This is a genomic window from Flavobacterium suzhouense, from assembly GCF_042684765.1.
GTDB lineage: Bacteria > Bacteroidota > Bacteroidia > Flavobacteriales > Flavobacteriaceae > Flavobacterium > Flavobacterium suzhouense.
Genome location: NZ_JBHUMD010000003.1, coordinates 230,687 through 288,357, shown reverse-complemented (window position 1 = coordinate 288,357; position 57,671 = coordinate 230,687). Strand labels below are relative to the sequence as shown.

The window sequence follows — 57,671 nt, the reverse complement described above, 5'->3', positions numbered from 1 at the left end:
TATAGGTTACCCACAAAATAAATCCATCAGTATAGCTATGGAAGTGATGCTGAAGCATTACAAAAGGGAATCTAAAGAACGGGTATTGGTACTATTGAAAGAGGTACTGGCAAATCCCGAAAAATATAATGGCGACGGTTTATTTGGCAAAATAGCCGAGGCTTTGCTGGGGGCTAAAAAAACAGAAGCCCGAAAGCTGAATGCTACCCGGGCTCCGTTTACCATTTTTGGTGAAAATGATATTGAAGCCGAAGCTAAAGGGCAATTGTTTACCGCCCTCAAACTACCTATCAGTAAGGCGGGAGCATTAATGCCCGATGGGCATGCGGGTTACGGACTTCCGATAGGTGGTGTGCTGGCAACCGAAAATGCCGTGATACCTTATGGTGTGGGTGTAGATATAGGTTGCAGGATGTGCCTGAGCCTGTATGACATTAACCCGTCATACCTGGAAGGGCATAAGGACAAGTATGTTGGCATACTGGAAACCCATACCAAATTCGGGTCGTATGAGGTGCACAAAAGCCCTAACGACAGCGAGGTGTTTGAAAATCCTGCTTTTAGGGATATTCCTCTACTAAAGAAGCTAAAAGATAAGGCTTATAAACAGCTGGGAAGCTCTGGAGGCGGTAATCACTTTGTGGAGTTTGGTATTGTTGAGGTGCATGGTCAGGATAATGAGTTTAAAGTCCCTCCGGGCAAATATGTAGGTGTATTGTCGCATAGTGGCTCACGCGGCCTCGGGGCTAATATTGCCAAAGAGTATACCCGCCTTGCCACAAAACAGACGCCGCTGCCTAGAGAGGCACAGCACCTGGCATGGCTTGACCTTGATACTCACGACGGGCAGGAGTACTGGATAGCCATGAATCTTGCCGGAGATTATGCTTCGGCATGCCATCATGATATTCATAAACGCATCGCAAAAGCCCTTGGCGCAAGGCCACTGGCGATGGTGGAAAACCATCACAACTTTGCGTGGAAAGAGATGATTAACGGACAGGAACTGATAGTACACCGAAAGGGCGCAACTCCGGCACAAAAAAATGTGTTAGGTATCATTCCGGGTTCTATGACGGCTCCGGGCTTTATTGTGAAAGGCTTGGGTAATGAGCTGTCGCTCAATTCAGCATCGCACGGCGCCGGAAGGTTATTGTCACGTTCTAAAGCAAAACAAAGCATTACCCAAAGTGAGCTGAAAAAAGTGCTTAAAGACCACGGGGTAACGCTGCTTGGCGCAGGTCTTGATGAGGCGCCTATGGCTTACAAGGATATTAACAAGGTTATGGCACAGCAAACCGAGCTTGTTGAAGTTATGGGTACTTTTTTACCGAAAATTGTAAGGATGGATAGGGGGTAACTGGCCTCACCTCTCCCGATAGCTATCGGGACTCTCCAAAGTAGAAAGGAGCTTCACTCCAGTGTTAAATTAAAATTATAACTGCCCAAAAAGGGCATAAAACAAAATAACGATGGGAATTAATACCTACGAAGTGATGTACATCCAGGCAAGGGACAATTACCCTTATAATGTAGATGAGTGCATCGAAAAATTACAATATGTAATTGCAGCCGACGATGAACACGCCGGCGCACATTGCCTTATGGGGCAGATATATGAGGAGCAGCTTGAAGATTATGAACAGGCAGAGTACTACTACAGGATGACATTATACCTTAATAAGAATTATGTCTCGGTATATCGTTTGTATGCTCATATGCTTATTAAACTCAACAGGTATGAAGAGGGCTTAAAACTTCTTGATCTTGCGCTTAAGGTTCCGGGTATGGATATTGCCAATATGTTTTATTTAAAGGGATTGCTTTATGAGAAGTATGAAATGTATGCCACAGCAACAGAGTATTATACTGAGGCTAAAAAGGCTTCATTGAATACTTATTATCTTGAGGCAATGGACGGACACATTAAAAGGGTTAAGGATAAAAAAGCCCTTGATAAGAAGTCTAAAAAGAAAGACAAGCAAAAGGAAGAGAAGAAAAAAGAAAAAGCGTCTTCTTAAGAACTTTATTTGTTGATGTTTAACATGTTGACCTATAAGAAAGCAGGCTTTACCTCAAAAATTATGTGGATGTAAAAAGCAGGTATACATTTGTCTCAGATTAATAGTTTTTAATTAATAATGTTAGTTGAGAATGTTGCTTGATTTAATGACAAAGGAAATGGGCGAGAAGCCAAAAGAGTAACAAAACCGGAATAGTTATGTTCCGGTTTTTTTTATTTTGTATAAGTAGCCACAACGACTAATTTCTGCCGTTTTCTTCGGGGTATAAGGTGTAAACAGGATCGCTTTGCCAGTATTCTTTGGTGTCGGCATCCATAATGGTAAGCGGGCCTTTAAAGGCAGCACCGGTATCTACATTCCAAATATTAGCCATATTTACAGGAACCGTCTGCCCGATTCGCGTTACGGGGGTATGCCCAATAAATATTTCTTTATATAGCGTAAAGCGTTTAGGATAGTTAGGATGGGTGCGTTCCATATTCTTATCCAGTGCAAGAGCAGTTTCCCATAACGTACGTTCCCAATAGAACATACGCGTAAAGTACTCGTGTTTTACACCGTTGAGGTTGGTAAACCCTGCATGTACAAACAGTCGGTTTTCATCATCCAGAAAATAGTCGTGTAAACTTTCTAGGAAGAGCGTATGGAGTTGTCTTTTTTCGGGAGATAGGGCATTGTAACATTCAGTAGTTATTTTGCCACCGTGATTAAACCACTCGTCGTTATAGGTTTTTGTTTGCAGCCATTGTAGTAGTAGGTCGTCATGATTGCCCCGCATAAAAATACAATGATGCGTTTCTTTAAGTTGTATAAGCAGATCGATAACCTCGGGCGACTGACCCCAGCCATCTACAAAATCGCCTAAAAAGATAAGCCTGTCAGTTGTTGTTACTTTTGCGCGTTCAAGAATTTGAAGTACAGCCTTATAACTGCCATGTATATCGCCTATTATTAATGTTCTGCTCATACTACAAGTTTACGAAATTTTTAAAAAGCAGTAGCTATAGCCTGTTTTTGTCAGGTGTAATTGTCTTTTAATCGATAATTCGGTATTAATTCCTGTAAGTGTTTACTTATTTTTTGAAAGAGAAGATTAATTTCTTAAATTTAATGCACTTAAACTTAAACATTTATAAACTATGAAAAAAACTTTACTTGCCGCAATGGCAATGGTATCGCTATGCGCTCATGCGCAACTGGCGGTTGAAGGGTTTGAAACCTGGCCTGTAACCGGGTGGACGACACACAGTAATGGCTCTCTTGAGGGAGTGATCTGGGAGCAGGTTCAGAATTCTCCAACACGGCCTAGTTATTCAGGTGAACACGCCGCATTTTTGGACAAAGAAAATGTTCCTAACGGGACTGTGGCACAGGATTGGCTCGTATCGCCTTTATTTCAGGTGCCTGCAAATACAGTCATTAGATTTGCTTCCCGGCTTACCATTGCCGGAGATCAGGGGAGTGTTTACAAACTGTTGTTATTACCATCAACAGGAAACCCTGATGTCCTTTCAGATTACGTAACGCTTCAGCAATGGACCGAGCTGGAGCTTAATCCACTTCAAACAGATTATATACTTAAAAATGTTGCTATTCCGGCTGCTTATACTGGTACAATGGCTCGTTTTGCCTTTTATATGGAAGGCGACGATGCAGACAGATGGCTTGTAGATGATGTACGTGTCCATAGTATTTGTAACGATCCCTCAGAACTGTCAGCTACATTTGACGGTATTTCAGCGGACCTTAGTTGGACAGAGAATGGCGATGCAACTACATGGGAGATTGAAGTTGTTTCTGTAACAAATGCTCCTACAGGTTCGGGAGTTGTGTATTCAGGATCTCTTCCTTATACCGTTACCGGATTGGTACCTCAAATAGCATATAAGTATTATGTAAGAGCACTGTGCCCTGATGGAGGACAAAGTAACTGGGTTGGCCCCTTTAGTTTTGGTGAGGACACGGCTAATGTAGTACATGGAAGATTGGATTATGATTCCAATAATGATGGTATTTGTGATGATAATAATGGGCCACTTTTTTCTAATATTCCGGTTTCGGTAACTATTGATGGTGTTTATGCTTATACTGTATACACCAATGCTGCCGGAAGTTATGTATTATATGGTATTGGAGACGGTGCTCATACGCTTTCACTACAGGTAATGCCTTCACCGGGTTTGGAAGAACAGCCGGTTTTGATTAAGGAGGTTGACTTTGATGAAAGTCCGTCGTGGAGTGTTACACATTGTATAATAATGCCCGAGGAACCATTCAACAATTTGGTGATTAATTTTTATACATATGAAAACCCGAGGCCCGGGTTTGACATATCTTATATGGTAAAGGTTAAGAACTGGGGCACAATTGACAGTGAAGATATAACAGTTGCACTCGAATTTGATGTAGCACGACTTGATTTTGTCGCTCAGGGATCTTCGTTTAACGGAGTAGTTTCCGGAAATGTAATCACACTTACTGTTGGCGATATAGAGGCTCTGGATCAGGTTTTAGGAAATGTGAAATTTCATGTAAAGGCTCCGCCGGTAAACGTTGGAGGAGAGGTAATAAATTTTGCGGCGGTGCTTTCTCCTATAGAAGATGATATTGACATGACCAATAATACTTCAGTATATGAAGATATTATTGTTAATTCTTATGATCCTAACGATATTACGGTTCATGAGGGTGCTAAAATAAAAGAAGATGAGGTAACTAACTACCTTACCTATACTATCCGCTTTCAGAATACAGGTACTGCCGAAGCCATTAACATTAAACTTGAAAATGAACTTGATGACCTGTTGGATTGGGAAACCTTTGAAACGGTAGATTCAAGTCATGGTTATGAAGTAGAAAGAAATGGTAATCTGCTTGAGTTTGAATACAAAGATATTTTCCTTCCGGATAGTACGTCTAACGAACCTGGCAGCCATGGGCATATTACTTACAGAATTAAGCCTAAAGCAGGTTTTGGAATAGGTGATATCGTTTCGAATACCGCCGAGATCTATTTTGATTTCAATGAGGCGATTGTTACCAATACTACTACCACAGAGGTTGTGGAGATATTAGGGCTAAACGATAATGCTTTAAGAATTGCCGAATTGTATCCTAATCCTGTAAAAGACCAGCTCCATGTTGATATTACTCAGGGAGAGTTGATGTCTGTAAATGTTTACGACATTAATGGCAGATTATGCTTTTCCGGAAATGATGCAATAATCGACACCTACACACTGAAGAGCGGAATCTATTTTGTAAAAGTAACTACCGATGCGGGTAGTGCCAGCTACAAACTGATTAAGCATTAAAATTTGTTTTTTAGAGGGAAGCCCGGACTGATTTAAAGGTCCGGGTTTTTTATACATCATATTTCATTTTTCGCAAGATACGCATGGCTTCCTTAAATGAAATATAGGCCTGCTCATCGGGCCAGGCTTTAAGTAAGGGCTTGGCGTCGGCGAGGCGTTGTTTTGCCTCTGTAAAGCCATTTAAATGACAAATCATGAGGGTTGATGGCAGGTTAAGCAAATCTTTCTGTTCACGATCGGATAGGGATAATCCTTTCTCAAGCTTTGTAAGTAGAGCAAGGTTAGAATTGTAAATATGAAACATCATCTTGCGGTTATACTGTGGAGGGTCAAAAAGCAGTGCCGAATCCATTTTATAGTACCCATTATCTTCAAATCGTATGATTACTTCTTCTAACGGATAATAGCTGGTCCTGTCGTTAAGGCCTAGGGCAACATATTCGGTTATCGAAAAGCTGTCTTCGTTATAGCTGATGCTTACCTCATCCAGGGCAGAATAGAACAGCTTGATCTGTTCGTTAATAAGCTCAATGTCTACACGGGAGTAGTAAGTATTTCCTCTTACTACTTTCTTATGTCCTGCCCAGCATACTACAAACAGCTCTTTAAAGACTTTGTATTTGGCAGTCATGTCTTTATGCCTGTTGGTTACAAAGTCCATAACGCCTTCTAGGGTATGGGCAATGCTGTTTCGGGAGCCGTTTTCAATTCCGGAAACGGTATCGGTATTGCCGTAAGCATGAGGGATATCCGTGCCGGGTTCAAGTGGTATGGAGTTGCTGCCTCTTCTTAAGAATATTGCTCCGGCAGGAATAGTATATACTGCTTTTTTAAAATAAGAAGTGCCATTTTTGGGTTTTATCGTTACCAGTCCTACTACCTTGTCTTTAGGCAGGTTTGGGAACGGCACATTCTCATATTGTATGGTAGGCGGATTTTCGAGAAAGGCATTTACCAGATTCTGAATGCGGCTGTCGTCATAAAAGTCGGTGCCCAAAATTTCATTGTCGTGATCTTCAACCCCCACAACGATATACGAATTGTTCTCGGGGTTAGAGTTAGATAGTGCGCAAATATGTTTTACAAACTTCGCCTTACCTTCTTTGGTATGTAAATTAAGTTGACGCTTCTTATCATAAAAGCTGCTCTCATCATTGTGAGCGAGTAGGTTTTTAATTAAGAGGCGTTTATTAATCATGTTGAGTTATCGGGTTATCGGGTTTTTGAGTTGCGGGTTGCCTATTAGGATGGATATGTTTTATGGAATTTACTGCCTTTGTATTCCTTTGAGTTTAGATATACAATGAATGAACCAATTTTCTTATTTTCAGTATCAGTTTTTGAGGTTATACTATCAAACTGTTTCTGAGTAATGTGCCTTCTGTCTAAAGCTCTGTATAATTGCGATTTCAATTCACCACAGGAACCTTTTGAAATGCTTAGAAATTGAATGAATTCACGTGTGCCATTCCTTTCAAATCCTTCGGCGATATTATCCATGACAGAACCTGAGCATCGGCTCATTTGATTTTTTAATTCATAATCTCTACCTAGTGAAGTAGTTTCAAAAAGGTTCCAGACATCAAGACAAATCTCTCTGGCTAATTGCCATACCTGCAAATCTTCAAATCGTTCTATTTTAGCCATAATTTTAAAGTATGAGTAAGCAACCCGTAACCCAATAACCCGATAACACTATAACTTCTTATTTACTATAGTTGCGCTGGCCTGCGCCGTTGGCAAAATCAAAAGATCGGCAATATTTACATGGTAAGGCCTTGAAATCACGAAATGAATAACATCAGCAATATCTTCGGCTTTAAGGGGTTCAAAACCTTTGTATACGTTTTCGGCTCTTTGCTTATCGCCTTTAAAGCGTACTTCACTAAACTCGGTATCTACCATACCCGGATTGATGGCTCCAACGCGTATTCCGTATTGGTTCAGATCCATGCGCATTCCCTGGTTTATAGCGTCAACAGCATGTTTAGTCGCACAGTATACATTACCATTGGTATAGGTTTCTTTTCCTGCAATCGACCCGATGTTGATAATGTGTCCGCTTCGGCGTTCTACCATTCCGGGAATTACTTCTTTGGACACATAAAGCAATCCTTTTACATTAATATCAATCATTGCATCCCAGTCGTGTACGTCGCCGTTTTCGATAGGGTCAAGGCCGTGGGCGTTACCGGCATTGTTGATAAGTACATCAATATTGGCAAACTCCTTAGGCAATGATTTTAGAGATTGTGCCACTTCTTTTTTATGGCGAACATCAAAGTTTAGTGTATGCACTTTGGTAAGATGCGAAAATTCGTCCTGCAATTCGGCAAGGCGGTCTTCACGGCGTCCACAAATGATGAGCCTGTAATGGTTCTTCGCTAATAGTCGGGCTGTGGCACGGCCTATACCGCTGGTTGCGCCTGTTATTAATGCTGTTTTCATACTTATTTAAATATTGAAAAGATTTAATAATTTAAAGATTTGGATGTAAGTCTTTAATTTTGAACACTGAACACTGAACACTGAACACTGCTTACGGTACCTTATTGCCTATGCTCTCTGTCCATACGGCAAACCAGTCTTCAAGATCCAGTTTGATTTGTGTCGCCTTCATTTGGTTTTTAAGCCTTTCAGCACTGGTAGAACCCGATACCGGGACTACTCCCGCCGGATGCTGCATTATCCATGCAAGCAGGACAACATCGGCACTTACTTCGTATTTGGCAACAAGTTCAGCCATTAATAATTTCAGGCGGTGGGTTTGATCATTATGCTCTTTAAATACGCTTCCTATAGGACTCCACGCCATTGGCCTGATGTTGTTTACCATCATGTAATCCAGGCTGCCATCGAGCATGGGCTCGATATGTGTTGCCGAAAATTCGATCTGGTTTCCAAAAACCTCTGTTCTCGAACGGATAAGATCGGTTTGGTTGTTGGTAAAGTTAGAAAGGCCAAAGGCTTTTATTTTTCCTTCTTTTTTCAGTTTCTCAACAGCTTCGGCAATTTCATCGGGCTGCATGAGCGGACTTGGCCTGTGTAGCAGTAACAGATCAAGGTATTCGGTCTGAAGGAATTTTAGAGAGTTCTCGGCACTCCACACTATGTATTCTTTAGAATAATCGTAGTGCTTTATTTTAGTAGGCCTGTTGCCAATGGTGTGCTGAATGCCGCATTTAGAGATAAGCTGGATCTTTTCGCGGGCTATGCCGCTTTGGGCAAATCCTTTTCCAAAATCGGCTTCGGTGGTATATCCGCCATAGATATCAGCATGGTCAAAAGTTGAGATACCGTGATCAAGGCAGGAATGAATCATGGTAGCCATTTGTTTTGTAGTAAAATTGGCCTGCCAAACGCCCCAGTTCATGGCGCCGGCAATTATGGGAGAAAGTGTAATGTCCATAGTAGGATTAAGGTTTTGTGCTATAAAAATAATGAAATCATTATTCAGTTGGCAAAGCCTTTGCCCTAAAATACTAACAAAGGCCTGTTGACTAATCAACAGGCCTTATTAGGTAGCTTAATTAACTATTTGCAGCAGGGTTTTATAATACGGGCATGAAGAACCCCGTAGTTGCGACCCCGTAATTAATCAAGGCTGCAAATATAAAGGATTTGCCCTGAGGCATAGGGGTTTTGTTTTGTAAGATTATTTTTTTTGGAGTTTGTTGAAATCGTGGAATGTTTTTTGATGCTTTTATACGTTTTGCTTTAACAACTCGTTAACAAAGATGCATTATATTAAAAATGTATTTGTTTCGTTACTTTAACATTGCTAAATTCACACTCCAAAAAATTTACGGATATGGAAGAAAACACATCAACGCTCGACATTAGGGCGATTAATGAAAAAATAGAAAGGGAAAGTGCTTTTGTAGATATGCTTTTCATGGAAATGAATAAGGTTATCGTAGGACAAAAGTATATGATTGAACGACTGCTTATAGGTCTTTTAGGACAGGGGCATATATTGCTTGAAGGTATGCCGGGTCTTGCAAAAACCCTTGCAATTAATACACTGAGTCAGGCGGTGCACGGAAAATTCAGCCGTATACAGTTCACACCCGATTTACTTCCTGCCGATGTTGTAGGTACTATGATCTACAACATCAAACAAAACGAATTTACAATTAAGAAAGGTCCTATTTTTGCCAACTTCGTGCTTGCCGATGAGATTAACAGGGCTCCTGCTAAGGTGCAGTCGGCATTGCTTGAGGCGATGCAGGAAAAACAGGTAACCATAGGCGAAGATACTTTTAAGCTGGAAAAACCATTTCTGGTAATGGCTACCATGAACCCGGTAGAACAGGAAGGTACTTATCCGCTTCCTGAAGCTCAGGTAGACCGTTTTATGCTTAAAGCGGTTATTGACTATCCTAAAATGGAAGATGAGCGCCATGTAATCCGTCAAAACCTGAAAGGGGCTTTTGATAAAGTAAACCAGGTAGTTACTTTAGATCAGATACTTCGTGCACAGGAGGCTGTACGTGAGGTATACATGGACGAAAAAATTGAAAAATATATTCTTGATATCATATTCGCTACCCGTTATCCTGAAAATTATAAGCTGGAAAAATTAAAACCGCTTATCAGTTTTGGGGCATCACCAAGGGGTAGTATCAATCTTGCAACTGCTGCAAAATGTTATGCCTTCATCAAACGCAGAGGTTTTGTAATACCTGAAGATGTAAGGGCAGTAGTTCATGATGTACTTCGCCACAGAATAGGGGTTACCTATGAGGCTGAGGCTGAAAACATTACTTCTGTAGATATCATCAACAAGATCGTTAACGAGATCGAAGTACCTTAATAGTTTAGGGTTTCGAGTTTCGAGTTCCGGGTTGCCTGAGCAGCCGGATAGTATCGGGCTTTGTGTTTAGGGTTACTATTGGCAACCCGAAACCCAGAACCCGAAACCCAAAAACGATAAAAGATGGATACAAAAGATATATTAAAAAAGGTTCGTAAGATCGAGATAAAGACCCGAAGGCTGAGTAATCATATCTTCTCGGGGGAATATCATTCGTCTTTCAAAGGAAGGGGTATGACCTTTAGCGAGGTGCGCCAGTACCAGTTTGGCGACGATGTGCGTGCTATAGACTGGAATGTTACCGCGCGTTACAATGAACCCTATATCAAGGTTTTTGAAGAAGAGCGCGAGCTTACCATGATGCTTATGGTAGACGTGTCGGGATCGGAGAGCTTTGGTACAAAAAACGAGTTCAAGAAAGATATCGTTACCGAGATTGCTGCTACTATGGCTTTTAGCGCCACGCAAAACAACGATAAGATAGGGCTTATTCTTTTCTCAGATCAGATTGAGCTTTTCATTCCGCCAAAGAAAGGAAAATCACACGTGTTGAGGATTATTCGCGAGCTTATTGAGTTTGAGCCGAAAAGCAAAAAAACGGATATAAGCCAGGCGTTGAAGTTTTTGAGCGGTGTGCTTAAAAAGAAGGCTATCGTTTTTGTGATTTCTGATTTTATGGCATCGCCCGATTATGAGCATACACTAAAGATAGCCTCAAAAAAGCACGATATTACAGGGGTAAGGGTATATGACATCCGCGAGGAAGAGATGCCTAACATCGGCCTTGTAAACATGCTTGATGCCGAGACCGGACAAAGCATGCTGGTAAATACCGGTGCAAAATCGGTAAGGCTGCAGTATGGAGCCTATTATCAGGAAAGACTGAAATATTTTAAAGATACCTTTAGCCGATGTGGTGCCGGTGCTGTGAGCACCAGGGTAGACGAGTCGTATGTAACCAAACTGTTGGGCTATTTTAAGTCCAGATAGAAAACCAGTGGTGAAAACAAAAAAGAAATGATTAGGACAAAACTGTATACAATACTATTCCTTCTGGCTGCCGTTACTGTTTTTGGACAGCAAAAGCAGGTTCAGGCAAGTATTGATTCTACCAAAATAAAAATCGGTTCCCAGTTTAACCTTACGCTAAAAACCAAAGTTGATACGGCTTTCCGTGTTAGTTTTCCGGAAGGCAGAAGCTTTGGGCAGCTTGAGGTGCTGGAGTCATATCCTGTGGATACCATTAAGGATGGGGCGATGTATGAGCTGGTAAAAAAATACGGGCTTACACAGTTCGATTCGGGCAGGTACATAATACCGTCTTTGCCGGTAGTCATCAATAACAAGATGATTAAAACCGACTCCCTGCGAATTGAGGTGAACAACATTAAGGTTGATACCCTTAAGCAAAAGATGTATGACATTAAGCCTGTGCTTAAAGGGCAGTCCAATACCTCTTTCTGGTTATGGATACTGTTTGCTGTTGTAGCAACGGGAGCAGCAGCTTATGGGCTGTGGCGTTACCTTAAGAACAGGAAACCGGCAGAGCCTAAAGCTAAAAAAGAAGAAATTATCTCTCCGATAGAAAGAGCTTCGCGTGAGCTTAAAGAGCTTGAAAAGAGAGAACTGCTTGAAAAAGGAGCTGTAAAAGACTATTACAGCCAGCTTACGGATATTGCCCGTACTTATATTGAAGAGGCTATTCACGTTCCGGCAATGGAAAGCACGACCAGTGAGCTTATTGACGCGATGAGAGATGCTGTTCGTAAAAAGAAAATGAACCTGTCTCAGGAAACTTTTGAGGAGCTTGAAAAGATTCTTCGCACGGCCGATATGGTGAAGTTTGCCAAATCGCGTCCGCTTGATTTTGAAATTGCAGAAGACCGCAAAAGGGTCGAAAAAACCATTGTGGTTATAGACCGAAGCATTCCGGAAGAGAAGGAAGAAGACGATATTCATACACAGCTTTGGCTCGATGCGCAGGCAAAGAAAAAAGCGAAAAGGAAAAAGACGATCATAATATTGAGTTCGGTAGCGGCAATTTTAGTTGCTTTTGGAGTTTCGGTATATGTTTTCGGTATGGAATACCTTAGGGATAACTTTATTGGACACGCGACAAAAGAATTACTGGATGGCGAATGGGTAAAGAGTGAATATGGTGATCCGGGAGTAATTATTGAAACACCAAAGGTGCTTAAACGATCTCCTTTATTGGCTAAAATGACACAGCAAAACAATCCGCATGTAAGAGAAGCATCGGTGTTTGCTTATGGTTCTATGACCGATAATTTCTATGTTACGGTATCTACGACTACGTATAAGGATTCTGTTCAGATCGATCTTCCTGCAACCGTAGAGCTTGCAATGAAGTCTATGGAAGCACAGGGAGCTACTAACATATTGGTAAAAAGCGAAGATTTTAATACCGATAAAGGGATATCGGGTATAAGGGCTTATGGAAATATGTCTATGCCGGATCCTGTTACAAAAACTCCTGTAAGAGTATATTACGAGTTGCTTTTCTTTAAGCAAAAAGAAGGACTGCAACAGGTAATGATAATGCATAAGGAAGGTGACGAATATGGAACGCAGATACTCGAACGAATAAAGAACTCGGTTGAATTAAAGGTAAATTAATTATGAAAGACGTAACTTTTTTACATCCGGGTTTCTTTTGGCTGTTTGCATTGTTGCCATTAGCCATTGGCTGGTACATATGGACACGCAAAAAACAGACAGCGACATTAAAAATAAGTTCGCTTAATGCCTTTAAAGCCAAACCATCGCTACTTGGCAGGCTTAAACCGTTATTATTTGTGTTGAGGTTATTGGCGTTAAGCTGCATGATCGTTGCTTTGGCAAGACCCAGAACGGTTGATGTGAACAACAAAACCAAAACAACACGTGGTATTGATATTGTTATTGCAATGGACGTATCGGGCAGTATGCTGGCACGCGACCTGAAGCCTAACCGTATGGAAGCCCTTAAGAGTGTTGCCCAAAACTTTGTTGACGGACGCCCTAACGATCGTATCGGGCTTGTGGTATATGCCGGTGAGGCTTATACTAAAACCCCGGTTACCAGCGATAAGGCACTGGTTATAGATGCCATTAAATCGGTGAAATATGATGAGACCGTACTAAAAGACGGTACGGGTATTGGTGTTGGTCTTGCAACGGCTGTAAACCGACTGAAAGACAGCAAGGCAAAAAGCCGTGTTATCATTTTGCTTACTGATGGTGTAAACAATTCGGGGGTTATCGATCCACGAATGGCTGCCGATATAGCTAAGGAATATGGTATAAAAGTATACACCATTGGTATAGGAACAAACGGTATGGCCGAGTTTCCGTATGCTAAAAAACCGGATGGCGGTTTTGTATACAAAATGATGCAGGTAGAGATAGACCAGGAACTGATGAAGGAGATTGCTAAAAAGACGAATGGTAAATACTTCAGGGCTACATCGAACACCAAGTTGAAGTCAATTTACGACGAGATCAACAAACTCGAGACTACAGAGATCGAGGAGATGAAATATTACAATTACGACGAAAAATTCCATATGTGGGCATGGATAGCATTTGGATTGCTGCTTGCCGAAATAGTGGCAAGGAAAACCCTTTACAGAAGCTTTATTTAGTATGTACGAATTAGACGAACCAAAATACTTATACCTGCTGGGCATTATCCCGGTATTGCTGTTGTTGTTCCTGCTAAATTTGTATTGGCAGAAAAAAAAGCAGCGTGAGTTTGGCGATCCTGAACTGGTAAAGAAACTAACTCCCAACAGGTCGGTTTTTAAGGCTGCCCTTAAGCTGGTTGTGCTGCTTTTAGCTCTTTCGGGCATCATAATTGCGTTGGTAAACCCGAAAATTGGTACTAAAGTAGAAACCGTGAAACGCGAAGGGGTTGACATTGTTTTTGCGGTAGACGTATCGAAGAGTATGCTTGCCGAAGACATGGCACCTAACCGACTTGAAAAAGCAAAACAGATTGTTTCTCAGGTTATCAATCAGTTGGGGACAGACAGGATAGGTATTGTTGCCTATGCCGGAAGTGCTTATCCGGTACTGCCTATTACCGGTGATTACAGTGTAGCAAAAATGTTCCTTCAGAACATGAATACCGATATGGTTTCCTCTCAGGGAACTGCCATCAGCGATGCGCTGGAACTGGCGACATCTTATTTTGACGATCCGCAAACCAGTAAACTGGTTATATTGATATCTGACGGTGAAGATCATGGCGAAGGCAGTCTTGAGGCTGCTCAGGCACTTAAAGAAAAAGGTATTAAACTGATAACTGTTGGTGTGGGTACTGAAAAAGGAGGACCTATCCCAATTAAGGTTAACGGGCGTACAGATAGCTTTAAGCGCGACAGTGATGGTAATGTGGTGGTTACAAAATTGTATCCGCAGGACCTGAAAAGCATTGCTGCGGCGACCAAAGGCGGATATGTTTATGGTAAAAGTACCCGTGAAGTATCAGACTATGTAAAAAATGCTCTGGATAACATGGAGAAAACCGAATTTGAAGCCAAACAGATGGCAGTATACGATTCGCAATACCAATGGTTTTTAGGTGCGGCATTTTTATTGCTGTTTATTGATGTATTCCTGCTTGAAAGGAAAACAGCATGGATTAGCAAACTTAACCTGTTTAATGAAAAAGAATAATGAGGAGACTATTTACATACGGCCTGCTTTTATTTACAGTGCTTTCGTTTGCGCAGGCTAAGCCAAAAAGAGACAAAGACCTTGAGAAAGGGAACAAAGAATTTAAGAGTAATCACTATATTGAGGCAGAGGCCGATTACAGGATATCAAAATCCAAATCGCCCACTAAGGCATCAGCTGCCTACAATCTTGGAAATGCCATATACAGGCAGGGGCAGAGTGCCGAAGCGGCTTATGCCTATGTTGAGTCTATAAAAAATGCAAGGACAAAACAGCAAAAGCATATGGCATATCATAATCTGGGTAATATCTTTATGAAAGAAAAGAATTATCAGGAAGCTGTTGAGGCCTATAAGAATGCGCTTCGCAATAACCCTGCTGATGAAAAGACCAGGTACAATTTTGCACTGGCAAAGGAAATGCTGAAAAATAATCCTCCGCCACCGCAAAAACCGCCTCAGGACGATAAAGACAAAAAAGACCAGAACAAGGACGATAAGCAGCAGCAACCTAACGGTGGCGGTGGCAATGATCAGAAGGATAAAGGCGACAAAGGCAAAGACAAAGGCGATAACGGAGACCAGAAAGATAATAAAGGAAACGAAAAAGGTGACCAGAAAAAGGATGGTGATAAAGGAGAGCCTAAGGATGATGGCGACCAGAAAGACAAAGGCCAGCCTAAGCCGGAAGCAGGGCCAAGCCCATCTAAACAACGTATGGAAAACCTGCTTGATGCCATGAATAATGAAGAGAAAAAAATTCAGGATAAGGTTAATGGCAGAAAGGTTAAGGTAAGGCCAAACAATAACCAGCAAAAAGACTGGTAACATTTCGGGCTTTACTGCTACTAATAATTGGTCTGTCATTGCGGGCGGAACGTAGTGTAGCGTGGCAATCGCTTCATTATACCTCCCCGCAATGACGGCGTAGATAAAAAACTATAACTTAAAAACGCAATATTTTCAGGTTAAGCAAAGAACGATGAAAAGATACATCTTACTATTATTGCTTTTTGTACAGGGTATATATGCCCAACAGGTAGAATTTAAGGCTGTACCGAGCAAAACATCGCTGGGTATAAACGAACGCCTTATTGTTGAGTTTACCATGAATCAGGATGGGGACAATTTTACGCCTCCGCAATTTCCGGGGTTTAAGGCTTCGGGTCCTCAGCAGATGGTAAGCAATTCATGGATAAACGGAAAACGTACCTTTAGTAGAAGCTATAAGTACCTGCTTATCCCTACTGCAAAAGGAAATTTTACCATAGGTTCGGCTACGATAATTATAGGCGGGTATGAATACAAAACTGCCCCTATAAAAGTTAAGGTTGGTGATGCCATTGCAGGTGCCGACCCGAATCCGTATGCTAACAACCAGCAGCACCAGCAGGAGATGCAGCAGAATGTAGATCAGGGTGTACATTTGGTAGCTGAGGTTAGTAAAACTAATCCGTATGTAAACGAACCTGTTACCGTTGTATATAAAATCTATGTTAGCCCTTACACAGCCGTGGGAGGATGGAAAGAAGTTTCGTCTCCGCAATACAATGATTTTTGGAGTCAGAATATAGATATTAAGAATCCTGCAGTCCAGACAGAAACCTATCAGGGGCAGGAATACCGCATGCTTGTATTGCGTAAAACGGTATTATATCCTCAAAAAGACGGTAAGCTGGAAATTGAACCATTAACCCTGGACGTATCCATGGAAGTACCTAACGGCAGAAGGGATATTTTTGGGCGTCAGTTTATGGTGGCTACAAATAAGGTAGTGTCGGCAGGAAAGAAATTCATTAACGTAAAACCGCTTCCTGAGAAAGGAAAACCGGCAGACTTTACCGGTGCGGTAGGTAGTTTTAGCTTTACAGTTAAGCCATCGGCTACTGTTAGCAAAAACGGAGAGCCTGTACAGCTTGATATTGCGGTATCGGGTAAAGGTAACCTTAAGCTGTTTACGCTGCCTAAACCACAGGTTCCGGCTGCACTGGAAATGTACGATCCGGAGCATAAAGAAAACATTTCAACACCTTTGAGCGGTATGCAGGGCAGTATATCGGATAGCTATACGATAGTGCCGCAAAACAAAGGTAAATACCCTATAAAGGAATTGTCGTTCTCATGGTTTGATCTTGCAACGCATACCTACAAAACTATTACGCACGATGAGATCATGATAAATGTGCTTAATGTACAGGAAAATCAGGAGAGTGCCGATAAGGGAGACAGCAACAAGAAAGATGTTAAATCGGCAGAGCCATTCCGTTTTATAGCACTGGAAACTTCGCTTAAGCCTGTTGAGCGTGATGATTTCTTTGGTTCAGGGCTGTTCTGGGGATTACTTTTTGCGCCATTCCTTTTGATTCCGTTTATCATCTTTGGAAGGAAGAAAAAAGAAGCGTATGACAGTGATGTTGTGGGTAGTAAAATAAGGCAGAACAATAAGCTTGCTAAGAAGTTCCTTGGGGAAGCTAAAAAGCAACTTGGTAACAAGGCGGGATTCTATTTGGCACTGGAAAAAGCACTGCATAATTTCCTTAAGGCAAAACTGCATATTGAAACCGCCGACATGAGCCGTGATAATATTAAAGAATTATTGCTGTCGCGTAATGCCAAAGAGGAAACCGTAGCTGATTTTAGTAAGATAATGGACAGCTGTGAGTTTGCAAGGTATGCGCCATCGTCAGATTCGGCTATGCAGAATGACTACGACAGCGCGGTAGCTGTAATCACGGCATTGGAGAAGCAGATTTAGTAGTGAGAATTGAGAGCTTTTAACCACAAAGCCCACAAAGAAGGCACAATGTTCACAAAGCTTTGTGTTCTTTAAACAAAGTGTGATTATTAGTGGTCTTTGTTAAAAGACTTTGTGAACCTTGTGGTTGAAAAATAAGTTCACAAAGCTTAGTGTTCTTTGTGAAAAGAACTTAGTGAACCTTGTGGTTAAAATTATACAAATGACAGAAAAACGAAATAGCTAAAATTGTTTACGAATGTTCTCTTAAAGTCCACAAGGCGTTAGGGCCAGGGCTATTAGAAAGTGCCTATTGTGAATGTTTATGTTATGAATTATATAAAAAGGGCTTGTTTGTTGAAAAGCAAAAAGCATTGCCTTTAATTTATGAAGAAGTAAAATTAGAGATTGGCTACAGAATGGATATTGTAGTTGAAAACAAATTTGTTATAGAAGTTAAGTCTGTAGAAGAATTAAACGATATTCATTTAGCACAAGTTTTAACGTATTTAAAATTATCAGGAAATAAGTTAGGGATGTTAATTAATTTCAATGTTCTTTTGATAAAGGACGGAATCAGGAGAGTTATAAATGGGACTTTATAAGATGAAAAAGCTAATTTACATTTTAATAACAATATTGCTTACTCAGGCCACTGTTGCGCAGGGTGCTTTTGAGAAGGCTAATGCATTGTACCGTAAAGGCAATTATGCCGGGGCGGCACAGGAATATGAAAGTATCCTGAAAGGAAAGAAAGAATCGGCGGAGGTGTATTTTAACCTTGGTAATGCGTATTACAAAATGGGTAAGATAGCACCATCAGTCTATAATTTTGAGAAAGCGCTTCAGCTCGATCCTAACAATAAAGATGCTCAGATAAATCTGGGATATGCTAAAAAAATGACCATAGACAACATTAAGGAAGTACCTAAAGTAGGTTTCTCTAAAATGTTGTACAACCTTACAGGAGCTTATCACTACAATACCTGGGCATGGATAGCAGTAGGCTTTGCCTTTGCGTTTCTGGCCATGTTTATAGGATATTATTTTGCGGGCAGCACACTGATAAAGCGCGTATTCTTCTTTGCCATGTTTGTAATGCTGCTTGTAATTGTCATCAGTGTGTTGTCGGCTGTTTTTGTAAAGTCTGTCGAGAATAATCAACATCCTGCCATAGTTTTTGCCGAAGTGATCGCCGTTAAGAGCGAACCGTCACAAAATTCGGAAGATGCTTTTGTACTGCACGAAGGAACTAAAGTGAACGTGCTGGAAACCGTAGACAACTGGAAAAAAATTGAACTTGCCGATGATAGCGTAGGCTGGATTGAAAGCAGCGCTATTAAGGAGGTAAAATAGTCTTAATAGTTGTAAAGTTAAACGTAGTAAAGTTGAAAGTTGATCCCGGATTAAATGATTTGGCGTAAAACTTTCAACTTTACTACTTTATTACTTTCAACTAACCCCCTCATTTATTTTTATTAACTTTGTCGCACTAAATTTTTTACATGATACAATCGATGACGGGGTTTGGTAAAGCTTCTTTACAGTTACCCACAAAAAAGATTACCGTAGAAATTAAATCGCTGAACAGCAAAGGCCTTGATGTAAGCGTAAGGATGCCATCGGCTTTTCGTGAGATGGAACTGGGGCTTCGTAACAAGATAGGTGTTAAGCTGGAGCGCGGAAAAATAGACTTTTCGCTGTTTGTAGAAGTTACCGGCGAAGAAACCTCATCTAAGATCAATGCACCCATCGTAAAGGCATACATCGCCCAGATGCAGGAAGTTATTCCGGATGCCGATCCTACCGAACTGATGAAAATGGCTGTGCGTATGCCGGATGCCCTTAAAACTGAACGTGAAGAGATTGACCCGAACGAGTGGCAAAACATTGAGGGTGTTATCGATCAGGCGCTGGAAAACATACAAAGCTTCAGGATAAGTGAGGGTGTTGCCCTTGAGAAAGAATTCCTTTCGCGCATAGCAAACATTTTGGCATTTATGCATGAGGCTGTTGCGCTGGATGGCGAACGTATCGCTAATGTAAAAGCAAGGCTTCGTACTGCTATAGACGAGCTTACTGTAAATGTTGATGAGAACCGTTTTGAGCAGGAGCTTATCTACTATCTTGAAAAGATGGATATTACCGAAGAAAAAGTGCGCCTTGAAAACCACCTGAACTATTTTATAGAAACCCTGGCAGGAACTGAAGCTAACGGACGTAAACTTGGGTTTATTACTCAGGAAATGGGACGTGAGATAAACACTATGGGTTCTAAATCAAACCATGCCAAGATGCAAAAGCTGGTAGTGCAGATGAAAGATGAACTCGAAAAGATAAAAGAACAAGTGCTAAACGTTTTATAGTTTAGCGTTTAGCGTTTGGGGTTGAGTGAGTAAACTCAAAACACAGAACTCAGAACACATAACAGGATTTAATGAAAAAAGGAAAATTACTAGTGTTCTCGGCTCCGTCGGGATCAGGAAAAACAACAATAGTAAAACATTTACTGGAACAGCCGGATCTTAATCTGGCTTTTTCAGTTTCGGCAGCTACACGAAGTGCGCGCGAAGGAGAGGTTAATGGTAAAGACTATCACTTTATCACCCTGGAAGAATTCAAGCAGCACATCAAACACGACGATTTTGTAGAGTGGGAAGAAGTATACCGTGACAACTTTTACGGTACGCTGAAGACCGAGATTGAGCGCATTTGGGCAGAGGGTAAAAACGTGATATTTGATATTGACGTTGCAGGAGGCCTTCGCATCAAGAGGAAATTTCCTGAAGAGACACTGGCTGTATTTGTAAAACCACCAAGTATTGATGAACTTAAGATACGTCTTAAGAAACGCAGCACCGAGAGTGAGGATAAGATCAATATGCGTATTGCAAAGGCATCGGTAGAGCTGGCAACAGCACCTCAGTTTGATACCATTATCAAAAACTACGACCTTGATACTGCAAAGGTGGAAGCCTATCAGCTTGTTAAACAGTTTTTAGCAGATTAATTATAACAACCGCGATTTTTAGTCGCGGTTTGTCATTCTGAACGGAATGTAATGGAGTGAAGGCACGAGGCTGAAGGCCGGCTGGCGTAGCAATCTTAGTTTATAACAGAGATCCTTCCTTCGTCAGGATGACAAAGATTCCAAATAATATGAAAGTAGGGCTATACTTCGGGACATTTAATCCCATTCATACAGGGCATCTTATTATTGCCAATCACATGGCCGAATATAGCGGTCTTGACCAGATATGGATGGTTGTAACGCCCCATAATCCGCTAAAGAAGAAAAGTACCCTGCTGGAAGATCATCATCGCTTACAGATGGTGTTTTTGGCTACTGAAGATTATCCCAAGCTAAAACCCAGTGATGTTGAGTTTCGCTTGCCACAGCCCAATTATACCGTGAATACGCTGGCACATTTGCAGGAGAAATTCCCCACACACGAATTTTCGCTGATAATGGGTGAAGACAATCTCAACTCCCTGCATAAATGGAAAAACTATGATGTGTTGCTTCAAAATCACCATATCTATGTTTATCCGCGTATAAGTACCGATAAGCTAAATCCGGAATTTGAAAACCATCCGAAGATACATATGATAGATGCGCCGGTGGTAGAGATATCGAGTACTTTTATACGTAACGGTGTAAAAGAAGGAAAGAATGTACAGCCACTATTACCGCATAAGGTATGGCAGTATATAGAGCATAACCTGTTTTATAAGAAATGATATAAAATAAAAAATCCTGAGTAACCACACTCAGGATTTTTTAATTAAAACAGTCCAATTTCGGGGGCGGATAATCTGTTTTAGATGCCAGTGCTGTGGGGGCAGCAGCAAGCGATAAACCAATAACCAATCTTAAATCACAAGACAAACGTACGGCGGGTTTTTATAGTAAAAAATTTTATGAGGTAAAGGTTGGTAATGTGTCGGTTAAGAGTAAAAAACTTTAAGTTTTGACAAATAAAAAATCCTGAGTAACCAGCTCAGGATTTTTTATTTAAAACAGTCCATTTTGGGGGCAAATCATCTGTTTTGGGTGCCAGTGCTGTGGGGGCAGCAGCAAGCGATTAACCAATCAACCAATCTTAAATCTGAAACAAACGTACGGCGCATTTTTATGCCAAAAAAGTTTATGAGGTAAAGGGTAAAAATGTGTCGGTTAACAGGTAATGCTTAACAATACTTTACCACACCCGATTGACCTATTTTGTACCTTTGGGTAAAATTTATAAGAACCATGCTGAATTTTGAATATTATAACCCTGTGAACTATGTGTTTGGCAGGGGCCAGATTGCTAAGCTAACTTCCCTTATACCTAAAAATGCCAAAGTGCTTTTGGCTTATGGTGGAGGAAGTATTTTTAATAACGGCGTTCACAAACAGGTTACCGATGCCCTTGCAGGGTATGAGATTACCGAATTTGGCGGTATTGAGCCTAACCCACGCTATGAAACCGTAATGAAAGCGGTAGAGATTGTCCGCGAAAAGAATATCGATTTTATTCTTGCTGTAGGTGGAGGATCAGTGATAGATGGGGTTAAGTTTATCTCGGCTGCTGTAAAATTTGAAGGAGATCCGGTTGATATCCTGGTAAAACGAATAAGGATACTTGATAATACCATTCCTTTTGGTACGGTGCTTACTCTCCCTGCAACAGGCAGCGAAATGAACTCGGGTTCGGTTATCACTATCGATAAGACACAGGAAAAACTAAGTTTCGGAGGTCCTGCTGTATTCCCGGTATTTTCCATTTGTGATCCTGAAACGGTGGCTTCATTGCCGAAACGCCAGGTGCAGAATGGTATTATAGATGCCTATACGCACGTTATGGAACAGTATCTTACGTATCCGCATGATGCGCTGCTTCAGGACAGGATAGCCGAAAGCATTTTGCAAACGCTTATAGAGATTGGCCCGGGCGTTGCTGAAAATCCTTCTGACTATAAATTGGCGGCCAATTTTATGTGGTGCGCTACTATGGCGCTGAACGGACTTATCCAAAAAGGAGTGCCTACAGATTGGGCTACACACATGATAGGGCATGAGCTTACGGCTTTGTACGAGATTGACCATGCGCGTACACTGGCAATTATTGGTCCTAACCTGTATCGAGTAATGTTTGATACTAAAAAGGAAAAGCTGGCACAATACGGCAGACGGGTTTTAAACATAACTGAAACCGATACTGAAAAGGCGGCACTGGAAGCTATTGAGAAAACAGTTGAGTTTTTCCATAAGATGGGTATGGAGACTAAAATATCCAACTATACTAATGATTATGAAAGCACTGCCGATTTTATCGTGAAACGTTTTGAAGAACGTGGCTGGAAAGGCCTTGGCGAACGCCAGAATATAACGCCGGAGAGAGTAAGGGCCATTGTTGAGATGAGCTATTAGCATAAATTATAAAAGGCATTCCGGAAATACCTGAATGCCTTTTAAACACCAAAAACAAAAAATTTTTATTAACCTTATGTTGTACATCCCCAAGTGTAAACAGAAGTCTAATGAATAACGGACACTAAAGGTTTACATTGTTTGGGGTTGTCATAATTTAATGTTAATGTTTTCTTAAATAAAATATCCCTGTACTGCCGTATTCGCTAAAAATGCAGGCTAGATTTGTTTATTTTTAAGTATTTTTGACCTTTCAAACAATAAAGGAAACATGAGTGATACTCCAAAGTTCGCTGTTATAGGTGGTGGAAGCTGGGCGACGGCTATTGCTAAAATGCTGTGCTCTAATGTGCCGGAAATAGCATGGTATATGCGTAACAACGAGGCTATTGAGCATTTAAAACTACAAAAGCACAATCCTAACTATTTGAGCTCTGTTGAGTTTGATACTAATAAGTTGTTGCTTACCAGCGATATTAACGAGGCGGTAGCCTATGCTGACTATGTAATCTTTGCCATACCATCGGCTTTTTTAAGCAAAGAGCTTGAAAAGCTTACGGTAAGCCTTGAAGACAAGGTGATATTTTCGGCGATTAAAGGTATTGTTCCCGAAACAAGCCTTATAGTGGGTGAGCATTTCCATGATAAATACAATATCTCGTACGACAATATCGGTGTTATCACGGGTCCGTGTCACGCTGAAGAGGTAGCACTTGAGCGTCTGTCGTATCTTACCATTGCCTGCGGAAACGAGAAAAAGGCAAAAATAATGGGTAAGAACCTTAACAGCCACTATATAAAAACAAAAACGTCTGACGATATTGTTGGCACGGAATATGCTGCTATGCTGAAAAATATTTATGCTATTGCGGCGGGTATTGCACATGGTCTTGGCTATGGTGATAACTTTCAGGCGTTGCTGATGAGTAATGCCATCCGCGAGATGAAAAAATTCATCCGTAAAGTGCATAAGATGAAGCGTAATATCAATAACTCAGCTTATCTGGGCGACTTGTTGGTTACCGGTTATTCTGTATTCTCAAGGAACCGTATGTTTGGTAACATGATTGGTAAGGGTTATACGGTAAAATCGGCCATGATGGAAATGAGCATGGTTGCCGAGGGGTATTATGCTGCAAAAAGCGCCTATAACCTGAATAAGGAATTTAAGGCAAAAACACCAATTATTGATGCTGTTTACAGTATTTTATATGAAGGCAGGGATGCCAAAACCGTTTTTAGTAAACTAACCGAAAAGCTTGATTAAATAAATAACCTCTATGGACCATCTTATTAACCATCCCGGTATACTGGCCGGATTCTCTATTCTGGTAGTTATAATGCTTTTACTCGATTTGGGTGTTTTTAATAAGAACAGCCACGAGGTATCGAACAAAGAAGCACTTACCTGGTCTGTAGTCTGGATATCACTGGCAATGGCATTTAGTGGTGTTATTTATTATTACCTCGGTTTCGAACAATTTACACAATTTCAGAGTGCCTATTGGATTGAAAAAGCGCTTTCGGTAGATAATCTCTTTGTTTTCATTCTTGTATTTGGCTTTTTTAATGTCCCTAAGCACCTGCACCATAAAGTACTATTTTGGGGTATTATTGGGGCATTGGTATTCCGTGCGATATTCATCTTTACGGGTGTAGAGCTTATTAATATGACCTATTTGCCACCAATTGAGATTTTTGGCGCAGAGCGTGAGATAAATGCTGTTCTTTCGGCATTTGGCCTCTTTTTGGTTGTAGCCGGCATCAAGTCGTGGACTGCTCACGAAGATGATGATGAAAACAAGGACTTTTCTAAAAGCCCGGGAGCACGTGTGGTATATCGTTTCTTTAATGTGACCAAAAACTATGAAGGCGATAATTTCTTTGTAAAGATAGATGGTAAAAAACTGGCTACACCGCTATTGGTAGTAGTGGCGGTTATTGAGTTTACCGACCTTATATTCGCAGTAGATTCTATCCCTGCAATATTTGCCATTGCTCCGGATGATCCTTTTATCCTTTATACATCAAACATATTTGCGATACTGGGGTTAAGGGCATTGTATTTCCTTTTGGCTAACTTTATGCATATGTTCAGCAGGCTGCATTACGGTCTTGCAGTAATACTGGCTTTTATTGGTGTAAAAATGCTAATAAGTCCTTTTTACCACATTTCTTCACCTCATTCGCTAATGGTAGTAGGAGGGGTGCTGATAATCTCTGTAGCGGCTTCGTTGTTGTTTCCGGTGAAAGAGAAATAGTTATCGGTTGATGGTTGCCAGTTGCTGGATAGTTGCTGTTGGTCTGACAACCGATAACTAACAACCATCAACTACTTTACAGTAATCTCATCAATAAAAATAAACGCATCACTGCCAAAGCCCTGGTGCCATTCCGGTAATTTACCAAAGTTGTATGCTTTTACCTTTATGTAGCGTGCCTTTACATTGATCAATGTAGCATCAAAGCTTTTTATGATCGATTCGTTTTCTTTTGGATCAATAGTATTTTCAATGGTATGCGCAAGGATAAAGTTTACATTATCATCGGAAACATAATATTCCACTTTAGCAGGCATCAGTATCCACGCACGGCTGTCCTGAAGGAATCGTGCTGATACTTCGTTTACTTTCTTTTTCTTTTGTAAATCGATAATGGCCTCAAAATCCTGTGACTGATAGCCCTGCCAGTCGCCTTTGCGCCAGTTTTCGGTACCTGTTATGCCATCAATAAGACCCGCAGCACCGCCGGCATGATAGGCTCTGTTATACCTTGAATTAAGCTTTATGGTGTAGTTGTTAGGCTTTTTTATGAAAGTGGCTGTGACAGGTTTGCTCATACCGCCTAATCCATCAGCGGCATAGGCTTGAATGATAGATGACTCTTTAATTGAGAATGGTCCTTTATAGATTTCATAAGAGCCTTTATCCTTTTCGTGCGGGTTAGAAACTTTATAAAACAAAATTGTTTCGGGGGCACGTCTTAGTGAGTCTTCTTTGTCAAGATGTGATATAATATTTACAGTCATCTTATCCTCAAACGATTTGCTCTCCGCTTCAATAGCTGGAACAGGAACAATCTCTTTATAGGCAAGTTGTTCTGATACAACATCATTATTGATGTCAAATGCTGCTATATCATCCTTATAGGAGGAAAGGTCAATGATTCCCGAAGCTCCGTTTCCTGTATTTATATGTGTTTTTTTGAAGAATGGTTCAACCGTATTAAAATAAGTGGTCCCGGGAGTAACCTGATACATTCCCATACTGCTTAACACATACCAGGCACTCATCTGGCCACAGTCTTCATTTCCTATAAGCCCATCAGGAGTGTTTTTATAAAATTCGTTCAGAATATAGTGAACTTTCTCTTTAGTCTTTTCGGGCTTGCCAACATAGTTATACAAATAAGCCATGTGGTGGCTTGGTTCGTTACCCTGCGCATACTGGCCTACGAGTCCTGTAACGTCTACCTGTTCACGACCTGTGGTAGCACTTGGTGCGTTGAACATCTCATCCAGTTTGGCTTCAAAGGCTTTTTCTCCTCCAAAGGCTTCTATCATGCCTTCAATATCCTGTGGTACAAAGAAGGTATAATGCCAGCTATTACCCTCGGTGTAATTGTTGTTTACTTCGCGCGGGTCGAAAGGTTTGTCCCAGCCACCATTTTTGCGCGGGCGCATATTTTTGGTTTCGGGGTCAAGCAGGTTTTTCCAACTTTGCGAGCGGGTCATGAAATACTCATAATCTTTTGTATGACCCAAGATACTTGCCATTTGGGCAATACACCAGTCGTCATAGGCATATTCAAGCGTTTTAGAAACGCTTTCGTGTTCATCGTCTATACTGATGTAGCCATTGGCTTTATAGGCTTTAAGGCCCAAATGATCCAGCATTGCACTATGTTTGGCGGCTTCGAATGCCTTTTCATAGTCAAAGCCTTTAATACCTTTAGCCATAGCATCGGCCATTACTGATACGGAGTGGTAACCTATCATGCAGTCGGTCTCATTGCTTGCCAGTTCCCAAACCGGAAGCCGTCCACCTTGCTCATACTGTTTAATAAACGTATTTATAAAGTCGCTGGTGCGTTTTTTGTCAATCAGGGTATATAGAGGATGTGCCGCCCTGAAAGTGTCCCATAGTGAGAATACCGTGTAATAATCAAAACCTTCGGCTTTATGAAGCTCGTTATCGCGCCCACGGTACATGCCATCTACGTCCATGGCAATATTGGGCTGCATCATGGTATGGTATAAAGCCGTATAGAAAACCGCCAGTTTATCATTATCCTTTTCTGTGATCTCTATCTTGTGGAGTTCTTTGTTCCAAAGGGCTTCGGCATCCTTTTTTGTCTTTTTGAAATCAAAGCCCGGCATTTCAGCTTTCATGTTTTTTGCGGCACCTTCGTATCCTGTGGGTGACAGTGCGACTTTTACCAATAGCTTTTCGCCGGCTTTTACATTTTTGCTGAAGCTCATTGCTAACAAAGATCCAGCAAAGAATTTGTCGGTTACCTTAGCCGGCGCAAAGGCATTGTTATTCACCTTGGTAATGTTCATAGGGCTGCTGAACTCAATACGGGCATATACATATTGGTCTCTGGCCCACGCCGAACTGCGGCGCAATACTTCAATTGTTTTGTTGTCAATCACACGCACTTCGCCCATAATAAGTTGGTCGCGATGGTTCAGGTCAAGGATAATGTTTGCCTGTCCGCTTTTAGAAAAAGTGTATTGATGAAGTCCAACCCGTGTAGTAGAAGTCAGTTCAACATTGATGTTATCGTCGTTAAGCTCTACGGCATAATATCCTGCCGTGGCTTTTTCGTTCATGTGGAAGAAAGGCGAGGAGTAATCTTTTTTATCAAGGCTGGGTTCGCTCATGGTAGGCATCAGCATAATGTCGCCATAGTCGGAAACGCCCGTTCCGTTAAGGTGGGTATGCGAAAAGCCATAGATTACATTATCCGAATAATGATAACCGCTGCAACCATCCCAACTGCCATCAATACGGGTGTCAGGGCTTAGTTGTACCATGCCGAAAGGCACCGTAGCACCCGGAAAAGTGTGGCCGTGGCCTCCGGTCCCGATAAACGGATTTACATAAGAGGCTAAGTCAGCCGATTGCGAATATGATAAAACAGATAATAGACTGAATGCAAGTAGCGATAGCTTTTTCATTTCTGACCCAAAATTTTGATAAAGATGCGGATTTTTTCGGTAAAAGGGAATATAAATATTGAACGCGGATGACACAGATTAAACAGATAACCACAGATTAGCTTCACTTATGGTAAATTAAAATCTGTGAAAATTCGCCTAAATCCGCGGCATCCGCGTTCAATTATAGTATGAGTTGAACTCTAAACCCAGAACCAAAAACCCGAAACAGGTTTTACTCTATCATTATACCGTCCTGAAACAGGATAGGCACTTCAGCTACATAATCTTCGTGTATTGAGTGTGCCTTAAAAGTATAGGTCTTGTCGTAAAGCGTATTTTCTATAAAGAAGGTTACCATAAACTGGTTGTCAAGCACCAGTACGCTGTCTTCAATAAGTTCTATTTTAGCTACAGATACAGGAGGAATTTCTTTAAATGCATGGCGCAGCATCGATGTTTTGCGTGGTTCACCATCTATTGTTCCCGATGCGCTCGATACAATTATAACATTCTCAAGGGTAAAATCACTGTCGTTGATAAGGTAGGCATACCAGGTTTTCTGCATGAAATCGTCATTCCATTCCTGAACCGCTGCCATATATACGTTTTCTACCTGAGGGATTATGATGTCTTTTTTCATTTTAATGTATGTTGTTTAACCACAAAGGGCACAAAGCGATTAGACTAAGAGTACTAAGTTTTTTAAAGCGCAAAGATACTCTAAATCCCCGATTTCTAAAATACAGACCTACCGGTAAACTTTGAGATTTCTTTGGGAATCTGGTGGTTATAATTTATGTAATTTCCGTTTAAAATATATACTATGAGACTATTGCAGATACTATGCCTTTCAGCAGTTTTGATAACTGCTGGTGGCTGTAAAGAAGAAAAACGCCCTGAGAGGTTAGATAAAGAAATTCATCCAAAAGAAGTAGTTGATACGGTTGAGAATGATACATTTGAGATTAATACTGTCCACAACAGCAGTAATTCCCTCGACTGGGCGGGTACTTATAGCGGTGTGACACCCTGTGCCGACTGCCCCGGAATTAAAACCGTGATGACATTGAATAACGATAATACCTATTCGTTAAGCGAACAATATCTTGAAAAAGAAAAAATACCACGCACTTTTAAGGGCAAGTTCTCCTGGGATGAGAAGGGTAGTGTTATTACGCTTGATGCAGAAGGCGACCACCATAAGTTTAAAGTAATGGAAGGAAAACTCCAGATACTGGATAAGTTTGGCGATGCAAAGCAAGGCGGACGTGCCGATGAATTTATGTTGCCAAAGGTGAAGTAGTTGAAGTCCTTTATTGACACTGCGTCATTGCGAGGAGGTATGACGAAGCAATCTAAAAGATTGCCGCGCTCCATTGCATTCCGCTCGCAATGACTGAACATACTCAAATAAAAAACCCACCATACGGTGGGTTCTGTATTATATGCTTGATTTGAATTGTTCCAGAAAACGAACATCATTTTCATAGAACATTCTTATATCGCCTATCTGGTATTGTAGCATCGCAATACGCTCTACGCCCATACCAAAGGCAAATCCGTTATATTTTGTAGCGTCAATACCGCAGTTGGTTAAAACCGCAGGGTCTACCATACCGCATCCGCCAATCTCAAGCCATCCTGTTCCCTTAGTGATTCTGTAATCAGTCTCAGTCTTAAGGCCCCAGTAAATGTCAATCTCAGCACTTGGCTCTGTGAACGGGAAGTACGACGGGCGAAGACGAATCTTGCTCTTGCCGAACATTTCTTTGGTAAAGTATAAAAGCGTTTGCTTAAGATCGGCAAACGAAACATCTTTGTCTATGTAAAGTCCTTCTATCTGGTGGAAGATACAGTGCGAACGCGATGATATAGCCTCATTTCTGAATACCCTTCCCGGAGAAATGGTACGGATAGGCGGTTTGTTCTCTTCCATATAGCGTACCTGTACCGATGACGTATGCGTTCTAAGCAATACATCCGGGTTTGTCTGGATAAAAAAGGTATCCTGCATATCGCGTGCCGGATGGTATTCCGGCAGGTTAAGTGCTGTAAAGTTATGCCAGTCATCTTCAATTTCCGGGCCTTCACTTACGTTAAAGCCTATATTAGAGAAGATATCGATAATCTGGTTCTTAACGATAGATATAGGGTGGCGCGAACCTACGGCAAACGGCTCTCCGGGACGGGTAAGGTCACCATAAATGCCTTTAGCTTCTTCTTTGCTTTCAAGTGCTTCCTGAATGGTAGCTACTTTATCTTCAGCAGTCTTTTTCAGTGTGTTAACCACCTGTCCGAATTCTTTTTTCTGCTCATTAGGAACAGCTTTAAATTCAGCGAAAAAATCATTTAGAAGGCCTTTTTTACCAAGAAACTTAATCCTGAATGCTTCCAGCTCTTCTTTATTTTGAGTAGTAAATGCTTCTGCTTCTGCAATATATCCTTTAATCTTATCTATCATCGTTCTTTTGTAAAGTGCGGCAAATTTAGTCATTTTTAATTTGTTATGCCATCATAGCGTTGCTATAATTTTTTACGATTAAAGCACGCAACTTGGGTTTTATACTTTCATCATAAAAAAATCAGTCCATAAATTAAATATTGGCAACAAATTTGCGTTAGTATAAGTAAGAGCTGCAGTTTACCGTTGTGAGGAAAACAGTACACTCCCGTTCTTATACTAAACAACCGGTGCCATTAATGTTTAGACCATGGCGCCAAATACGGAAACCCTGTGCTTACCCTTATTCGCACAGGGTTTTTAATTTCCTTTTGTCGATTAAAAGTTGCTTTTTACAGACACATTTGCAGTCTTTTTTTTAAAACAGATATAGTATGTTATCTTCATAACTGTGTTTGTAATGGGTTATGTTTGTTTAAAGAAAAAAAGTCCTGCACCGCCCCCACGGTCAGGCTTGTTTTGTGATCTTCACAAAACAATAACCCTAAAAGTTTCAACCAGAAACATTATTAACCGACACATTTTCATCCTTTACCTCATAAAATTTTTTAATAGTAAAACCTGTCGTACGTTTGTCTCAGATTTAGATTGGTTGATTGGTTTACGCATTGCTGTTCCCCCGCAGCAGGCACAAATTTTACAAAACAGCTATTTGCCCCCACAAATAAGCTATTATAAAAAATCCTGAGCTGGTTACTCAGGATTTTTTATTTATTGATGTCAAACTTCGTTCATTTGTTGAGTTAACCGACACATTTTTACCCTTTACCTCATAAAATTTTTTAATAGTAAAACCCGCCGTACGTTTGTTATGGATTTAAGATTGGTTGATTGGTTTATGGCCTGCCGTTAGCGCGGCAGGTTTATTTTTACAAAGCGCTATTTGCCCCCACAAATAAGCTATTATAAAAAATCCTGAGCTGGTTACTCAGGATTTTTTATTTATTGATTGTCAAACTTCACTCATTTGTTGAGTTAACCGACACATTTTTACCCTTCGCCTCATAAAATTTTTTGATATCAAAACCCGTCGTACGTTTGTTATGGATTTAAGATTGGTTGATTGGTTTATGACCTGCCGTTAGCGCGGCAGGTTTATTTTTACAAAACAGCTTTTTTGCCCCCACGTGAAGCTATTACATAAAAAAAGCCTGAGTACATACTCAGGCTTTTTTTATTACCTGAAAATACGTACAAAACCTTGATATTTCTACGGTTAACCTACATTTTTGACTGTTTTACCGCATAAAATTTTTTAGCAATTATATCGCTTGTATGTTTGCTTTAAATCCTGTGATAGTTAAGATATACCGATCCCCCACGGTAGTTATTTTGTTAAGGCTATTTTCAGGTACTTGCTAAACACAATTCGTAAACCTGAGGAACCACCCTCAGGTTTTTTTTGATAAAAAAAGTGTTATTTTACTATGTCATTCGTCGATATATGGTTCATTTACCGATGAAACGATAATCTTAACCTCAAAAATTTTTATTCTATCAATTCCCGCCGTAAGTTTGGTACAGATTAAGCCTTTAGAGGTTTGATTAATTGGTTGGTTGGGAAAATCCTGCTTCGGCAGGTGTCCGGTAGGGATGCCGGATTTTACAAAAGAAAAACCGGTGGGCTTACTGCACCGGTTTTTTAATGCCTTTTAGTCAAAAAAAAGCAGTTTACCTGCATAATGCCTGCCTTTACCTCATTAATTATGCAGGCATATTTATTTCCGGTAGCTTTATCATGGTTTAAGTTTAAGTATAGGGATTTACGTCCCTATTTAAGTCCTGTGTAAAAACGGGCACGCATATTTTTGCCCCCACAAATATGTAGTTTTTTCCAACGAAAAGCCCCCGCTATTGCGGGGGCTTTTTAGTTTCTCGGGCATTTATGCTATAAGCCCTTTTTCCAGGAAATAGTCTACTATCGCACCTTTCATAAGTATGCTTTGCTCTCCGGCTTTTAGCGAAGGCAATTCTTCCTTAACCGTATAATGGGGCCAGCCGTCTTCATCAAAAAAGGCAAATTCGTAATAGCCAAAAGGCTCCAGCAAACGGCAAATAGCAATATGCATAAGGTTTACCTTTTCGTCTTTTTTAAATTTTCGGTTAAACTGACCCAATTCCTGAACACCAATAAGGTAAATTATGGCATCAAGGTCAAGGGTATCGCCATCGGCAAATCGGTCGGATAATATAGTGACAAGCTGTTCCCAGCGCTGTTTTAGTTGTTCGTCTCTTGACATTATAGTGTTTTAAAGCCGCAAAGATAGTGACTTGAAATTTAATCAGCATCTGCCTTTTGTTTCTGTGTAGCAGGGCTTACCTTTGCCTTATGACTTTTTTAGATATTATACTGTTCTGTTTTTTGGTTTGGGGTGTTATCAGCGGGCTTCGCAAAGGCCTGTTTGTTGAGTTGGCATCATTGGTTTCACTGCTTTTAGGGATTTATGTTGCCATTAAATTCTCGGGTGCTGTGGGGCACTATCTCGATGGCAGCCTTCCTGAAGATCCTAAAACAGCAGCTATTACGGCATTCATCATAACATTTATTGCTGTGGTTGTGGGTATCACATTACTGGCAAAAGTGCTTACCAAAATTGCCGATTTCTCCGGACTTGGCCTTATGAACCGTATACTTGGAGCATTCTTTGGTTTGTTGCGAATGATATTGGTATTGAGTGTGGTGCTTACATTGTTTGTAAAGATCAACTTTAATAATACGTTCGCTTCACAGGAAACGCTGGATAAGTCGATGTTCTTTAATCCTATACTTAAGGTTTCCAATATGATTTTTCCAACACTGAAAGAGTGGTTTGTGGAAGCAGGTAAACAATAGTCTTCAGTCGCAGTCACAGTTTTCAGTCCTTACTGTGTCATTGCGAGCGAAGAGTAACAGAGCGTGGCAATCTCTTATTATAATAAAACTTAAAACTGTTTACTGCGACTGCTTACCGGATTTCGTCATGGTAACCAGGTACACTCCCACGAATATCAGTAGTGCTGAAAGCAGTTTTACGATACTAAGCTCATCTTTACCTAATCCTATGGCGAATACGGTTGCAAAAAACGGCTGCAGGTAAATAAATACCGCAACGGTGGTAGGCTTTAACTCTTTCATGGAAAGTAGGTTGAGCAGATACGTCAGGAAAGTAGAAAAAATCACTACGAATGCTACTTTAATGCCTATATCAAATGGTAATCCGGGAAGGTTTACCTCAGCCAGTTGCTGATAACCAAATGGGAGTACCATAAAGAATCCAAAGAGGTATATCCATTTTACAAAAGCAAAGGGATCGTATTTGTCCATTAGTTTCTTCACAATAATGAGGTACAAGCCATATGATATAGCATTGACGAATACCAGAAAATTACCCCAAAGGGCATTATCGGCTTTGCCAACAGACTTTCCGTAAAGGATGAGCAGTACGGTTCCGCCCAGTCCAAGAAAAATACCCAGCGCTTTTTTGCCCAGTATCTTTTCTTTCATGATAATAGCCGAGAGTACCAATACTATCATTGGGGTAGTAACCATCAATACCGATGCCATAATAGGCGAGGTAAGGCTTAGTCCCTGAAAGAAGGTAAGCATATTAAAGGCTACCCCAAAGAAGGCCGCAGCAACAATGCGCGGGAAATCTTTAAGGTCTATTTTTTCTTTGCCAAGAAACAGCGAGCATAACCAAAACAGCACTGCCGAACCGCCAACACGCAACACAATGAAACCAAAGGGTTTTACATAGGCAGGCATAACATCTTTAGCAATGGTAAAAGTAACTCCGTAAATGACAGATACTACCGTAGCAGCTACCAGGGCGAGGTTGCGTTTGCCCATTAGCTCAGGTGTGCTATGGCTTCTGCGACAACGGCTTTGCTGTTGCCTACAAATATTTTATCGCCATCTACAATTACAGGGCGGCTCAAAAAAGTATAATGTTCCAGTATGTATGTTTTGTAATCGGCTTCGTTAAGCGTCATGTCTTTCATGCCACGCTCTTTGTAAAGCGTTGCCTTACGGCTAAAGAGTGCCTCATAACTGCCGGCAAGGCGATGCATTTCTTCCAGCTCTTTTACGGTAATAGGCTCCGTTTTTATTTCGCGAAGCGTAAAGCCCTCAATGTTTGGAAGTGATTTTATGATCTTTCTGCAGGTATCGCAGGTTTTAAGGTAAAATATTGCTTTCATACTGCAAATGTAAAATTTCAGGTTGGTATATTTTCACCGTTCTCATTTCTTTCCATAAATTCGTATCCCAATAAACAACAAACATAATGGAAGCAGAATTTAAAATTACACGCACCAGCAGAGAGATTTACGCACGACTGCTGGATAACTATACCCTTGAGCAGCTTAATAAAATTCCTGACGGATGGAACAATAACCTAATGTGGCACATAGGACATATTATGGTTTCGCAGCAAATACTGACGTATAAGGGAGCGGGACTGTCTACTACACTAAGCGATGAGCTTGTGGCTATGTACATGCGTGGCACAAAACCGGAACGCGATGTAACACAGGCGGAGGTTGATGAAATGAAAGCACTACTGTTCTCTACCATACAAAAAACGGAGGAAGATTACCGAAACGGAATCTTTACCACATATAACGCAAGAAAGAGTGAACTTGGTTTTGGCCTTGATACTATTGAAGACGCTATAGCTTTTAACAACTACCACGAAGGAATTCACCTGGGAATGATACTCAGGCTGAAAAAACTGGTATAAGTGGTTATTAGTTGCCGGTTGTCAGATAGTTTTCTGGCACAGATTATGATTGATATTTCCGGCAACCAACAACTGACAACCGACAACAATTTTTTTTATATATTTGGACTACAAAACAAAAAACACAATGGAATTCAAATCGAAAAATCCTTTTTTAAGTAATAAGTCATTTGCAAAGGCAGACACTATTTATGATGCTGAAGGCAATGTACTTATTGATTACAATAACACCATGACGGTAAACGGAGCGGTAAACAAGAGTTTTATCCTTTTACTGTTGCTGCTAACTGGTGCATTCACAGTATGGTATATGGCGGTTAATGGGTTTAATATACTTCCGTCAACAATAGGAGGCGCAATACTTGCCTTTATCTCGGTGCTTGTAGCAAGCTTTAAACCGGCTACATCACGTTATCTTGCACCGGCTTATGCTTTATTTGAAGGTTTATTTATTGGGGGACTTACGCTTATTATCGATGCCATGTATCCTGGTCAGGGAATTGCTATGAAAGCAGTTACTGCGACATTTGTAACGTTTATAGTATGTTTCGGTTTATATAGATTCCGTATTGTTAAAGTAACTGAGCAGTTTAAATCTATTGTAATTGCTGCTACGCTGGCAATTGCTACCTATTACCTGATTTCGTGGATAATGAGTTTCTTTGGTTTTATGCCAATCCACTCAATCCAGAATAACTCTCTTATGAGTATCGGTATTAGTGTATTTGTAATTATTATTGCTGCACTTAACCTTTTCCTTGATTTTGATCTTATCGAGAAAAGCGCACAACAGCGTCTGCCAAAATACATGGAGTGGTTTGGAGCTATGGGGCTTATGGTTACTCTTGTATGGTTATATGTTGAGTTCTTAAGACTATTCGCTAAACTATCAAGCAGAGACTAATTTTCAATAAACAAAGAAGCCAGCTGAAAAGCTGGCTTCTTTGTTTATTGAAAATATTGATTCGGTTATTTGTTGATTTGTTGATTCGTTCCGTACGGTATCAAATAACCAAATAACCGAATCGACACATCAACTTTATTTCACTTTTAAATAAGCATCGGCTTCGCTGTATGGAATAAGAATTTCTTTAGCACCATCGGCAAAAGAACCTACTTCATAAGGATTGTAAAACAGTTGCAGTCCTTCTTTGGTAAAGAAGATATTTTGCGGTAAGATAAATTTATCATTCTCAAACATCAGTCCTGTGATATTGATAGACTTTCCGGCAGGGATTTTATACTTGGCACGGAATTTCTTTTCGGCAAATGCCGTAAAAGCCTTTTTGTCTTTAAAGATATTGTCGTAGGTAAGGCTGCGGCCTGTTTTGGCATTAAATATAAGCGAGCGGTTACCTTCGTAACCATGAGCGCCACCGGTAAACATATAGCTGTTTACTTTTATATTGATAATGCTATCGCTTTGATAATCTACAGTAGCTTTTACTTTAGATTCCCACGGAAAACTTTCAGAGAAATCTTTACGGAGTTCTTCATACGAAGCAATAAAAGAATCCATCAGTTCCTGATAGCTCTTGGCTTTGGTAGGTTTTTCGCCAAAGTAAACAATGCTTCGGGCAACATGAAACAGCTTGTTATTGATGCTGTCGCTTACTACCTGTATGCCTGATGCCTCAGGTACACTAATGCGCACATAAGTACACAGTGTGTCGCGGCAGCCAAGTTTAGATTCTTTACTGTATTTTTTTGGAGCAAAGGCAATAGCATCTTTTGTTGCTGATGCTGAATCGACAACTGTAATGTTAGTTTCTTCGGTTTTTTCGGTTTCTTTTTTACAGGCTGTAAACAGCAGTAAAGCAAGGGCAATAATGGTGATTTGTTTCATGGCTTAGAGTGTTATAGTTGCGCAAAACACGGTTTGCGAATGGGCAGGAATAACAAATTAGAGTAAATTTGCTCAAAATTATTGACAACAAACACACGATTATATGAAATTTAACACTAAAGCCATCCACGGAGGGCAGCACCATGAAGAGCATACAGGGGCAGTAATGCCGCCTGTTTTCCAGACTTCTACTTTTGCACAAAAGAGTCCGGGAGTACTGATTAACGGTTATGAGTACAGCCGAGGTGCCAACCCTACACGTACAGCATTAGAGAATGCCCTGGCTAGCATAGAAAATGGAGCACGCGGTCTTGCTTTTTCTTCAGGACTTGCGGCTACAGATTGTGTAATGAAATTGCTTAAACCAAACGATGAGGTTATAGCGATGGATGACCTTTACGGAGGTACATACCGTATGTTTACCCGCATTTATCAGGATATGGGAATTAAGTTCCACTTTGTGGATATGAATGACCTTGATAAATTTCAGTCGCTTATCAACGAAAACACTAAGCTGGTTTGGGTTGAAACACCTACAAACCCATTAATGAAAGTGGTTGATATTGCTGCTATTGCTAAGATCACTAAGGCTAAAAACATACTTTTTGCCGTAGATAATACTTTTGCAACGCCATACCTTCAGCGCCCTATCGATTTGGGTGCTGACATTGTAATGCACTCCGCTACCAAATACCTTGGCGGGCACAGCGATGTTATTGCAGGTGCACTTATTATTAAAGATGCCGAGCTGGGCGACAAAATGCACTTCCTTCAGTTTGCTACAGGGGCAACCCTTGGTCCACAGGATTCGTACCTGGTACTGAGAGGTATAAAAACGCTTCACCTGAGGGTACAGTGCCATAGCGAAAACGGACAAAAAGTTGCCGAATATCTTGCAAAACACCCTAAAGTAGCAAAAGTGTACTATCCGGGTCTTGAGAACCACCCTAACCATGATATTGCTAAAAAGCAAATGAACGGTCAGTTTGGCGGAATGGTATCATTTACGTTTAAAAGCGGAGCTAAGGCTGATGCCATAAAATTCCTGGAAGACCTGAAAGTGTTTACGCTGGCAGAGTCATTGGGAGGTGTTGAGTCTTTGGCTAACCACCCGGCATTGATGACGCACGCTTCAATACCTGAACCGAAACGTAAAGAGATAGGCATAACCGACGATCTTGTTCGCCTTAGTGTAGGTATTGAAGATGCCGATGACCTGATAAACGATATTGAGCAGGCATTTAGCTAGTAATCAGTATTCAGTGGCAGTTTGCAGTAGCTGCCAGTACCTAAATAATTAATATTTATTTATCAACGCGGATAACGCTTATTTGGAGATTTTTTTGCAGATTTACATAGTAGCACTGTAAGATTTCCAAGGGTGTTATCCGCATTTTTGTTATGCTGTTGCTGTTTAACTATCACAAAAGCATTTTGCGATGTGTTAAAAAAACACAGGGTGTAAAAAAGGTCGTTTGAATAAAAATGTATATTTGCCGAAATTTACGAAAACGTTTTCTTAAACACTAAAACCTTCATTATATGAGTAGTAGCTTACAGTCTTTTATGGATATGGTTTCTAAAAGAAACCCGAATGAGCCGGAGTTTTTACAGGCAGTGCACGAAGTAGCAGAGACCGTACTTCCATTTATCGACAATAACCCAAAGTATCAGGGCAAGATGCTTTTAGAAAGGATGGTAGAGGCCGAGAGGGTTGTTATGTTCCGCGTTACATGGCAGGATGATAAAGGTAATACCCAGGTAAACAGAGGTTACAGGATACAGATGAATTCGGCTATTGGTCCATACAAAGGAGGACTTCGTTTTCACCCTTCGGTAAACTTAAGCATCCTTAAATTCCTTGCTTTTGAGCAAACGTTCAAAAACAGCCTTACTACATTGCCAATGGGTGGTGGTAAAGGAGGGTCGGACTTTGATCCTAAAGGAAAGTCAGATAATGAAATCATGCGTTTTTGCCAGAGCTTCATGACTGAGCTTTGCAAGCACATAGGGGCTGATACCGACGTTCCTGCGGGAGATATAGGTGTTGGTGGCCGTGAAGTAGGCTTTTTATTTGGCCAGTATAAAAGAATAAGAAACGAATTTACAGGAGTACTTACAGGAAAAGGAATTTCTTTTGGGGGTTCGCTTATTCGTCCTGAAGCTACAGGTTACGGCTGTGTGTATTTTGCAGAAAGTATGCTAAAAACCAAAGGACAAAGCTTTGAAGGTAAGACTGTAGTAGTGTCAGGTTCTGGAAACGTGGCGCAGTATGCTGCCGAAAAAGCAATGCAACTGGGCGGTAAAGTGGTTACGTTCTCAGACTCAGCAGGTTATATCTATGATGCAGAGGGTATCAACGAAGAGAAGCTTGCTTTTGTAATGGAGCTTAAAAATGAAAAATACGGAAGGATAAGCGAGTATGTAAAGCAATATCCTAATGCTAAATATGTAGATGGCGGTAAACCATGGGAAGTAAAATGTGATATCGCATTGCCATGTGCTACGCAAAACGAGCTTAACGGCGAAGAGGCTAAACAGCTTTTGGCAGGCGGTTGTGTTTGTGTTGCTGAAGGAGCTAACATGCCAAGCACGCCTGAGGCTGTTATCGCTTTCCAGGAGGCGAAAATATTGTTCGCACCGGGTAAGGCGTCAAATGCCGGTGGTGTGGCAACATCGGGTCTTGAAATGTCTCAAAACTCACTTCGTCTTAGCTGGACAAGAGAAGAGGTAGACGAAAGGCTTAAAGATATTATGGAGGCTATCCACACAGCATGTCTTGCCTACGGAACAGAAGGCAGCTATGTTGACTATGTAAAAGGCGCTAACATTGCCGGTTTTGTAAAAGTAGCCGATGCTATGCTTGCTCAGGGAGTGGTATAAGTACCATACCGATATAAAAAACGAAAGCCCCGCCGTTAAGGTGGGGCTTTTTATTACTGTTTTATGAGGGTGTAGTTTACTTTAGGCACTCTAATATCAGTTGGCGAATTTTCATCAATAACTGCAGAAGAATCTCCAATCCATGTCAACTCAATTTTTTCAGGAGAGCTTCCTTGAGATGGTATGTATTTTAAAACTATAAATTGTTTTATATATCTTCTTTGCGGGTCGATAAATGTAAATTGAAGTCTTTTTAAGGAAGGGATACTATTATAGTCTTTTATTATTGTTCCAATGATATTGTTATTATAAGGTGATGTTGCTGTAATAAAATTAGAAAGAGTATTTATCTTTTCAAAACCATCAGTGCCTATATAACTATATTCGCCAATAAGAATGTCACTGTAATTTCCAGCCAGCGCGTCATAATACGATGAAAGTTTTTTTAATTCAATAGTAAATGATTCATTGCCATTGGTATAATTCCATGTTCCTACAAATTTTGGAAAGATATTTTCAGTGTCTTTATAGTAGGCACCAATTATGGAATTGTCTCCTTCGTGTATAGGGATTATAGGTGTTTGTGCATCACAACATAATGAAAAAAGGCCTATTATAAATAATATATGTTTCATATGGTTTAGCCCCGCCGTTGAGACAGGGCTTTTTGTTAGTTTATTTTCGTCATTTCAATACCTCCCGTAGGAATACTGAATAACGGTTGCCCATCCTGATAATATACTGGTGGGTTTTTTAGTGTATAAGTTCCCAAATTTAGATCAAATATAATTGTATTGGTGCTCTCAAACGGTATACTAATATCATACGTTCCTACAACATTACGGGTATGGTCTAAAAATCTTCCATGCAAAAAATTTGAATCGGCCTGTTTTATACCATAAGATGTTACATGATCAACGATAGGTTCACTTAAATTATTAAAAATAACACTACCATTTTTAATCAATTTATATCGTAGTACAACTTCGTCAGTATAATTATAGTGAGATACCTCTCCATTGTATTCAATCTTATTTAGAGCCTGGTCCAGTTTCTCAATCTTTAATTGGAATATGATTCCATTTTGATTGTACTCCCAAACACCCACATATTGATCTCTATAATTTGCAAGATCTTTTGCATAATTTCCGTTTTTAGGGTGTTCCATTGCATCTTCGGCATTAGCAAGAGATGATGTACTTAAAATGGGAAGTTCTTGCGCATTGCAACTCCAACAGATAAAACTAATTATGAAGAACAGGTATTTCATATAAATCTAAGGTAATAAAATTTTAAATTAATATTCTATAGGTCATTATTAGAGTTTTTAAGTCCTGTTTATACAAAAAACACAATAATGGCGTTTTAGCTTATATTTGTGCAAATAATTGCTTTAATGAAAAATCTTTTCTCACTATATTTTCTGTTGCTTTCAGCTTGTTTTTATGGCCAACAAAACCAGCCCTGGCGCAGCTTTTTTTCTTATAATGACGTTGTAGATGTTTCGCAGTCAGACACTAAAGTGTTTTCGGCGGCCAGCAGTGCCATGTTTGAAAAAAATACGGCTACCGGAGAGCTAAAAACAATAACCTCGGTAGACGGGCTTAAGGTAGAGACTATTACGGCAATTATGCACAGCACAGCTTATAAGCGAACGCTGGTGGGTAACAGCAACGGTTTGCTTAATGTAATAAACAGCGATGGCAGCATAATCAATAAGATTGATATTATTCAGGAAAATACGGTAACGCCTTCTAAAAAGAAAATCAACCATATTTATGAATATGATGGGAAGGCATACATAGCAACCGATTTTGGTATTGCGGTATTTAATCTGGCTACACTCGAATTTGGCGATACGTATTACCTTGGGCCTAATGGGAGTGAGGTGGCGGTATTACAATCGACGATATTTTCAGGATATATTTTTGCTGCCTCGTTAGAGGGCATACGTTTTGCACAGCTTTCAAATCCTAACCTTAATGATTTTAGCCAATGGTCAGAATATACAGGAGGTAGTTATACGGGTGTATTAAGTTTTGGAGGTAATTTGTTTGGAGCTAATACAACGGGTATGCTGGTAAAACTTGATAATGGAGAAGCGATTCCTTTTGCAACTTTTCCTTCACCCATTACCGATTTAAGAGAGGCTAACGGCTATATGGTTGTTACCTGCGCTAATCGGGTAAACGCCTACAACGAACAGCTGATTCAGGAAGCCCAGATTAATGTTATTACACTTCCCGAAGCCGAAAATGCAGTTTTTAGCTGTGCTACTGTTGTGGGTGGAAAAGTGTATATAGGTACTGTGGCTAATGGTATGTTCTCGGCGGGCTTTTCAAATTTTGTATTCAATAATATTACGCCAAATGGACCTCAACGAAGCAATATTGTAACAATAAAAAAAGCTCCGTCGGCACTTTGGGCTGTATATGGTGATTTTACCGCCACCTATAATCCATACTCTCCTTACCTTGATTACTTAGGGGTGAGTAAATTTACCGATGTTGGTTGGACTACTATACCTAATAATGAGGTGTTTACCACAGCTTGTATTGCAGATATTGCTATTAGTCCAACAAATGAGAACCTTGTTTATGTATCATCATACTTTAATGGACTTATAAAAATAGAAAATGATGTGCCGACAATACTTTACAATGATCAGAATACAAATAACAATCTTCAGAAGGCGTTATCTGATCGTAGCATTAGGATACACAGTCTTGCATTTGATAAGTCAGGAAGTTTATGGATGACCAATGTAGGTATTGACAAACCATTAAAACAGTTTAAAGTAAATGGTAATTCAGTGGCATGGTCATCTTATACAGTTGAAGGATTAATAACAGACCTTAGTCGAAATTACTATGGTAAAATGGCTATAGATAAAAATGGTACAAAATGGATACCTACAACTCAATATGGCGTATTAGCTTATAATGAAAGTATTAATAATAAAAGAATTATCATAACCGAAGGAGATAATGGTAATTTGCCTTCTTTTGAGGCAAAATGTGTTGCTATAGACAATAATAATCGTTTGTGGATAGGCACTACTAAAGGGTTGAGAGTATTGGCTGGTGTAGATCGCTTTATGAATCAGGATCAGCTTACGACGAATCCTATAATAATAATGGAAGACGGACTTGCTCAGGAGCTTATGTATGAGCAGCCAATTACTGATATTACGGTTGATGGGGCAAATAACAAATGGTTGGCTACCGGAGGTGCCGGTGTTTTTCTGGTTTCACCAGACGGTCAGGAAACATTGTTTCATTTTACGAAGGAAAATTCACCTTTGCCAAGCAACGTAATTAATGACGTAGAGATTGATCATGTTACCGGAGAAGTATTTTTTGCAACTGACATAGGAATGGTATCTTTCAGAGGAACATCTACCGAAGCTTCGGATGATTTGAGCAAAGTATATGTTTTTCCAAATCCTGTACGACCTGACTTCGATGGAGATGTAAATATTAGTGCCCTTACGGATAATGCAGTAGTTAAGATTACCGACATTGAAGGTAATCTTGTTTACGAAACTACATCAGAAGGAGGGACAGTACTTTGGGATACCCGTGCCTTTGGTAAATATAAAGTTGCTTCGGGCGTGTATATGATATTTATTTCTTCTGAAGATGGCACTCAAACAAAGGTAAAGAAAGTGATGATTATCAGATAATTGTTTTCTTTTTAATCTTTAAAAATGCTAGTAAAAACAAAAGCCATAGTACTTAGTGCATTGCGTTATCAGGAAAAAAGCCTGATAGTAAAATGCTTTACAGAGTCTGAAGGGCTTAAGTCTTATTATGTGCGAGATGCTTTTACATCAAAAAAAAGCAGCCAGAAAACAGTTTATTTCCGGCCGCTTACAATATTAGAAATAGAAGCCTCTCATAAAAACAAGGGTTCTCTTGAATATTTTAAGGAAGTAAAGCTGGCGTATCCTTACTATTCCATCTCTACAGATATTACAAAAACTACTATCGCTATTTTTATATCTGAAATATTGCATCACAGCATTAAGGAAGAAGAAAAAAACCAGAGTTTATATTCTTTTCTTGAAACAGCACTTTTGTGGCTGGATGGTCATGACGATGTTGCTAATTTTCATCTTATATTACTTATGGAAGTGACTAAATTTCTTGGCTTCTATCCTGATTCTTCAGATAATGAATATTCCTTTTTTGAAATGACAGAAGGAATTTATGTGCCTTATGCTTCAGTAAGTTGCCTTTCGGCGGAAGAAAGTGATTTGCTTAAAAGATTAATGACTTTAAAATTTGATAGCGGGATAAAAGCTTTTCATGTTAGTGAAAGACAGCAACTGCTCAAGATATTGCTGGATTATTATTCTTTTCATCTGGATGGCTTTAGGAGGCCTAAATCGCTGGACGTACTTAAAGAAGTTTTTAGTTAGTTTTCGAAATATTTATTTCTTTAAATATTGACCCATTTATAAATTTTTCCGTTTATTATTTCTTCGAAAGTATCTCCAGAGCTATATTTAGCTAATAATTGTTTAGGAGACAATCCAAAAGTTTTTTCAAAATGTGGATAATCGGGGAATGATTTCCAATTACCTCCCCAAGTCCACCCTGATTTTTTAAAGCAATCTACAACTTCTTGCCAATCGGCAGTTTTGTTATTGTCAATATCTGATTTCAGATCCCATGAAACAGTTTCAAAGGAACCATTATTATCTTTGTCGACCAGAATAACAATATCAAAAGCTAACCCATAATTATGTACTGATAGTCCTTCTTTTGCGTTTGTTACTATTTTTCCGGGTTTTGACCTTCCTATTGAATGTAAGTTTTTTTGTTCTTCTAAACTTCTAAATGTATGTGAGAAACGTAAGCAGAGACCTTTTTTTGTAAAAGTTTGATTTATTAAAATGTAAGAGTTTAATACTTCTGCTCTTATTTTTGGATGTAACAATTTTATTCTTTCAAGTGTTTTCAGGTCCATTTTTTAATGTTTTGTAAAACTTCCATATCTCATTAATTATAATTTTTGATTTTTGAATTATATCAAATCCCATACGCTTGATGTTTTCAAAAAAAACGGAATAAAGTTCTATTGTGACAAAAAAACCAATTACGTACGTGGTAAGCGTTAATTCTGTAGTTGATATATATCCGGAAGGAATTTTTTTAATTAAAAAGATTGTTTCAATTCCCCAGGCTCCTAAAATACCAAGACTGTAAGAAACAAACTTTATGGCGGTAAGTCTCAGTTTTGCAGATTTTATAATATTTTCATTGTGAGGTGGCAAATCTGCTTTTTTATTGTTTTCTATCCAACTAGCAATTAATCCAGTTATAAAATCTGTTATAAGACAAAAAAGCAAAAGTAGTATAGCCTGATGAGGAGTATTCAGTGTAGCATCATCCATTTGAATAGTAATAAATAAAAATTTTCAAAAATTGATTTTGTAATCTACTGCCAACTAAAGTTTATTAATAGCGTTACGGTGTATATTTTGAGAAGATCCAGAATTTATCTATTACACTTTTTATAATAACTGAATGAAGATAACCTAAAGAAATGGAAGTTTGACCATCAATTGTTAAAGGAGAATTAATTTTAGCGATATAGGAGCTATTGTCTATTCTTTTAATGTTGTATGTATATCGGTCAGCAAGATTCAATACATTGGGCAATGTGATAGTAACGTTATTGTTGATGGCATTTATATAAATTGTAATTACTCCTGTTTGACCAATATCATCAGCAGTATTTACGGTGTAATCTATTCCTTTGATGGTAACAAAATCTGAAAAGCGATGATAAATTAATTGTTTACGTGTAACAGGATTATACATATCTATAGCATCTGGGATTATTGGAGAGTCACTAAATGTCATAGTTCCGGATTTTGTTACATTTCCGGATTTTGGAATATAAATATTAGCAATGTCCTCAAGTTGTGCTTTATTTACAGCGCTTAAAGCTGTTGTGCCGGCAGGGATGGTTATTTCATTATTAAAGATAAACTTGGAGGCATTTAAGTATAACGGTTTGAATTCACTGGCTATCCTGTCATAATTCTGAAGATATATTCCTCCATCGGGGTAGCCCGGAACAGCGATTTCAAAGCTTTCATAATCGTTTCTGGAAACTACAAACTTGTGTAAAGGATTATTAGTACCTATACCCATAAACCCATTTGCTTTCAGGATGGCATGTGGTTTGTATCCGGAACCAAATTGTAGATCTCCATTTGCTGATATCCCAAAAGCTGAAGGGATTCCTCCTGTCATTGTATAGTCACTTTGTCCCAAGCTGCCAATAAGATTTCCGTCAACTTTAAATTTTGTGAGGTTAAAATTATTTCCATCAAATTCCACAACACCATTAACCCTTAAACTTGCAATGTCGGGATTCGTATCGGTATTTATAAGCAAAGGGCCATTTGCTTTCACACTTCCATTAATATCCAGTTTGTGTTCAGGCAGTTTTCCTACGCCTACTCTTCCGGTTGTGAATACAGTATCGTAGTTCGCTCTTGGAGTTATATCAAGATTACCATTGCCATTATATACTATTGAAGCATTATTGCCTGCATTCCCTAAATAATATCCTCTGTTGTTACCATCAATCGTAATACTGCCAGATTTTATCTCATCGCCATCTTTATGCAAAACATTTTGATCTAAAGGAATTTTTGACCACGAATTCCAACTCGTATCATATTTTGTTCTGGTAAATAAATTGCCTAAAATGTCAAATACTAACTGATTTGCATAATTAGGGTTGTTATTTGTGCTGAATTGTATTCCTTGTCCCCAAGGCCCATTTTCTGGGCTATTTGCCGCATTAACATAAGATTCTAATAATTTGAAACCAACAGGGGTGTTGAAATCATTTACATAGGTTCTCATCCAGTTGGAGGCAGTAGTTGATGTCTCTGCCGTTCCGCTGATACTTATGGGCCAGCTACCAGTAGCATTAGCACCATTTAGATTTACTTTATTGTCTAAAGCCGTTTGGGTTGCATTTGAGATAGGAAAAGATAAAGGGTTATAAACATACATATCAGTGACACTGGTTCCGCCCCACATCCATGTGGGTTGTACTCCGGCTCCTATACCATCAATCCAGTTAAAGTTCATATTGCCTGCATTGGTTGTTGATAGTTGTGATGCCAAAGCAGCTTTTCCGGTTATATTTATCGGCCAATTGCCCGTAGCATTAGATCCATCAGTCTTTGCTTTGGCATTTAGCGCCGTTTGTAAACCCTGAACATTATTGATAGTTATGGTAACTGAATCGGCTATATTTCCAGAACCATCCTTAAATTCTAAAACCTGAGGTGAGACAGCGTTAAAATCAACGGACTGCATCAGATTCGATACAAATGTGCTTACGGGGATTTCACTTAGTGCAATGCCTGCATCATTTCGTAGTTCGAGTTTTCCGGTAGTCTGGTTAAAAAAGAACGTTGTACCCTCATTATTAAGAAAACCCAGATTTACTGTTGCCAGCGTTGTACCCAAACTATTTTTTAAATACAATTCGGCAGCAGCCTGATTTATCGTCACCGTCAAGCCATTTACATTAGCAATTGTAGCATAAGGAGAAGTACCGTTACCATCATTTGTCAGTTGGGATACATTTGTGTTGCCTCCTTGGTCTAAAACATCTTCAAGAGTTGGAATATCAGTAATTCTGCTGTCGGTACTTGATACAAAATCGGCTATTGTAAATTGCGCCGTATAACCATTTCCGTACATTCCCGGAACACCTACAAACTGAACAAAATATAGCACTCCGTCTGTTTCATAGCTGAAATAATAGGTCTTAATACCTAATTCACCCTCATTACCTGATTCCGAAAAATCCCATGAATTGCTATTTGCGGCAGCAACATAATTCCCATCAGGTAATTCCCCAAGATTGTTGATAATGGCATTAGGTTCTGAAAGTAAATCTTCAACCAGGTAATTTTCAATGGTTATAAGTTCGAGCTGAAGCCAACTTATGTATGAACCATTCAGACCCCAATTACCTTTTCCGGGCTTAAACAGGTATTTGTATCGTTTAGAAACATAATTATAAGTTCCTGTAGATACTAAAAGCGCAGCGGTAACAATTACAGGACTTTGCTTTGCTGTAATTACTATTTGCATGGTATTTAGCTTATCAGCAATGGCAGAGGCTGCGTTGAAAAATACATTTTCGGCAGGGCCAATGTTTCCTACTGCTATAACCCTTACTACGTTATTCTGATCCATAACGGCACTGTCGCCGGTTGTCAGCCTGGAATAGCTTACTTCAAGGAGTGCCGACTGAAGTTCTGCAGCAGAAGTATATACCGAGCCGTCTACCGTAAATTCTGAGAAGCTCGCGAGCGGGACAAGTACATCTTCACGTTCATAGCAATTGTAAATTTCTACTTTGTTACCATGAACGGCCGAAACATAATTTTTGAAATACTGAACCCCATTAAGAGTAAAGTATTTGTCGTTTAGCGAATTGATAAAGTTCATGCTATACTATTTTTTTGAATCTTAAGCCTTTTGTAGTTGTTCTTTGGCAGTTGCCAAAATCGGGATGTTGTGTCCTGATGAGGTATTGTTTTACATTTTCCCAAACCTGAAAAGCAGCTTCCCGGTTAAGGCTGTAAATAGTTTTCTTTGATGATATATCTGCCGGACGGCTGTTATCGTTTAGTTTTTCGACTACAGAATAAGCCGTATCGGTTACTGATGAAAACATAATATGCCTTGCATATGCAAAATAGGTCAGCACCATCTTCAGGCCATAATTGGTATAACTAGTGCCTTTATGCTCATAAAAACCTCCTTCAAGTAAATCCTGATAATCTTCAGTGGATGCCAGAATCTTATTATACAGACTTTCACCAAGCAGCGGTTGCAGGTCGAGCATTTGTGCATCCAGAATCATTTCGTTTAGTTTGGCATCGTTTGGTGATTTGCTTATCTGCCTGTATTTGGCAATGTCATTACGGGTTATCAGGGGCTGCATCTTCGATCAGTTTTAAGGGTTCTACACTAAGGCTTGAAAAATCCTGTGAACGCGCCAATAGCTGATTGATAACCGATGTAAGCAGATTACGCTCTTTAGTCGTGTTTTCCCAATAGGTACGCTTCATTTCGCGAATGGCTTCACCAGAATTGCCGAATAGTGAAGACTCATTGGTTTTTACCAATCCCGAGGGCAGGTTATTAAAGGCAACAAGTATGTTTTCGCGTACGCTGGTTTCTGTATAATCAAAGAGCTTGTCGTCAATCTTGCTTTCTATCTGTTTGATCAGGATGGCATCGTCCAGTTTTTCGCCAGCGAAGTCCATTTCAAGGCATAATACCCCTCCGGTATTCTCGGCACCTAAACTATCTTTTATGGCTTTCTGAAATTGCTCCCTTTCACTTTCTGCATCCAGCAGCGCTTTATCGGTAAGGCCTTCGCCAACGAGCGGACGTGTAACTACAAGCGTATTTCCAAAGAAACCTTTACGTAGCAGTCTGTTCTTATAAACCGATGCATGGGCTTCGCTATCACAATCTTGAGCCACAGCATCTATTCGTGAAAGCGGATACAATAGCTTGGTATCCATGTTTACAAACAGTACCTGGCCTTTGTAATGTTCCCAGCCGCCGGCTTTTTCTACCTGCGCATCAATTACCTTTTTACGGGGATTGAAAACATCAATCAATTGTATATCTGTCTTTTTTGGCTTAAGCCATTCTTTACAAATGGCAATCTTTCCGGCATAATCATTACTGTCGGTTTTACCAATGCGGCACCATTCGTACGGAATCACACTAAAGTCTGAAACCTGAAACAGCGCATTCCAGTTTACATGAATAAAAACGCCGCGTTGTTTTACAAGGTCATCGGCTACGTCATCGGCAAAATCGATTAGTTTCAGGTTTTTATCTTTATTGATGATCAGGTTGTCATTTTCAGCACCATAGCCTTTCCCGATGAGGTACTGCACCATGATAGCCGCTGCCGACTTTGCCGTAACGCTGTTGTTTATCAGCCTGTCCATACGCTCGGGATAAGCGTTGTCGGTATCATTGGCATAAACATCAGCCGACTTACTCCAGGGTGTTAGCCTTTTCCAAACATCTATCAGCAGGGTTTTCATTCAGCAGCCTCATTGACGGAAATATTATTTACTTCGGTATTATTCCCCCTTTGGGGGTTAGGGGGCTTTTGTTTTTTGTTTTTTAGTGTTTTAGGCATCTGCGAGAAATAACGCTGCCCGTTGTTGTGTGCCAAAAGCTTTTGGGCATATTCGTCGGTTATGTTACCGTTGTTTACAAGTATGGGAGAGCCAAACTCCAGTGGGATGTTCTCATATTTTGCATTAAGCCTGTATTTACAAGTGTTAGCCATAGCATTAAAATGATTTTTATACCTGTTCAGGTATTCGGTTAGACATTTGGGGCAGGATGGATTTACTTTTTCTTTAAAAATGGAGGTGTACTCTTTCAGGAACAACTCCAGATAGCGCTCACCGCTACCCGTAACGCTACGGGTAACGGTGGCAATATCCATGGTGGTAAAATCCATTATCCTGCGGCCTGCATAAACTTGTTATTGAAAGCCGTTTTGGTAGCGGCATAATCTACATCAAGCAGGGTGCGAGGCATTGTCGTTTCCTCGAAACCATCAGACGAAGCCAACTCAAATAAAATCATGTTGTCATTTTCTTTAGAGCTGTTGGTCATGGTCGTTAACTCAAGACCTGAGGTTAGTCCCAGAATCTCAAAAGCATCCTTGCTGTCGCCGCCTTTCCAAACCTGCTCTACGACAACCACATATTTTGCGCCTTTGGCAAGGGTATCGGCCTGCTGCTTGTTGGCTGCACTTGGGTTAAAGATCACTCCACTAAAAGTATGTTTGAATTTATCGGGAGCATTTTCTTTTTTCACGAGTTCCCAGGCTTTGCCGTTACTCTGCTTAACACCACTTAGCAAATGACCCGTTTTGCCGGGTTTCAGTTGAAGGTTTGTTACCAGCACACGGTTTGTGGCATCGGTTGTGGTGTTTACTACATCAATATCGTCTTTAGCGATAAGGATAACATTTTGTTCTATACCACCCACCGGTGCGTTAGAGCAATCGAATAATATATCTGCGGTTAAAGTTCCTGTGCAATCTACTGGCATGTTGTTTTGATTTTTTGAATTGAAAGATTGAAGATTTAATGATTACGTAGGTTTGGAATTCCCCTCCTCCGGAGGGGTGCCCGTAGGGTGGGGTGGTTTATTGGTGATAAAAGAACCACCCCGGCTTTCAGCCACCCCTCCGAAGGAGGGGAAAGCACTGTTGCTTATAGGACGAGTAAGCAACCCTAAACCTTAAACTCGAAACTCAATAACAGCGGAGCTTAATACGCCGCCACCGTCATATAGCTTTCCAGATGCTTGGCATCAATGGTGTAGGCGGCATCCATGATGTTTGTTTTAAGGGTCTTGTCATAGAAAACGTCCAGTTTGGTAAGGTCTTCTTCACTTAGTGTGCCCACAGGGATGTTACTCTTAGTAGTGAATACGGCCCTGTGCGGAAGGTTCCATTTGGTGCCGTTGTCCTGATAAGTCTTAATGTACCTGTCCCAGTCATAGCGCACTTTTACCTCAATACCGTCAAAGTACAGTTTAGGGCGGCCTTCTTCAACCACTTCAAGGAAGCCCGAACCTAAGTTCTTATTGCGAAGGGTAGCACGGTAGTTGTCGGCTAGGGAGCGGGTGGCAAGGATAAAGTTATCTTCGGCAGAAACAAGACGCTCATCGGCAGCGGTAACCATTTTTTCAAAGATGGCAAGGGCAGCATCTTCCGGTAAAGCCTGATTAGCATATGAATCTCCGGCATTCGCCGAAATGGTTACACGGTTAAGCGCATTGCTTGGCACTTCGGTATAGATCTGTTTGAAAAGCCCGTCGAAAGAGTCGAAGTAACCAAGGTCGGTACCGTTTTTGAAAACCCCGCCATCGGCAATGGTTTCGGCGGCCGTATCGTTGAACCAAATTTTGCGATGCATGTTCTCCAGCATGGCTGTTTCTACTGCCGAGATGATTACACCAAACTCCTGCGTACCCACAGCATCAAAGAAATCGGGGTTAATGCGCTGCGATTTCCTGAACAGCTTCAGCAGGGCAGGCATATCGTTCTGGCAGTGCTTAATACGGAAGTCTTCTAATACCGGAGTCCAGAATTTCTCGGTCAGTTCAAAACCGCCTGCCTCGTTTGGTGTACAGCCTGATGCTTTTTTACCAAGTAACCCAAGCCTTCCGGCAAAAGCAATCTGGGTTTTTACATCAATACCCGTTTCAATTTCGTGAAATTCGGCAAGGTCAGAATCATTAAAAACCCTTTGAAAGATTACCTCGCTTACCGTTTCGGCCTCACGGGCATTAAGTGTCAGAGCATCTGCGTTTATAAGAGCCATTATTTTCTGTTTTTTGCGTTCAAATATTGTTTCATTCCTGCAAGCTTGTCGCCTTCGCCTGCTTTGCGGTAGGTGGCTTTTTTGCCATCTACGCTAAAGTTTGATGTTACCTGGCGTTTCAGGGCAAGCACCTCGCTTTTTATGGCTGTAAGCTGTCTTTTCAGGGCTTTGTTCTCGGCACGAAGGGCAGCAGCTTCTTCGGCATCCTCTTCAGGTTCGATGATCTCTGTCAGTTCTCCTGCGGTAAACACATAGGTAAAACCATCGGGTAACAAGTATTCGCCTTCGGCAGGTTTGCCATCTACGGTGGCGGTAGCACCAACTTCAATCACTGCATCATCGGGCAGATCAGTAAAATCAAGCTCGGCACCGGTGGCATCCTGAATTACTTTGTTGAACATGTTGTGGTGCTTAAACTTGGCAAGCACTTTGGTAAACAGGCTTTCCATCCAGTGCCTGTCTTTCTCGGTAAACGTTCCGTTCATAAGAGGGGTTTGTGGTTTAATGAAGGCTTTAGCTACAGCTTTAACCTGCTGCGGGGTGGTGGTGAAGCCCAGGGCGGAGAGTTGTTTGCCCGTGAGCCAGGTTTCGTTCTTAAGGAGCGGCATAATGGCCTGTTCTTCGATGCTAAGGGCTTTGGTATAAAAGCCTACCATCTTTTTCTCTATGGTGCGAAGCTGGTCGGCAAAGAGTTCCAGTTCATCGGCAGTGCCCATTGAGCCGCCCCAGGGAAGGTGAATCATAAAGGGCGTGTTTTCGCGTATCTGCCTTTTGCTGCCCGCCATAAAGATTACCGTGGCTATGCTGGCTACAATACCGCTGCCTATGGTGGTAACGGGCTTGCCGAGCGATTTGAGGTAGTGGTAGATGTCGAAACCCACATCTACGAGTCCGCCCTCGCTATTGATGTGCACATTAAAGGCGGTGGCTTGTGGCTGTTTTTTTACCTGTGCGATCACATCAATAAGCTCTACGCCCGTTGCACCGTCAAAAGTGCCTATCTGGCCGGAGATATAAATGTTTCCTGTCATTCATTAGATATGATTGAAAGATTGAAGAAAAATTTGAAGATTAGTCGATTTGAAAATTTGAAAAGGATTGGTTTCCGGAAACCGATCGTAATTTAGATAGTACTTGATCTGAAGATTTGAAGATGAGATTAATGTACATTTAGCATCTTCAAATTGTCACATTTTCAAATCTTCAAATCATTCTCATTAATTACAGTACAAAGGTACGGCGGGTTTTTGGGTGTTTACTGCAATGGGTTTTGCAGTGGTTAGTATTCAGTTAGCAGTCGCAGTATTCAGCTTGAGTGAGTATTCCCTTCAAAAATGAGGGGTGAACACTTTTAGTAAACTCCCAATTGGAAAAACACACCCCTAACCCCTCTCAAGAGGTGAACTAGCTTCACTCAATCTTTCTTACTCATTCACACTTAACGGTCTGAGTAAGCAGGTCTGAGTGTTCCCCTCTTGAGAGGGGTTAGGGGTGTGTTATCCACAATCAATATCTGTTAAATGATGGAGAAACCACTGTTGCTTTACTATGACAACAACTGTAAGTAAACTTCGTTATATTTGAAACCTAACCAACTTACTATGAAACGTCTTATTACTCTTGTTTTTCCTTTACTACTGGCAGGATGTGCCGGAGAGCGTCAGTTTCCGGAAGTAAAGAAACTGTCAGCGTACAAACAGACGGACTTTGTTATGACTCCGCAAAGCCCTCTTCCCAATGGCAAAAATGCTGTATATAGTGCTACGCTTTTGCTAGCATGGGATCAGGTAAGGGCTATCAGTGAAAACCAGCTTACGATTGACAAAGATCAGCCTGAACTTACTCTCATAAATAATTCGCAGTCGTATAAAAACACATTGGAAAAAGATGAGTATACTGCTACTACCGATTTGAATATCCAACAGGGGCGATTAAATATATTTACCGAATTCAGTAAATCGCTTCCTTTTGTAATTAAGCTAAAAGATCATGGTAAGGAATTGAAATTTAAAGGCGAAGCTGTTTCAACTTTTGGGGCTAATGAGGCTGAATGTAGGCAAGATATACATTTACATGATGTTATACGTATTTGGTATTACAACAACGACAACGATTTTGCAGTAATACTCCGCCCTAAGGACACCGATCATTTGGTAGTATTATATATGCCTGATGAGAAAAGCGATAATCTACAGGAAATATTTGATGCTCTGAATGAAAAGATGGAAAAAGCACAAGAGGAAAAAGCTTCTGGAATAAACTCATGGAAATATGATTTTGGAATGGAAGGTGATGAACTCCTGATACCTAAATTCAGTTTTAATATTGAAACTGATTACAAACAGCTTGAAGGAGATGGTTTTGTATTGCAACAACAACCTTATTTTATTGAAAGAGCCACTCAGCGTACAGCTTTTATTCTTGATGAGCAAGGTGCAGAGGTTGAGAGTGAAGCTGAAACGGTAACGGTAGAAGAAATGCCTTTAGCTGTTATTGAAGAAAAACCCCACCCAAAAAAAATTCACTTTAATAAGCCCTTTTTGGTAATGCTGAAGAGGGTAGATAGTCCTAATCCTTACTTTGCGATGTGGGTAGAGAATACTGAGCTGATGAAGAAATAGTTTTCAGTTTGCAGTCGCAGTGTTCAGTTTGAGTGAGCATTCCACTCCTTCGGAGTTCCGATAACTATCGGGAGTAGGGCGGGGTGGTTATTCTTTTCTTTTGTCTTGCCACAAAAGAAACAAAAAGGCACGGCAGAACTCCTTAGGCTACAAATAGAATCTTTCAGCTAAACCATCCGAACTCGCTTCGCTCAGACAGCGGATGCTTTTTAACGCCTCAAGCTCCTATTTGCTTAACGCCACAGAGTTTAAGGCCGCAGCTTCACTCAAAGACTTTACTTATGCGGGTTCTATAACAACTGTAAGTAAACTTCGTTATATTTGAAAAGACCAATGGCCTACTCATGAAACTTTTTAATTTATTCAGATCAAAAGAAAATAATGAATCGTTTGATAACCTGATTCAAAAACAACTTGATTATCTCCCTGAAGTTTATCATAGCCACAGGCAATACAAAAACTGTATAGAATTTTTGGAAAATAGAGAATGGGCGTTGGCATTAGATAGCCTGATTGAGCTTTCGGAGGAGACGGGTCATTATTTTTCAAATGAATTTTGGAATTCACTTATTGAAGTTGCAAAAAGGATGAATTTGTCTAATGAAATGGAATATTTTTTAGCTCAGTTAAAGCGTAATCAGTCTGATTTGGAACATAGGATCCCGTTTGGTTGGGCAGAAGTTAAACATGATGAGAATCTATATGAAACACATATTTCTGAAAAAAATGTACAACACTGGAATAGTGAGAGAAGGATTAAAGATAATATTGTAACACTGACTAAAGTAAATGGGGTATATCGTAAATCGTCAGGAAGATGCGGAATGATATATATAGTTGAAGATGGAAAACTTTCTGAAATTAGCTATGAGCTAGAAATGAATGTAGCTGCTTTATTTGTTTCTACATTAAAATGGGTTTTACCTTTAGAAAAATTGATGTCTGAGGGAGAAAAAGAAGAGACTAAAAAGAAACTCCTGCAATGGGCAAAAGAAAATAATGAGGTTATAGAGTTTGCTCCATAAAACCATTGTTGCTTAAATCTAATGTGCACTTCTTTTAAGTTTTTTCCTATATTCGCGTATAATCAATCAATCGAAAATGAAAAAACTATTTGCACTACTGCTTATTCCCGTGCTTTCTTTTGCACAGGAAATGAAAACCATTACCGCAACCACCGCAATGGTAAACATTAAGGTCGACGGAAAACTTAAAAAGAAAGCATGGAAGATTACCCCGGATGTTTCGCCCGACGTATATGCTACCAATGCCAAAACGGTTACTTTTTATACTGATAAGGGTGAGATTACCATACAGCCTGTTGAAGGCAAACCTTACGACTTTTATATTGACCTGAATGGCAAAAAAGCACTGACCCGCGTGCAATATGAGCCTACTTATATTGAAACTCTTCAAAGGGGATTGGCCTATAACCTTCAGGATAAAAGGGAATTCCCCGCGTTTTCCTATACACCCTCAAGCGATGCCAATCTGCAAAAACTGCGCAAAGAATTTAATCTTGACTCCATTGCCGGAAAAGGCGATGAGGTTTCGCAAATAAAGAACCTGATGCGATGGGTGCACAATACCATTCGCCACGACGGTAGCAGCGACAATCCTGCTGTTAAAAACGCACAGGGAATTATCGGGGTTTGCAAAGCAGAAGGCCGTGGCGTTAATTGCCGTATGATGGCAACGGTACTTAATGAATGCTATCTGGCAATGGGCTTTACCTCGCGTTATATTACCTGTATGCCAAAAGAACTTAAGTTTGACGACTGTCATGTTATCAACATGGTGTACAGTAAGCAATTGAATAAATGGCTGTGGATGGATCCTACATTTGAGGCTTTTGTTATGGACGAAAAGAAAAATCTGCTGAGTGTAGAAGAGGTGCGCGAAAGGCTAATAACCGGTAAACCGCTTAAGCTGAATAAAGAAGCCAACTGGAACCATAAAAGCAAGCGAACCAAAGAAGATTATCTTGACGGTTATATGGCTAAGAACCTGTACCGTATCCAGACACCGGCCATAAGTAGCTATGATACCGAAACCGATCATAGCCATCCGCATTTAGACTATGTAGAACTTGTTCCGCTGGATGGACTTAACCAGCAGCACGTTTCTGAAATGACTTACGATAGTGGAGATAAGCGTGTTTTTTATGTTACCAACAACCCTGAACTTTTCTGGGCAAAACCCTAAGATAGTTTTCAGTGTTCAGTCGCAGTATTCAGCTTGAGTAAGCAACCCAAAACCCAATAACCCCTAACTCTTAACTGGATTCCATAAACGCTATCACATTAAACATGGTGCGTTCGCTAATATTGAATTCATCGGCGACCATACCGGCAGCCCAGGTCTTTTTTGGTTTTCCGTATTCTTTAAGGAGCAGTTCCGTTTGTTTCAGGTAGGCTTCATAATATACTTTCCAGTCGAGTATATGCACGGGAATAATACTTTTTCCCATCAGTTTAATCAAATCATCTCCAAGACTTGTTATGGTTTCATATCGGGTCATTCCATTTATTATCAGGGCAAATATCAGTAGAGCGCACTTTG

The 57,671-nt window shown here is 40.3% G+C and carries 54 protein-coding genes (2 of these 54 running past the window's edge); 29 read left to right on the top strand and 25 right to left on the bottom strand.

What is annotated here, in order from left to right:
- Window positions 1–1,360, top strand: the 3' portion of a protein-coding gene (locus ACFSR3_RS02135) for an RtcB family protein (protein ID WP_379819510.1). Its footprint begins 38 nt before the window's first position; the window shows 1,360 of its 1,398 coding nt (coding positions 39–1,398); its start codon lies off the left edge, out of view; the stop codon is at window positions 1,358–1,360.
- A gap of 112 nt (window positions 1,361–1,472) precedes the next feature.
- Window positions 1,473–2,021 carry a hypothetical protein gene (locus tag ACFSR3_RS02130; RefSeq protein WP_379819509.1) on the top strand — a complete coding sequence of 183 codons (549 nt, stop codon included), beginning with the start codon at window positions 1,473–1,475 and terminating at the stop codon, window positions 2,019–2,021.
- Between the two features lie 241 nt (window positions 2,022–2,262).
- Here ACFSR3_RS02130 and ACFSR3_RS02125 read toward each other — a convergent pair whose 3' ends face one another.
- Window positions 2,263–2,991 carry a metallophosphoesterase gene (locus tag ACFSR3_RS02125; protein ID WP_379819508.1) on the bottom strand — a complete coding sequence of 243 codons (729 nt, stop codon included), beginning with the start codon at window positions 2,989–2,991 and terminating at the stop codon, window positions 2,263–2,265.
- Window positions 2,992–3,163: 172 nt separating this feature from the next.
- Between ACFSR3_RS02125 and ACFSR3_RS02120 the strand changes: the two genes are divergently transcribed.
- Window positions 3,164–5,338, top strand: coding sequence for a DUF7619 domain-containing protein (locus ACFSR3_RS02120; protein ID WP_379819507.1), 2,175 nt, complete (start codon window positions 3,164–3,166; stop codon window positions 5,336–5,338).
- A 49-nt stretch (window positions 5,339–5,387) separates the two neighbouring features.
- Here the strand turns inward: ACFSR3_RS02120 and ACFSR3_RS02115 are convergent, their stop codons facing one another.
- From ACFSR3_RS02115 to ACFSR3_RS02100, 4 genes are all read right to left on the bottom strand, one after another.
- On the bottom strand, window positions 5,388–6,536 hold the full coding sequence (locus tag ACFSR3_RS02115) for an ATP-binding protein (RefSeq protein WP_379819506.1): 1,149 nt from the start codon (window positions 6,534–6,536) through the stop codon (window positions 5,388–5,390).
- Between the two features lie 44 nt (window positions 6,537–6,580).
- Complete coding sequence (locus tag ACFSR3_RS02110; RefSeq protein ID WP_379819505.1) at window positions 6,581–6,985, bottom strand: four helix bundle protein; 405 nt, start codon at window positions 6,983–6,985, stop codon at window positions 6,581–6,583.
- Window positions 6,986–7,033: 48 nt separating this feature from the next.
- Window positions 7,034–7,786 carry an SDR family NAD(P)-dependent oxidoreductase gene (locus tag ACFSR3_RS02105; RefSeq protein ID WP_379819503.1) on the bottom strand — a complete coding sequence of 251 codons (753 nt, stop codon included), beginning with the start codon at window positions 7,784–7,786 and terminating at the stop codon, window positions 7,034–7,036.
- A 91-nt stretch (window positions 7,787–7,877) separates the two neighbouring features.
- A complete protein-coding gene (locus tag ACFSR3_RS02100) occupies window positions 7,878–8,747 on the bottom strand; it encodes an aldo/keto reductase (RefSeq protein ID WP_379819502.1) in 870 nt (289 codons plus the stop codon).
- A 402-nt stretch (window positions 8,748–9,149) separates the two neighbouring features.
- Between ACFSR3_RS02100 and ACFSR3_RS02095 the strand changes: the two genes are divergently transcribed.
- The 15 genes from ACFSR3_RS02095 to ACFSR3_RS02025 all read left to right on the top strand — a co-directional run bounded on the left by ACFSR3_RS02095 (window position 9,150) and on the right by ACFSR3_RS02025 (window position 25,244).
- On the top strand, window positions 9,150–10,154 hold the full coding sequence (locus ACFSR3_RS02095; RefSeq protein WP_379819501.1) for an AAA family ATPase: 1,005 nt from the start codon (window positions 9,150–9,152) through the stop codon (window positions 10,152–10,154).
- 123 nt (window positions 10,155–10,277) lie between these two features.
- Window positions 10,278–11,144 carry a DUF58 domain-containing protein gene (locus ACFSR3_RS02090; protein WP_114757717.1) on the top strand — a complete coding sequence of 289 codons (867 nt, stop codon included), beginning with the start codon at window positions 10,278–10,280 and terminating at the stop codon, window positions 11,142–11,144.
- A gap of 30 nt (window positions 11,145–11,174) precedes the next feature.
- Window positions 11,175–12,791: a BatD family protein gene (locus ACFSR3_RS02085; RefSeq protein WP_379819532.1), complete on the top strand. Its 1,617-nt coding sequence runs from the start codon at window positions 11,175–11,177 to the stop codon at window positions 12,789–12,791.
- A gap of 2 nt (window positions 12,792–12,793) precedes the next feature.
- Window positions 12,794–13,798 (top strand): vWA domain-containing protein, encoded by a 1,005-nt coding sequence (locus tag ACFSR3_RS02080; RefSeq protein ID WP_379819500.1) that lies wholly within the window; start codon window positions 12,794–12,796, stop codon window positions 13,796–13,798.
- Between the two features lies 1 nt (window position 13,799).
- Complete coding sequence (locus ACFSR3_RS02075; RefSeq protein WP_379819499.1) at window positions 13,800–14,834, top strand: VWA domain-containing protein; 1,035 nt, start codon at window positions 13,800–13,802, stop codon at window positions 14,832–14,834.
- Window positions 14,834–15,661: a tetratricopeptide repeat protein gene (locus ACFSR3_RS02070; RefSeq protein ID WP_379819498.1), complete on the top strand. Its 828-nt coding sequence runs from the start codon at window positions 14,834–14,836 to the stop codon at window positions 15,659–15,661. Before ACFSR3_RS02075 ends, ACFSR3_RS02070 begins: the two co-directional genes overlap by 1 nt.
- Before the next feature lie 154 nt (window positions 15,662–15,815).
- Window positions 15,816–17,588 (top strand): BatD family protein, encoded by a 1,773-nt coding sequence (locus tag ACFSR3_RS02065; protein ID WP_379819497.1) that lies wholly within the window; start codon window positions 15,816–15,818, stop codon window positions 17,586–17,588.
- 218 nt (window positions 17,589–17,806) lie between these two features.
- The gene (locus ACFSR3_RS02060) at window positions 17,807–18,172 is read left to right on the top strand and encodes a GxxExxY protein (RefSeq protein WP_379819531.1); all 366 of its coding nucleotides are present in this window, start codon (window positions 17,807–17,809) and stop codon (window positions 18,170–18,172) included.
- A gap of 1 nt (window position 18,173) precedes the next feature.
- Window positions 18,174–18,923: a tetratricopeptide repeat protein gene (locus tag ACFSR3_RS02055; protein ID WP_379819496.1), complete on the top strand. Its 750-nt coding sequence runs from the start codon at window positions 18,174–18,176 to the stop codon at window positions 18,921–18,923.
- A 149-nt stretch (window positions 18,924–19,072) separates the two neighbouring features.
- Window positions 19,073–19,933 (top strand): YicC/YloC family endoribonuclease, encoded by an 861-nt coding sequence (locus ACFSR3_RS02050; protein WP_379819495.1) that lies wholly within the window; start codon window positions 19,073–19,075, stop codon window positions 19,931–19,933.
- Window positions 19,934–20,004: 71 nt separating this feature from the next.
- Entirely contained in the window at window positions 20,005–20,577 is a 573-nt protein-coding gene (gene gmk / locus ACFSR3_RS02045; RefSeq protein WP_379819494.1) for a guanylate kinase, read from the top strand.
- 149 nt (window positions 20,578–20,726) lie between these two features.
- Window positions 20,727–21,308, top strand: coding sequence for a nicotinate (nicotinamide) nucleotide adenylyltransferase (gene nadD / locus ACFSR3_RS02040; protein ID WP_379819530.1), 582 nt, complete (start codon window positions 20,727–20,729; stop codon window positions 21,306–21,308).
- A 514-nt stretch (window positions 21,309–21,822) separates the two neighbouring features.
- On the top strand, window positions 21,823–22,983 hold the full coding sequence (locus ACFSR3_RS02035) for an iron-containing alcohol dehydrogenase (protein ID WP_379819493.1): 1,161 nt from the start codon (window positions 21,823–21,825) through the stop codon (window positions 22,981–22,983).
- 271 nt (window positions 22,984–23,254) lie between these two features.
- Entirely contained in the window at window positions 23,255–24,250 is a 996-nt protein-coding gene (locus ACFSR3_RS02030) for an NAD(P)H-dependent glycerol-3-phosphate dehydrogenase (RefSeq protein ID WP_379819492.1), read from the top strand.
- A gap of 13 nt (window positions 24,251–24,263) precedes the next feature.
- Window positions 24,264–25,244: a TerC family protein gene (locus tag ACFSR3_RS02025; protein WP_379819491.1), complete on the top strand. Its 981-nt coding sequence runs from the start codon at window positions 24,264–24,266 to the stop codon at window positions 25,242–25,244.
- 71 nt (window positions 25,245–25,315) lie between these two features.
- Here ACFSR3_RS02025 and ACFSR3_RS02020 read toward each other — a convergent pair whose 3' ends face one another.
- Together ACFSR3_RS02020 and ACFSR3_RS02015 are read right to left on the bottom strand one after the other, a co-directional pair.
- The gene (locus tag ACFSR3_RS02020; RefSeq protein ID WP_379819490.1) at window positions 25,316–28,165 is read right to left on the bottom strand and encodes a GH92 family glycosyl hydrolase; all 2,850 of its coding nucleotides are present in this window, start codon (window positions 28,163–28,165) and stop codon (window positions 25,316–25,318) included.
- Window positions 28,166–28,379: 214 nt separating this feature from the next.
- Entirely contained in the window at window positions 28,380–28,787 is a 408-nt protein-coding gene (locus ACFSR3_RS02015; RefSeq protein ID WP_114757704.1) for a hypothetical protein, read from the bottom strand.
- A gap of 183 nt (window positions 28,788–28,970) precedes the next feature.
- On the opposite strand from ACFSR3_RS02015, the gene ACFSR3_RS02010 reads away from it, so the two are divergent.
- Entirely contained in the window at window positions 28,971–29,450 is a 480-nt protein-coding gene (locus tag ACFSR3_RS02010) for a copper resistance protein NlpE (RefSeq protein ID WP_379819489.1), read from the top strand.
- A gap of 138 nt (window positions 29,451–29,588) precedes the next feature.
- Here the strand turns inward: ACFSR3_RS02010 and pheS are convergent, their stop codons facing one another.
- Both pheS and ACFSR3_RS02000 read right to left on the bottom strand, forming a co-directional pair.
- Window positions 29,589–30,608 (bottom strand): phenylalanine--tRNA ligase subunit alpha, encoded by a 1,020-nt coding sequence (gene pheS, locus ACFSR3_RS02005; RefSeq protein WP_379819529.1) that lies wholly within the window; start codon window positions 30,606–30,608, stop codon window positions 29,589–29,591.
- Window positions 30,609–32,491: 1,883 nt separating this feature from the next.
- Window positions 32,492–32,848, bottom strand: coding sequence for a hypothetical protein (locus tag ACFSR3_RS02000; RefSeq protein WP_114757701.1), 357 nt, complete (start codon window positions 32,846–32,848; stop codon window positions 32,492–32,494).
- Between the two features lie 89 nt (window positions 32,849–32,937).
- On the opposite strand from ACFSR3_RS02000, the gene ACFSR3_RS01995 reads away from it, so the two are divergent.
- Window positions 32,938–33,441, top strand: coding sequence for a CvpA family protein (locus ACFSR3_RS01995; protein ID WP_379819488.1), 504 nt, complete (start codon window positions 32,938–32,940; stop codon window positions 33,439–33,441).
- A 99-nt stretch (window positions 33,442–33,540) separates the two neighbouring features.
- Here ACFSR3_RS01995 and ACFSR3_RS01990 read toward each other — a convergent pair whose 3' ends face one another.
- Both ACFSR3_RS01990 and ACFSR3_RS01985 read right to left on the bottom strand, forming a co-directional pair.
- Window positions 33,541–34,437 (bottom strand): DMT family transporter, encoded by an 897-nt coding sequence (locus tag ACFSR3_RS01990; RefSeq protein WP_379819487.1) that lies wholly within the window; start codon window positions 34,435–34,437, stop codon window positions 33,541–33,543.
- Window positions 34,437–34,787, bottom strand: a complete 351-nt coding sequence (locus ACFSR3_RS01985) for an arsenate reductase family protein (protein ID WP_379819486.1) — start codon at window positions 34,785–34,787, stop codon at window positions 34,437–34,439. The genes ACFSR3_RS01990 and ACFSR3_RS01985 overlap by 1 nt, the downstream gene beginning before the upstream one ends.
- Before the next feature lie 86 nt (window positions 34,788–34,873).
- Here ACFSR3_RS01985 and ACFSR3_RS01980 point away from each other — a divergent pair, with 86 nt between their 5' ends.
- The gene (locus ACFSR3_RS01980) at window positions 34,874–35,329 is read left to right on the top strand and encodes a DinB family protein (protein WP_379819485.1); all 456 of its coding nucleotides are present in this window, start codon (window positions 34,874–34,876) and stop codon (window positions 35,327–35,329) included.
- Between the two features lie 127 nt (window positions 35,330–35,456).
- Window positions 35,457–36,233: a Bax inhibitor-1/YccA family protein gene (locus ACFSR3_RS01975; protein WP_379819484.1), complete on the top strand. Its 777-nt coding sequence runs from the start codon at window positions 35,457–35,459 to the stop codon at window positions 36,231–36,233.
- Window positions 36,234–36,368: 135 nt separating this feature from the next.
- Here the strand turns inward: ACFSR3_RS01975 and ACFSR3_RS01970 are convergent, their stop codons facing one another.
- Complete coding sequence (locus ACFSR3_RS01970; RefSeq protein WP_379819483.1) at window positions 36,369–37,175, bottom strand: DUF3298 and DUF4163 domain-containing protein; 807 nt, start codon at window positions 37,173–37,175, stop codon at window positions 36,369–36,371.
- A 103-nt stretch (window positions 37,176–37,278) separates the two neighbouring features.
- On the opposite strand from ACFSR3_RS01970, the gene ACFSR3_RS01965 reads away from it, so the two are divergent.
- Both ACFSR3_RS01965 and gdhA read left to right on the top strand, forming a co-directional pair.
- Window positions 37,279–38,424, top strand: a complete 1,146-nt coding sequence (locus ACFSR3_RS01965) for a cystathionine gamma-synthase (RefSeq protein WP_379819482.1) — start codon at window positions 37,279–37,281, stop codon at window positions 38,422–38,424.
- Between the two features lie 293 nt (window positions 38,425–38,717).
- Complete coding sequence (gene gdhA, locus ACFSR3_RS01960) at window positions 38,718–40,058, top strand: NADP-specific glutamate dehydrogenase (RefSeq protein ID WP_379819481.1); 1,341 nt, start codon at window positions 38,718–38,720, stop codon at window positions 40,056–40,058.
- A 53-nt stretch (window positions 40,059–40,111) separates the two neighbouring features.
- On the opposite strand, the gene ACFSR3_RS01955 is transcribed toward gdhA, so the two are convergent.
- Both ACFSR3_RS01955 and ACFSR3_RS01950 read right to left on the bottom strand, forming a co-directional pair.
- Window positions 40,112–40,693 carry a DUF6705 family protein gene (locus ACFSR3_RS01955; RefSeq protein ID WP_379819480.1) on the bottom strand — a complete coding sequence of 194 codons (582 nt, stop codon included), beginning with the start codon at window positions 40,691–40,693 and terminating at the stop codon, window positions 40,112–40,114.
- Between the two features lie 35 nt (window positions 40,694–40,728).
- Window positions 40,729–41,328 carry a DUF6705 family protein gene (locus ACFSR3_RS01950; protein ID WP_379819479.1) on the bottom strand — a complete coding sequence of 200 codons (600 nt, stop codon included), beginning with the start codon at window positions 41,326–41,328 and terminating at the stop codon, window positions 40,729–40,731.
- Window positions 41,329–41,454: 126 nt separating this feature from the next.
- On the opposite strand from ACFSR3_RS01950, the gene porZ reads away from it, so the two are divergent.
- Window positions 41,455–43,743 carry a type IX secretion system anionic LPS delivery protein PorZ gene (gene porZ, locus ACFSR3_RS01945; protein WP_379819478.1) on the top strand — a complete coding sequence of 763 codons (2,289 nt, stop codon included), beginning with the start codon at window positions 41,455–41,457 and terminating at the stop codon, window positions 43,741–43,743.
- Between the two features lie 24 nt (window positions 43,744–43,767).
- On the top strand, window positions 43,768–44,481 hold the full coding sequence (recO, locus tag ACFSR3_RS01940; protein WP_379819477.1) for a DNA repair protein RecO: 714 nt from the start codon (window positions 43,768–43,770) through the stop codon (window positions 44,479–44,481).
- A gap of 20 nt (window positions 44,482–44,501) precedes the next feature.
- Here the strand turns inward: recO and ACFSR3_RS01935 are convergent, their stop codons facing one another.
- The 9 genes from ACFSR3_RS01935 to ACFSR3_RS01895 all read right to left on the bottom strand — a co-directional run bounded on the left by ACFSR3_RS01935 (window position 44,502) and on the right by ACFSR3_RS01895 (window position 53,519).
- Window positions 44,502–45,032 (bottom strand): M15 family metallopeptidase, encoded by a 531-nt coding sequence (locus ACFSR3_RS01935; protein WP_379819476.1) that lies wholly within the window; start codon window positions 45,030–45,032, stop codon window positions 44,502–44,504.
- Window positions 45,013–45,459, bottom strand: a complete 447-nt coding sequence (locus ACFSR3_RS01930) for a phage holin family protein (RefSeq protein WP_379819475.1) — start codon at window positions 45,457–45,459, stop codon at window positions 45,013–45,015. Before ACFSR3_RS01930 ends, ACFSR3_RS01935 begins: the two co-directional genes overlap by 20 nt.
- Before the next feature lie 73 nt (window positions 45,460–45,532).
- Complete coding sequence (locus tag ACFSR3_RS01925) at window positions 45,533–48,556, bottom strand: hypothetical protein (protein WP_379819474.1); 3,024 nt, start codon at window positions 48,554–48,556, stop codon at window positions 45,533–45,535.
- Window position 48,557: 1 nt separating this feature from the next.
- Window positions 48,558–49,055: a DUF6712 family protein gene (locus ACFSR3_RS01920; protein WP_379819473.1), complete on the bottom strand. Its 498-nt coding sequence runs from the start codon at window positions 49,053–49,055 to the stop codon at window positions 48,558–48,560.
- Window positions 49,033–50,181 carry a hypothetical protein gene (locus ACFSR3_RS01915; protein WP_379819472.1) on the bottom strand — a complete coding sequence of 383 codons (1,149 nt, stop codon included), beginning with the start codon at window positions 50,179–50,181 and terminating at the stop codon, window positions 49,033–49,035. The genes ACFSR3_RS01920 and ACFSR3_RS01915 overlap by 23 nt, the downstream gene beginning before the upstream one ends.
- Window positions 50,178–50,609, bottom strand: a complete 432-nt coding sequence (locus ACFSR3_RS01910) for a hypothetical protein (protein ID WP_379819471.1) — start codon at window positions 50,607–50,609, stop codon at window positions 50,178–50,180. The genes ACFSR3_RS01915 and ACFSR3_RS01910 overlap by 4 nt, the downstream gene beginning before the upstream one ends.
- Window positions 50,609–51,208, bottom strand: coding sequence for a hypothetical protein (locus tag ACFSR3_RS01905; protein WP_379819470.1), 600 nt, complete (start codon window positions 51,206–51,208; stop codon window positions 50,609–50,611). Before ACFSR3_RS01905 ends, ACFSR3_RS01910 begins: the two co-directional genes overlap by 1 nt.
- A 221-nt stretch (window positions 51,209–51,429) precedes the next feature.
- The gene (locus ACFSR3_RS01900; RefSeq protein WP_379819469.1) at window positions 51,430–52,488 is read right to left on the bottom strand and encodes a hypothetical protein; all 1,059 of its coding nucleotides are present in this window, start codon (window positions 52,486–52,488) and stop codon (window positions 51,430–51,432) included.
- The gene (locus ACFSR3_RS01895) at window positions 52,488–53,519 is read right to left on the bottom strand and encodes a head maturation protease, ClpP-related (protein ID WP_379819468.1); all 1,032 of its coding nucleotides are present in this window, start codon (window positions 53,517–53,519) and stop codon (window positions 52,488–52,490) included. The genes ACFSR3_RS01900 and ACFSR3_RS01895 overlap by 1 nt, the downstream gene beginning before the upstream one ends.
- A 570-nt stretch (window positions 53,520–54,089) precedes the next feature.
- Here ACFSR3_RS01895 and ACFSR3_RS01890 point away from each other — a divergent pair.
- From ACFSR3_RS01890 to ACFSR3_RS01880, 3 genes are all read left to right on the top strand, one after another.
- Complete coding sequence (locus ACFSR3_RS01890; protein WP_379819467.1) at window positions 54,090–55,109, top strand: serpin family protein; 1,020 nt, start codon at window positions 54,090–54,092, stop codon at window positions 55,107–55,109.
- Between the two features lie 344 nt (window positions 55,110–55,453).
- Complete coding sequence (locus ACFSR3_RS01885) at window positions 55,454–56,134, top strand: hypothetical protein (RefSeq protein ID WP_379819466.1); 681 nt, start codon at window positions 55,454–55,456, stop codon at window positions 56,132–56,134.
- Between the two features lie 76 nt (window positions 56,135–56,210).
- A complete protein-coding gene (locus tag ACFSR3_RS01880; RefSeq protein WP_379819465.1) occupies window positions 56,211–57,314 on the top strand; it encodes a transglutaminase domain-containing protein in 1,104 nt (367 codons plus the stop codon).
- Window positions 57,315–57,384: 70 nt separating this feature from the next.
- Here ACFSR3_RS01880 and ACFSR3_RS01875 read toward each other — a convergent pair whose 3' ends face one another.
- Complete coding sequence (locus ACFSR3_RS01875; protein WP_379819464.1) at window positions 57,385–57,630, bottom strand: hypothetical protein; 246 nt, start codon at window positions 57,628–57,630, stop codon at window positions 57,385–57,387.
- Window positions 57,617–57,671 carry the end of a hypothetical protein gene (locus ACFSR3_RS01870; RefSeq protein WP_379819463.1) on the bottom strand. The gene runs 206 nt beyond the window's last position, so the window shows 55 of its 261 coding nt (coding positions 207–261); the start codon falls outside the window, past its right edge; the stop codon is at window positions 57,617–57,619. Before ACFSR3_RS01870 ends, ACFSR3_RS01875 begins: the two co-directional genes overlap by 14 nt.

Bases quoted from the DNA above. Each gene is read 5' to 3' on its own strand.
- ACFSR3_RS02130 (WP_379819509.1), top strand. From the start codon at position 1,473: ATGGGAATTAATACCTACGAAGTGATGTACATCCAGGCAAGGGACAAT.
- ACFSR3_RS02125 (WP_379819508.1), bottom strand. From the start codon at position 2,991: ATGAGCAGAACATTAATAATAGGCGATATACATGGCAGTTATAAGGCT.
- ACFSR3_RS02120 (WP_379819507.1), top strand. From the start codon at position 3,164: ATGAAAAAAACTTTACTTGCCGCAATGGCAATGGTATCGCTATGCGCT.
- ACFSR3_RS02115 (WP_379819506.1), bottom strand. From the start codon at position 6,536: ATGATTAATAAACGCCTCTTAATTAAAAACCTACTCGCTCACAATGAT.
- ACFSR3_RS02110 (WP_379819505.1), bottom strand. From the start codon at position 6,985: ATGGCTAAAATAGAACGATTTGAAGATTTGCAGGTATGGCAATTAGCC.
- ACFSR3_RS02105 (WP_379819503.1), bottom strand. From the start codon at position 7,786: ATGAAAACAGCATTAATAACAGGCGCAACCAGCGGTATAGGCCGTGCC.
- ACFSR3_RS02100 (WP_379819502.1), bottom strand. From the start codon at position 8,747: ATGGACATTACACTTTCTCCCATAATTGCCGGCGCCATGAACTGGGGC.
- ACFSR3_RS02095 (WP_379819501.1), top strand. From the start codon at position 9,150: ATGGAAGAAAACACATCAACGCTCGACATTAGGGCGATTAATGAAAAA.
- ACFSR3_RS02090 (WP_114757717.1), top strand. From the start codon at position 10,278: ATGGATACAAAAGATATATTAAAAAAGGTTCGTAAGATCGAGATAAAG.
- ACFSR3_RS02080 (WP_379819500.1), top strand. From the start codon at position 12,794: ATGAAAGACGTAACTTTTTTACATCCGGGTTTCTTTTGGCTGTTTGCA.
- ACFSR3_RS02075 (WP_379819499.1), top strand. From the start codon at position 13,800: ATGTACGAATTAGACGAACCAAAATACTTATACCTGCTGGGCATTATC.
- ACFSR3_RS02070 (WP_379819498.1), top strand. From the start codon at position 14,834: ATGAGGAGACTATTTACATACGGCCTGCTTTTATTTACAGTGCTTTCG.
- ACFSR3_RS02065 (WP_379819497.1), top strand. From the start codon at position 15,816: ATGAAAAGATACATCTTACTATTATTGCTTTTTGTACAGGGTATATAT.
- ACFSR3_RS02055 (WP_379819496.1), top strand. From the start codon at position 18,174: ATGAAAAAGCTAATTTACATTTTAATAACAATATTGCTTACTCAGGCC.
- ACFSR3_RS02050 (WP_379819495.1), top strand. From the start codon at position 19,073: ATGATACAATCGATGACGGGGTTTGGTAAAGCTTCTTTACAGTTACCC.
- gmk (WP_379819494.1), top strand. From the start codon at position 20,005: ATGAAAAAAGGAAAATTACTAGTGTTCTCGGCTCCGTCGGGATCAGGA.
- nadD (WP_379819530.1), top strand. From the start codon at position 20,727: ATGAAAGTAGGGCTATACTTCGGGACATTTAATCCCATTCATACAGGG.
- ACFSR3_RS02035 (WP_379819493.1), top strand. From the start codon at position 21,823: ATGCTGAATTTTGAATATTATAACCCTGTGAACTATGTGTTTGGCAGG.
- ACFSR3_RS02030 (WP_379819492.1), top strand. From the start codon at position 23,255: ATGAGTGATACTCCAAAGTTCGCTGTTATAGGTGGTGGAAGCTGGGCG.
- ACFSR3_RS02025 (WP_379819491.1), top strand. From the start codon at position 24,264: ATGGACCATCTTATTAACCATCCCGGTATACTGGCCGGATTCTCTATT.
- ACFSR3_RS02020 (WP_379819490.1), bottom strand. From the start codon at position 28,165: ATGAAAAAGCTATCGCTACTTGCATTCAGTCTATTATCTGTTTTATCA.
- ACFSR3_RS02015 (WP_114757704.1), bottom strand. From the start codon at position 28,787: ATGAAAAAAGACATCATAATCCCTCAGGTAGAAAACGTATATATGGCA.
- ACFSR3_RS02010 (WP_379819489.1), top strand. From the start codon at position 28,971: ATGAGACTATTGCAGATACTATGCCTTTCAGCAGTTTTGATAACTGCT.
- pheS (WP_379819529.1), bottom strand. From the start codon at position 30,608: ATGATAGATAAGATTAAAGGATATATTGCAGAAGCAGAAGCATTTACT.
- ACFSR3_RS02000 (WP_114757701.1), bottom strand. From the start codon at position 32,848: ATGTCAAGAGACGAACAACTAAAACAGCGCTGGGAACAGCTTGTCACT.
- ACFSR3_RS01995 (WP_379819488.1), top strand. From the start codon at position 32,938: ATGACTTTTTTAGATATTATACTGTTCTGTTTTTTGGTTTGGGGTGTT.
- ACFSR3_RS01990 (WP_379819487.1), bottom strand. From the start codon at position 34,437: ATGGGCAAACGCAACCTCGCCCTGGTAGCTGCTACGGTAGTATCTGTC.
- ACFSR3_RS01985 (WP_379819486.1), bottom strand. From the start codon at position 34,787: ATGAAAGCAATATTTTACCTTAAAACCTGCGATACCTGCAGAAAGATC.
- ACFSR3_RS01980 (WP_379819485.1), top strand. From the start codon at position 34,874: ATGGAAGCAGAATTTAAAATTACACGCACCAGCAGAGAGATTTACGCA.
- ACFSR3_RS01975 (WP_379819484.1), top strand. From the start codon at position 35,457: ATGGAATTCAAATCGAAAAATCCTTTTTTAAGTAATAAGTCATTTGCA.
- ACFSR3_RS01970 (WP_379819483.1), bottom strand. From the start codon at position 37,175: ATGAAACAAATCACCATTATTGCCCTTGCTTTACTGCTGTTTACAGCC.
- ACFSR3_RS01965 (WP_379819482.1), top strand. From the start codon at position 37,279: ATGAAATTTAACACTAAAGCCATCCACGGAGGGCAGCACCATGAAGAG.
- gdhA (WP_379819481.1), top strand. From the start codon at position 38,718: ATGAGTAGTAGCTTACAGTCTTTTATGGATATGGTTTCTAAAAGAAAC.
- ACFSR3_RS01955 (WP_379819480.1), bottom strand. From the start codon at position 40,693: ATGAAACATATATTATTTATAATAGGCCTTTTTTCATTATGTTGTGAT.
- ACFSR3_RS01950 (WP_379819479.1), bottom strand. From the start codon at position 41,328: ATGAAATACCTGTTCTTCATAATTAGTTTTATCTGTTGGAGTTGCAAT.
- porZ (WP_379819478.1), top strand. From the start codon at position 41,455: ATGAAAAATCTTTTCTCACTATATTTTCTGTTGCTTTCAGCTTGTTTT.
- recO (WP_379819477.1), top strand. From the start codon at position 43,768: ATGCTAGTAAAAACAAAAGCCATAGTACTTAGTGCATTGCGTTATCAG.
- ACFSR3_RS01935 (WP_379819476.1), bottom strand. From the start codon at position 45,032: ATGGACCTGAAAACACTTGAAAGAATAAAATTGTTACATCCAAAAATA.
- ACFSR3_RS01930 (WP_379819475.1), bottom strand. From the start codon at position 45,459: ATGGATGATGCTACACTGAATACTCCTCATCAGGCTATACTACTTTTG.
- ACFSR3_RS01925 (WP_379819474.1), bottom strand. From the start codon at position 48,556: ATGAACTTTATCAATTCGCTAAACGACAAATACTTTACTCTTAATGGG.
- ACFSR3_RS01920 (WP_379819473.1), bottom strand. From the start codon at position 49,055: ATGCAGCCCCTGATAACCCGTAATGACATTGCCAAATACAGGCAGATA.
- ACFSR3_RS01915 (WP_379819472.1), bottom strand. From the start codon at position 50,181: ATGAAAACCCTGCTGATAGATGTTTGGAAAAGGCTAACACCCTGGAGT.
- ACFSR3_RS01910 (WP_379819471.1), bottom strand. From the start codon at position 50,609: ATGGATTTTACCACCATGGATATTGCCACCGTTACCCGTAGCGTTACG.
- ACFSR3_RS01905 (WP_379819470.1), bottom strand. From the start codon at position 51,208: ATGCCAGTAGATTGCACAGGAACTTTAACCGCAGATATATTATTCGAT.
- ACFSR3_RS01900 (WP_379819469.1), bottom strand. From the start codon at position 52,488: ATGGCTCTTATAAACGCAGATGCTCTGACACTTAATGCCCGTGAGGCC.
- ACFSR3_RS01895 (WP_379819468.1), bottom strand. From the start codon at position 53,519: ATGACAGGAAACATTTATATCTCCGGCCAGATAGGCACTTTTGACGGT.
- ACFSR3_RS01890 (WP_379819467.1), top strand. From the start codon at position 54,090: ATGAAACGTCTTATTACTCTTGTTTTTCCTTTACTACTGGCAGGATGT.
- ACFSR3_RS01885 (WP_379819466.1), top strand. From the start codon at position 55,454: ATGAAACTTTTTAATTTATTCAGATCAAAAGAAAATAATGAATCGTTT.
- ACFSR3_RS01880 (WP_379819465.1), top strand. From the start codon at position 56,211: ATGAAAAAACTATTTGCACTACTGCTTATTCCCGTGCTTTCTTTTGCA.
- ACFSR3_RS01875 (WP_379819464.1), bottom strand. From the start codon at position 57,630: ATGACCCGATATGAAACCATAACAAGTCTTGGAGATGATTTGATTAAA.